A 43,113-nucleotide genomic window follows, 5' to 3' on the forward strand; every position below is an offset into this window, starting at 1 on the left:
GGGCAGTGGGGCTGTTCGCACGGCTGAGCCGATGCGACCCTCCAAACTACCCGCGTTCCGCCGGATCCGACCTGAGAGAAACCTCCGGAGTCAAGCGGTTGAGCGCATCGATCGGCTCTCGATCCGGAATGGCGGGGGTGCGCCGGGTCGCCGGTGGGCGTGCTCAGCGGTCGGCGGTGAAGACGAGCAGGGCGATCACACCGGCGACCGTCGCCGCGACTCCGGAGCCCAGGCGCCACCACATCCACTTGTCGCGCCTGGGCCCGCGCACGGGACGCCGGAGGCCGGCGCGGCCCTGGTAGCCGCCGGGATCGTGCTGGAAGACCATGCCCCCAGCCTGCCGAACCCGCGCCCGTCGCGGGGTCACTCGCCCGTGACTCCCAGCCGCGAACGGCACCGCAGGGCTGAAGCGAGAGCCGAGGAGAAGGGGGGGGAGGCGGCGGCCGAGGGGGAGAGGAGCAAGGACGGCACGGGCGCAGAACGGCCGCCGCCCGCGCGCCTAGCGCGGCCCGGGCGCGCTCGCCAGCGGGTTCGCGGGGCGGGTGCCGCTCGGTAGCGTGGGGGAGTCGGCCGGAGCGGTCGATGAGCGGAGGAGCGGACATGGCCGGGACCGGCAAGGACAAGGACGCACGCGACAAGGCGGCGCAGAAGCGCGCGAAGAAGGCGCTGAAGAAGGCCGAGAAGTCGGTGCGCGCGGCGCACGAGGCGGTCCGCGACTCCAGCAAGAAGCTGCGCAAGAAGGCCCGCAAGCTGGCCGAGCAGACCGAGAAGCTCAAGCGGACCCAGGAGAAGGCGGCGAAGAAGGCGGCCGCGGCCGAGAACCGCCCGACCACGCCGAAGCACGCCGCCGAGCCGGCGGTCGGCGCCCTCGACCTCACCCCGCCGCTTCCCGGCTCGCAGGAGCCCGCCGAGGATCAGGAGTCCGCCGAGGACGCCGGTGCCGCGGCCGGGTCCGCCGCACAGCCGGAGCCGGCCCCCGACTCCGACCCCGCGCACACCCCGGACCTCACCCCGCCGCTGCCGCGCTCGGGCTCCTGACCGCGCCCGTCTGAGCGCCGCACGCCGGTGCGGGCTCGGGTGGATCGCACCCTCAGAAGCGCCGCCCGCCTGAGAATCCGCACAGACTACTCGGGCGGGCGTGCCCCGCGAGGTGAACAGCAGGTGAAGCCTCGCGACCACGCCGGAACGCCTCCCGCCGCGGGAGCATCATGTCTGCGTGGATCCCTTCATCCTGCTCGCGCTCGTCGTCGTCACGGCCCTCGCCTTCGACTTCACCAACGGCTTCCATGACACGGCGAACGCGATGGCCACGTCCATCGCGACCGGTGCCCTGAAGCCCCGCACCGCCGTCGCCCTCTCGGCGTCGCTGAACCTCGTCGGTGCGTTCCTCAGCATCGAGGTGGCGCTGACCGTCACCAACGCGGTCGTGAAGATCCAGGACTCCTCGGGCGCACCCGATCCGGCGCTGCTCGAGGACGGCGGATCCGCTCTGCTGCTGATCGTGCTGGCCGGCCTCATCGGCGGCATCGTCTGGAACCTGCTGACCTGGCTGCTCGGCCTGCCCTCGAGCTCGTCGCACGCCCTCTTCGGCGGCCTGATCGGCTCCGCTCTCGCGGGGCTCGGCCTCAACGGCGTGAACTGGGCCGGCGACGGCACGAAGCTCGACGGCGTCGTCGGCAAGGTGATCCTCCCGGCGCTGATGTCGCCCGTGCTCGCCGGAGCGGTCGCGGCGATCGGCACCTGGCTCGTCTTCCGGGTGATCGGCAACCTCGCCGAGAAGAGCCTCCACCGCGGCTTCCGCTTCGGCCAGATCGGCAGCGCCTCCCTCGTCTCGCTCGCGCACGGCACCAACGACGCGCAGAAGACCATGGGAGTGATCACGCTCGCGCTGATCGCGGCCGGCGGCTGGAGCGACACCGAGTCGGTCCCCTTCTGGGTCAAGCTCAGCTGCGCGCTGGCCATCTCGCTCGGCACCTACATCGGCGGCTGGCGGATCATCCGCACCGTCGGCAAGGGCCTCGTCGAGATCGACACCCCGCAGGGCATGGCCGCCGAGAGCGCGTCCGCCGCGGTCATCCTCGCCTCCAGCCACCTCGGCTTCGCCCTCTCGACCACCCACGTCGCGACCGGCTCGATCCTCGGCTCCGGAGTCGGCCGACCCGGAGCGCAGGTGCGCTGGCGCGTGGCGCTGCGCATGGTGATCGCGTGGGTCATCACGCTCCCGGCCGCCGCTCTCGTCGGCGCCGTGATGTGGTGGATCGGCCACCTCGTCGGAGGCGCGGCCGGCGGCCTCCTGATGGCCGCGATCCTCGTCGCCGTCGCCTCCCTCATCTACATCCGCTCGCGCCGCGACAGCATCGGTGCGCACAACGTCAACGACGAGTGGCAGGACGCGGCGGCACGCCCCGCGCCCGAGACCGCCGGCGTCTGAGCGAAAGGATCCGCACCGTGCTCTCCCTCTTCCTCTCCGCCGCCGGCCAGGTGGCCCTCGTCGCCGTGCTCCTCGGAGCGGGCCTGCCCGTGCTCTTCGCCGTCGGCGTCCGCTCCTTCGCCGTCGCCGCCGGTGCTCCCGCCTCGGGCGGGTCGGACGCCCCCGCGGTCCGGAGCGGTCTGCCCGCCCCGGTGCTGCGCGGGATCGGCGTGCTCTGCTTCGCCCTCGTCGTCGGCTCCGTCGTGATCGGCCTGAGCGTCATCATCGCGACGGGCCTCGGCCAGTCGGTGAGCTTCGAGCACGTGATCCCGACCTTCGTGCCCAAGGGCTGAGCATGGCCTCGACCGATCCGATCGCGGCGCGGGAGGGGATCGTCGCCCGCGTGGTCGACTGGCTGCGCGCGGGCTACCCGTCCGGCGTGCCGGAGCAGGACTACCTGCCGCTGCTGGGCCTGCTGCGCCGCAGCCTCACGACGGACGAGGTCGAGCAGGTCGTCGCGCGGCTCCTGTCGGAGTCGGAGCGGGCCGAGACGGTCGTCTCACGGGCCGTCGTGCGCGAGCGGATCGAGCAGCTGCTGCTCGGACCGGCGATGCCCGAGGACGTCGCCCGCGTCTCCTCGCGGCTCGCGAGCGCGGGCTGGCCGCTGGCGGGCGCGGAGTCGCTGGCCGAGCCGGACACCCGCGAGGGCCTGGTCGCGCGCATCGTCCGCTGGCTGCGCGCCGGCTATCCGGCCGGGCTGCCCGAGCAGGACTTCGTGCCGCTGCTGGCGCTCCTCCGCCGCCGTCTGAGCGACGAGGAGGTGGCCGAGGTGGCCGCCGGTCTCGCCGCCGACGCGCCCGCCTCCCGCGCGGACGTCGGCACCGCGATCGCCGGAGTGACCTCGGAGCTGCCCTCGGAGGAGGACATCGAGCGCGTGCGCCGGTCGCTGGCCGCGCTGGGCTGGCCGGAGGAGTTCGCGAGCTGACACGCCGCGGCCCGGGTCTCGGGCCGCAGGAGGCCGCGAGCCTCTCCGCCGCTGTCGCCGGCGAGCCGGCCGGAGAGGCCGCCGGCCGACCGCGCCGCGATCCCGGACGGTCCAGCCGTCGAAGGGTGACCCCGCCGGGACCAGGACGCGGACGCTGCAGCGGGCCGGGCCCGCCGTGAGCGGGCGGGACGAGCGCTGGAGCGTGTCCTCGGGCGGGCGACAGGCGGCCGCCCGGTCGGCAGGGGAGTCGCGGGGTCACGACGCGCGCCGTCCGCCGTCCTAGGTTCGGCCCGGGTCCGGATCGGCTGCGCAGCCGGCTGCCGGACCGCAGCCCGACCGGAAGGACACCCCATGCCCGCACCCACCATCGTCCTCGTCCACGGAGCGTTCGCCGACGCCGCGAGCTTCGCCCCGGTCACGCGGATCCTGCTCGACGCCGGCCACGCCGTGCGCGTCCCGGCCGTGCCGAACCGCAGCCTGCTGGGCGACGCGGAGTACGTACGCTCCTTCGTGGAGCAGCTCGACGGGCCGGTCCTGCTGGCGGGCCACTCCTACGGCGGCGCCGTGATCACGGTGGCGGGCGCCGCCGAGAACGTGGTCGGCCTCGTCTACCTCGCGGCCTACGCGCTCGAGGAGGGGGAGAGCCTGGGGCAGCTGCAGGGCGCCTTCCCCGACTCCGACCTGCCGGCGAACCTCGTCTACACCCCGTTCCCGATCGACGGAGCGGAGCCGGGCACGGACGTGTCGGTCGCGGTGCCGGCGTTCCCGGAGGTGTTCGCGGCCGGGATCGATCCGGCCGAGGCGGCCGTGCTCGCGGTCGGCCAGCGCCCGCTCGCCGCTCTGGCCTTCGGTGAGGCCGCTCCCGTCGCCGCCTGGCGGACCCGGCCGAGCTGGGGCGTCGTCGCGGCCGCGGACCGGACGATCAATCCGGACGTCGAGCGGTTCGGCTACCGGCGGGCGGGCGTGCGCTCGGTCGTCGAGCTCGACGCGCCGCACCTGGTGATGCGCTCGCACCCGGAGGAGGTCGCGCGGGTCATCGCCGACGCCGCGGCGGAGCTGAGCTGACCGCGGAGTCGCCTGATCGCGGAGGGGTGCGCCGCGTGCCGGTGCGCTCCTCCGCACCCCGCCGCGCACCGCCCCCACCCGGAAGCACGCCCCGCCGATCTAGGTACTCCCGCCGCGGATCTAGGTCGGCGTCGCGTGGAGCCGGGCCCGCCGTCTCCCTAGCCTCGAAGGGAGAGAAGGGCGGGATCGTGGACACGGACACCGCACGGCTCGGCGCCTACCTCCGGGGGCACCGCGACCGGTTGCGCCCCGACGAGGTCGGCCTGGGCGCCGACGGCAGGCGCCGCGTCAGCGGGCTGCGCCGCCAGGAGGTCGCCGTGCTCGCGGGGATCAGCCCGGACTACTACCTGCGGCTCGAGCAGGGCAAGGACCGCCGCCCCTCGGCGCAGGTCCTGGACGCTCTGGCCCGGGCGTTCCGTCTCGACGCGGACGGGCGGGACTACCTCTTCCGGCTCGGCGGGCACGCCGCGCCGCGCCGCTCGCCGGGCTGGGCGCAGGCCGGGCCGACCCCGGCGCAGGTCGGCAGCCTGACGAGCATGGTCTCGTCCTGGACCACGACGCCCGCCTACGTGGTCGACCGCTACCAGGACCTCGTGGCCGTGAACGAGCTCGGCCGCCTGTTCCTCCCCCTGGCCTGCGAGCAGGGGACCAACATGATCGAGGCCGTCGTCGACGCCGCGGCGCTCGAGACCGACGCCGAGCGGCACGAGGACTGGGACCGCACGATCGCCGTGATGACCGCTGCCCTCCGCTTCCACTCCGATCCGGCGGACCCGCGTCTGCGGGTCCTGGTCGCCTCGCTCGGGGGCCGCTCGCGGGTCTTCCGCCGCGTCTGGGCGAGCCAGGAGGCGTATCCGCTCCGCGAGGGCTCGTCCCCGGTGCGCGTCGATCCCTTCGGCTTCATCGCCTTCCGCTGGCAGACCCTGGAGGTGCACGGAGGCGACCACTTCCTGACCTCCTTCTTCGGCGCCCCCGGCAGCACCGCGGCCGCCGCGATCGATTTCATCCGGGCCCGCCACCGGGTCGAGGAGTGTCTGCGCGAGGGTGCGATACTCGACGCGTGAAGCGGGACGCGCTCGTCGTCGGTCGGGGATCGGAGCTCGCGCGGCTCCGTCTGATGGTCGACGGCATCGCCGTCCACGGGTCGGCGCTCGTCGTCGACGGGGACGCCGGGGTCGGCAAGACCACCCTGGTCGAGGAGGTCGTCGCCTACGCCCGCGCACGCGACGTGCGGGTGCTGCGCACCGCGGGCTCCGCAGCGGAGTCGGGCGACCAGTACGCGGCGCTGCAGCTCCTCCTGCACCCGCTCCGCCCGGGCCTCGACGGCCTGCCCCTGCCGCAGCGGGACGCGCTCCGCGTCGCCTTCCACCTGGCGGAGGGAGTGCAGCCGACGCCGCTCCTGGCCGGCCTGTCGGCCCTGACCCTCCTGAGCGACGCCGCCGCCGATCGGCCCCTGCTGGTCGTCGTCGAGGACCTGCACCGGATCGACCCGGAGTCGGCGTGGGCGCTGCGGATGCTCGCCCGGCGCATCGGCGAGGACCGCGTCGTCGTCGTGATGACCACGAGGGACCGGCCCGAGGAGGACTCCGGCCTCGAGCACCTCCACCTCGGGCCGCTGTCGGCCGCCGACTCGGCCGCTCTCCTCGACACGCTCCCGCATCCTCCTCGCGGCGCCGCCCGGCGCGCTCTGCTCGACCTGGCCCGCGGGAATCCCCTCGCCCTGGTGGAGCTGACCGGGCGCGACCCGTCCGCCGACGAGGCGGAGGACCGCGCGGTGACCGGACGCCTCGAGTCGGCCTTCGCCGAGCGCTTCGCGGAGCTCGACCAGCCCTCGCGGCTCGCCGTGCTGGCCGTGGCGCTGGGCGACGTCGCGACGGCGGAGGAGGCGAGCCGGCTGGCGAACCTGGCGATCGGCCGCCACCCCGACCCCTCCTGGATCGACCGGGCCGTCGCCGCGTCGCTGCTCAGCTGGACGCCGGGGAGCGGACTCCGCTTCCGGCACCCTCTCGTGCAGTCCGCTGTGACGAGCGTGAGCCGCCCCTCCGAGCGCGCGGCCGTGCTCCGCACGCTCGTCCAGGAGCACCGCGACGACCCGAGCCGGACGCTCTGGTGGCGGTCGGAGCTCGCGACCGGCTCGGACGGGCCGGTCGGCGAGGAGCTCGCCGGTCTCGCGGCGTCAGGCCTCGCGACGGGCGACGTCGTCCTGGCGGCTCAGGCGATGGAGCGGGCGGCGGAGCTGACCCCCGCCGGGCCGCTGCGCGTCTCGCGCCTGATCGACGCGGCCGAGTACTCCGGACTCGCCGGCCGGACCGCGGAGGCGGCGCTGCTCGTGCACCGCGCGGTGGGCGAGACCGTCGATCCGGTGCTCACCGCCCGTGCCGCCTGGACGCGCGAGACGCTGCCGACCGGGCGCACGGCCCTCTCGCGGGGAGACCTCTCGCCCGCGCTCGCCGCGGTGACCGCGCTGCAGAGCCACGGAGCCGTCGACGCCGCGACCGCCGCGCTCCTGCACCTCGCCGCCATCGCCTGGGACCACAACCGAGAGGCGTCGCCGGGCGAGCCGATGATCCAGGCGGTGCGCGCGCTCGCCCTCGACGACTCCGACCCGCGCGCCGTCCTGCTCGCGGCGGTCACCGAGCCGATCGCCCGCGGCGACGAGGTCGTCCGCCGGGCGCTCGCGGCGGCCGGCGGGGCGAGCGGTCCGGAGGAGGCGTGGTGGCTCGGCTACGCGCTGAACACGGCGGGCGAGGTCGAGGTCGCCCGGGAGCTCCTGGAGGCGGCGATCACCGGGCTGCGCGCGCGCGGCGACATCCGGATCCTCCCGCAGGCGCTCCTCGCCGCCTCGATGACCACGTCGCTCGCCGGCCGCATCTCGCGCGCCCGCTCCTTCGCCGAGGAGGCGCTCGTCCTCGGGAGCGACCTGGGGGACGTCGGCTTCGAGACCGCGTCCCGGGCCTGCCTGGCCTGGTTCGACGCGATGGAGGGCGTCGCGCCCGATCCCGAGGCGATCAGCGCCGGCAGCGCGATCGGCGCGGCCGTCCTCTGCTCGAGCGTGATGCGGGCGACGCTCCGCGGATCGCGAGCGGCGGTGGCGGTCCTCGAGTCGCGACCGGGCGACGCCGTGCCGGAGCTCCTGCCCCTCCTCGACAGGGACGACGACTCCCTGAACCCCGGCTTCGCGATCCTGACCACGCCCGATCTCGTCGACGCGGCTCTCGCGATCGGGGACGTCGGAGTCGTGCGCCTGCACGCCGCGAGGCTGGAATCGCTCTTCGAGCGCTGGCACCAGCCGATGATCGAGGCGGCCCTCCGGTACGCGCAGATCGCCGTGGCGCTCGCCGACAGAGCGCCGGACGCCGCGGCCGGGCTGCTCCGCCGGACTCCGCCGCCGCTCCCGTACGTGCGGGCGCGGGCGCTGCTGCTCGTGGGCGACGGGCTGCACCGGGCCGGTCGGGCGGCGGAGGCGCGGCCCCTCCTCCGCGAGGCACTGGCGATGCTCGAGGAGCTGCCGATCCACGCCTGGGCCGATCGGGCCCGTGACGCGCTCCGGGCCGCCGGAGGGAGGATCGCGGACGCGCCGTCGCCGGCCGCTGCCACGCTGACCCCGCAGGAGCTGCGCATCTGCGCTCTCGCGAGCACGGGGCTGTCGAACCGCGCGATCGCGCAGAACCTGTTCCTCTCGCCGCGCACGGTCGGCGCGCACCTGTACGCGGCGTACCGCAAGCTCGGGATCGGCGGGCGGGGCGAGCTCGCCGCGGTGCTCGGGAGGGACGCGGGCGCCGACGCCTGAGGCCGGACTCCGCTCGCAGGGGCACCCGGCCCCCGTTCGAGCGCAGACGCGCAGACGCGCCCCAGAACGGCCGGGACGCGCCTGCGAGCGTGCCGCGCTACTCCTGGATGAAGGCCAGCAGGTCGGGGTTGATGACGTCGGCGTGGACGGTCAGCATGCCGTGCGGGTAGCCCTCGTAGATCTTGAGCGTCGAGTTCTGCAGCAGCTCGTGCTGCTTGAGCGCGGCGTCCTTGTAGGGGACGACCTGGTCGTCGTCGCCCTGGGTGACGAGGACGGGGACGGTGATCGCCTTCAGGTCCTCGGTCTGGTCCGTCTCCGAGAAGGCCTTGATGCCCTCGTAGTGCGCGAGCGCGGATCCGGTCATGCCCTGGCGCCACCAGTTGTCGACCACGGGCTGCGAGAGCTCGACGCCCTCGCGGTTGAAGCCGTAGAAGGGCCCGGAGGCCACGGCCTGGTAGAACTCGGCGCGGTTCGCCGCGAGAGCGTCGCGGAAGCCGTCGAACACCGAGATCGGCGTGCCCTCGGGGTTCGCCTCCGTCTGCACCATCAGCGGCGGGACCGACGAGACGAGGACGGCCTTGGCCACTCGGCCCTGGGGCTCGCCGTACTTCGCGACGTAGCGCGCGACCTGGCCGCCTCCGGTGGAGTGGCCGATGTGGATCGCGTTCCGGAGGTCGAGGTGCTCGACGACCGCGTTCACGTCGCTGGCGTAGTGGTCCATGTCGTGTCCGGTGCCGACCTGGGTCGAGCGTCCGTGCCCGCGGCGGTCGGTCGCGATGACGCGGTAGCCGTGCGCGTGGAAGAACAGCATCTGCGCGTCCCAGTCGTCGGACGACAGCGGCCAGCCGTGGTGGAAGACGATGGGCTGCGCGTCGGTGCTGCCCCAGTCCTTGTAGTAGATCTCGACGTCGTCGTCCGTGGTCACAAACGGCATCTTCGAACCTCCGTGCTCGTGTCGATCCCGAGCCCGGCCCGGGTCGTGTCCAAGGTGGTGCCTCCCCAGATGAGGGTGGGGAGCGGCTCCACGATAGGGGCGTGGGAGCGCTCCCTGAAGAGCGCGGGGAGATGTTCCGACGATCGTCCAGACCTGGTCGCCCGGGCGGTGCCGAGGCCGCCGGCCGCGCTCGCCGAGTGGGGTCGGATGACTCGTGACCGGCACCGCGGACGCTGACAGGATCGCGGCGGACGCGCCCTCTCGCGGCGCGCGGATCGGAGGTCGCGATGCCCACGACGACGCCCACGACGACGGCCCTGCCGACGCCCAGGACGACGACGCCCCGGCCGGCGGTGCTCCGGTGACCGTCGAGGACCGCGTCCCGATCGAGCCGCAGGCGGTCGTCGCTCCGCTCAGCCGGTCCGCCGTCTTCCTCTCGCTCGACATCGTCGGCGGGCAGGATGCCGCGGACCGCGTGCGGGACGTCGTCGCCGACGTGGGCGGGATCCTCCGCGCGGTCGGCTTCCGCGACCTGGGCCTGCGCCTCTCCTGCCTGGTCGGGATCGGGAGCGACGCGTGGGACCGCTTCGGCGGGGAGGGGCGCCCCGTACAGCTGCACCCGTTCAGGGAGGTGGTGGGCGCGGCGCACACGGCCGTCTCGACGCAGACCGACCTCCTGTTCCACATCCGGGCGGAGCGCGACGACGCCTGCTTCGAGTTCGAGCGCCTCCTGCTCGACGCGCTCGGCGAGGACGTCGTCGTCCGCGACGAGGTGGTCGGCTTCCGCTACTTCGACAACCGCGACCTGCTGGGCTTCGTCGACGGCACCGAGAACCCGACCGGGGAGGCGCTGCCCCGCGTCGCGCTGATCGGCGCGGAGGACGCGGCGTTCGCGGGCGGCAGCTACCTGGTCGTGCAGAAGTACCTGCACGACCTGATGGCCTGGCACGCGCTCACCACCGAGCAGCAGGAGCGGGTCATCGGCCGGAGCAAGGCCGACAACGTCGAGCGCGAGGACGATCCGGCGCAGCTCTCGCACAAGGGGCTCGCGACCGTGGTCGACGCCGGCGGGACCGAGCACGACATCCTCCGCGACAACATGCCCTTCGGCCGGCCCGGCAGGGGCGAGTTCGGCACGTACTTCCTCGGCCTGGCCGCCGACCTGTCGGTGATCGAGACGATGCTGACGCGGATGTTCGTCGGCGTGCCCGTGGGCCGGCACGACCGCCTCCTCGACTTCTCGACCGCGACGACCGGCGGGGTCTACTTCGTGCCCTCGCGGGACGTGCTCGAGGGCCTGGGCGGCTGAGCGCGGCCGGTCGTCGGGGGGCGGATCGAGTCGGATGACCGTGGTGCCGCCCGGGCCGGAGCGGTGGGATCGGAGCAGCGCAGGCGCGCAGGACGATCAGCAGGGAGAACGCCGTGGAACCCGACGACAGCACCGCTCCGCACCACGAGACCCCCGGTTTCGGAGACCCGGACCTCCCCCAGGAGGGGATCGTGAACACCGAGGGCGATCCCTCGGCGAACACGATGACCGGCCCGCAGAACCGCGTCCTGGAGGGACTGTTCCCGAACCAGATCGCCGCGCCCGCGACGGACATCAGCACGCAGCCGTTCTTCTGGTCCTCCTTCAACATCTCGCCGCGGCGGGTGCAGCGGGGAGGCTGGGCGCGCGAGCTCACGCAGGCCGACTTCGCGATCTCGAACGAGATCGCCGGCGTGAACATGTACCTCGAGGCCGGCGGGATCCGCGAGCTGCACTGGCACCAGAGCGCCGAGTGGGCGCTGATGACCAAGGGGAACTGCCGCATCACCACGCTCAGCCGCACCGGCCGGCCCAGTGTCGACGACGTGCAGGAGGGGGACCTCTGGTACTTCCCGCCCGGCCTGCCGCACTCCCTGCAGGGCCTCGGCCCGGACGGGGCGGAGTTCGTGCTCGCGTTCGACGACGGCGAGCAGTCCGAGAGCAACACGCTCCTGCTCACCGACTGGTTCGCGCACACGCCGCCGGACGTGCTGGCGAAGAACTTCGGCGTCGCGCAGGAGGTCTTCCGCGACATCCCGCTGCACGACCTCTGGATCTTCCCGGGCGACGTGCCCGGCGACCTCCAGGCCGACCGGGCCGCGGCCGGGGTGCAGGACGGCGACGAGGCGGTGATCTTCCGGCTCTCCCGCTCCGAGCCCGTGCACCAGAACAGCGGCGGCCGGATCCAGATCGCCGACAGCACGAACTTCCCGGCCTCGCGCACGGTCTCGGCCGCACTGACGACCGTCGAGCCCGGCTCGATGCGCGAGCTGCACTGGCACCCCAACGCCGACGAGTGGCAGTACTACCTCCGCGGATCCGCTCGGATGACCGTCTTCAACACCGGCCCGCATGCCAACACGACCGACTTCCACGCCGGAGACGTGGGCGTCGTGCGCCGCAACTTCGGCCATTACGTGGAGAACACCGGCGACGACACGCTGGTCTACATCGAGACCTTCAAGAGCTCCCGCTACGAGGAGGTGTCGCTCGCCCAGTGGCTGAGCCACCTGCCGCCGTCGCTGGTCGCGCAGCACCTGAACATCCCGGAGGAGGTGCTGGCGACCTTCCCGCTCGGGACGCAGGGGATCACTCCGCTGCGCTGAGGGAGGGACGCGCGGAGGGGACGGGGACATGGCGGAGGATCACGAGGCGGCGCTCCTGCCGTGGGCGGGGAGGGCGGCGGTGCTGCTGGACCGGCACCTGCGCGTGCTGGACGCGACTCCGCTCGCGCGGGCGCTCTCGCCCGCCTTCGCCCCAGGAGCGAGCATCGCCCGCTTCACCTTCCTGGACTCGTCCGAGGTCGAGGACCTGCCCTGCTGGGGGTCCGCCGCCGACCAGGTCGCGGCGATGCTCCGCGACTCGCTCGACCGGCACCGGGGGGACCGCGAGTTCCTGACGGTCGTCGGGGAGCTCTCGGCGAGGAGCCCCCGGTTCGCGGACTCGTGGGCGGCCGGGGCGGAGGCCGACGCACGCGGGTCGGTCGTGTTCCTCGACACCGCGGTCGGCTCCGTTCCGATGGACTACCGGCTGGTCCGGGACGGCGCGCGCCTCCTGCTCCTGTTCGAGGCGGGTGACGCGGCGGGTCGAGAGGCGCTCGCCCGGCTCACCGCCGCTGATCAGGCGCCGGCCGGGGCGGCCAGCGCGGTGCCCGTCTCCGGAGCGGGCCGCAGCGAGGCGAGGACGTCGACGGCCGCGGCCGCCGGAGTCCCCGCTGCCGCGAGGTAGGTCACGACGTACCGGCCCGGAGCGCCGGCGACCTCCAGGGTCTGCATCTCGAGGTCGAGCCAGCCGAACGGCTCGACGTGGACGCGGATCCACCGGTGGGTGAAGGGGCGGACCTGGTACTCGGCCCAGATCGACCGGAACAGCGGATTCGCGACCGAGCACTCGCCGACGATCTCGTGCAGCCGCGGATCGTCGGGGACGCTGTAGAACCGCAGCGCGGCGATCAGCTCGCGGAAGACCTGGCCCCACGCCTGCAGCTGGTCCGGCGGGTCGCCGTTCGCCACGGCGCGCGCATAGCCGCGGGAGGTGGAGAGCAGCATGTTGGCGCCGGGCACGCCCTTGTCGGGGGCGAGACGGCTCATCAGGTCGTTCGCGCCGAGGACGTCGAGGTTGCGGTCGAACGCGTACGCCGGGGTCCTCGGCCAGTGGGCGAGCAGCGACTCCACGCCCTGGCCCGGCGGAGGGGAGTCGGGATCGCGCGGGCCGGGGCGCAGCCGGGCCAGCCGGAAGAGGTAGGCGCGCTCGAACTCGTCGAAGGCGAGCGCCTCGGCGACGGCGTTCAGCACCTGGTCGGACGGGGCGACCGCGTGCCCCTGCTCGACGCGGAGGTAGTAATCGCGGCTGATCCGGGCGCGGTCGGCGACCTCCTCGCGGCGCAGGCCCGGCACCCGCCGCCGGGTGCCCGCGGTCGGCACGCCGACCTGCTCCGGCCGCAGCGCCGCCCGGCGAGCGCGGAGGAACTCCGCGAGGGGGCTGCGAGAGCTCATCGTGCGACTCCATCGGATCACCCGCCGGGTCGAGCGGCGGTCGTGCGGGGGTGGGGCCGTACCGGTCGTCCGGTGGGACACAGAGTACCGTCGGGCGCTCGCGGGGCCCACTGCCCTGCTGCGCCTCCTGCCCGGCGCCGACCGGGGGCCGGGCGCTCGGGAGGGTTCGACAGAGGGAGCGCTCCGGAGGGTTCCGACAGAGGGAGGAGAGCGCGCCCGCGCCCGGCGGTCAGCATGGGGTCCTCGGAACCCGTCCCTCAGGAGTCGCGATGACGATCAGTGCACTCTCCTCGCCGCCCGCGCACCCGAGCGCCCCCGAGGACGTGGTGGTCCGGATGCTGAGCTCGGCGTCGCCCGCGCGGGAGCGGCTCCTGGTGGTCGAGGGCGGGATCGGCTCGGGCCGGACGCACATGCTGCGCTCCGCCGCGGCCACCGCTCGCGCCGCCGGCTGCGAGGTCGTGGAGGTGCGGCCGGACCGGGGCGACGCCGTGATCGGCGCGTCCTCGCTCGCGCTGTTCGCCACGCTGATCGGCCGTCTGCAGAGGGTGCGCGACTCCTCCGCCTCACCCTGCGACCCCGGCTTCCTGATCGTCGTCGACGACTGGGAGCGGTTCGACGTCGCCGCCCGCGAGACCCTCCAGGCCCTGGTGACCCGGCTGGTCGACGAGGTCGGCGCCGCCTGCCTCCTCGCCACCGGCGACCGCCGCGTCCTCGCCGGCTGGGAGGGCCTCCGGCACCGTCGCACGGAGCCCCTCGACGCGGAGGCGGCCCGCGGCTTCCTGCGCGCCCACGGCGGCCGGCGGCCGCTCGCCGTCGAGGCGCGCCTGCTGCGGGTCGCGGAGGGGAATCCGCTGCTCCTCGACGTCCTCGGGCGGGCCTGGGCCGACGAGGACGCTCCCTCGCCCTTCCCGGTCTACCCGCGATTCGAGCAGGCCGAGACCCGGGTGCTCGATCTGCTGGCTCCGCTGTCGGAGCCGAGCCGGGAGGCGCTCCTGGTCGCCGCGGTGGCGGGCGCCGAGTTCCCGGAGAGCATCGGGTCGGCCCTCGGAGACGGGGACAGCGCCCTGGTGCAGGCGGGGATCCTGACGGCGGGCGGCCGTGCGTTCCGCGACCCGGTGGTCCGAGCGGTGGTGCTCTCGACGGCGACGCCCCGAGCGCTGCGGGCGGCACGGAGGCGGCTCGCCGAGCGCCCGGAGTCGGCCCCGCACCTCCGCCTGCTGCTCGTGGCGGACGACGCCGCCGGGCCGGAGGAGCGGGCGCGGCTGCTGAGGGACGCGGCGGAGGAGCGACTCCGCGCGGGTCGGCCGCAGGAGGCGCTGCTCCTCCTCGCCGAGGCGCGCTCGAGTGCGCGCGGTGCTGCTCAGGAGGAGCTCGAGGCGCGCGCGGCCGCCGTCGCGGCCTTCACCGGCGACGCGGCGGCCCTCGAGCGGGTGGTCGAGCGCTCGCGGGAGGACGGCGGGGTTCCCGGGGCCGGCGTCGAGGCGGCGCGGCTGGCCGATGCGCTGCTCCGCGCGGGGGACGTGGGCGGGGTCCGCCGCGCGGCCCTCCGGGGGCTCGGCGCTCGGGTGGGGCGTGGGGGCGCGGGAGTCGGTGGTGCCTCGCTCGCCGGCGGTGCCTCTCCTGTCGGTGGTGCCTCTCCAGTCGGCGGTGTCGCTCCCGCCGAGACCGACGCCTCCCGCGACGACGCCGGCAGCCTCTCCGCCGACCGCATCGCCCCTCACGCCGCCGTCGACCTGCTGGCGACCGTCCTCCACATCGCCTGCACGCTCCGCGGCGATCCCGCGTGGTGGCAGGAGGCGCTCGCCGTCGGCGAGGAGCACCCCCTCGATCCCGTCCTGCGCCTGGTGGAGGCCTGCGTGCGGTCGGTCCCGGACGAGGAGTGGGAGGGTCGCCTGCGGCTCGCCGAGGACTCCGTGGTCACGGGCGACCCGTGGAAGACGGTCGCGCTGCATCTCGCCTGGTCGCTGCTCGAGGTCTCGGACGATCGCCGCGACCGCCTCGCCGGGCTCCTCGACGGCGGGGAGGAGGCGGACGGCCTGCCCGGCGCCCTCGCCCTCCTCCGCCGCGGCACCACCGCCCTCGACGGCGGTCGCCTCGACGACGCCTCGGCCGACCTCGATCGCGCGGCCGCCCGCGCCGACGACCTGCCCGCCGTGCGCGCGCTGATCGACGCGACTCGCGCCCGGGTCCACGCCGTGCAGGGCGACCGGGCACGCACCCTCGAGTGCGCCGAGCGCGCGACGGCCTGGGCGCTGCGGCACGGAGCGGCGTCGGTCGCGCGCGCCGCCGATCACGCCCTGTGCTCGCTCGACCTCGGCGGCGGCCGTTTCGAGGAGGCGCACGCCCGCTCCTCCTCCCGCGCCGGCGGCGATCCGCTGGAGCTCCTCGACGCAGCCGAGGCCGCCTCGCGCCTCCGCCTGCCCGAGCACTGCGCCGAGCTGGCGGCGGCCGCGGCGGACCTCGCCGCGCGGCCCCTCGCTCCCCGCGGGCGGATGCTCGCCCTCGCGGCGACCGCGGTCCTCGATCAGACCGGCGGCGCGGGCGCCCTCTTCGAGCGCTCCCTCGACCCGGCCTCCGAGGAGTGGCCGTTCGAGCGGGCGCGCGTCCAGCTCTGCCACGGCGAGTGGCTGCGCCGCCGGATGCGCCCGCTGGAGGCGCGCACCCGGTTCCGCCAGGCCGCCGCGGGGTTCGCCGCGGTGGGGGCCGAGCTCTGGCTCGCCCGCGCCCAGCACGAGCTGCGGGCGGCGGGCGGAGCGGGGGAGGCGCCGGTCGCCGCCGACCTCAGCGAGCAGGAGCGGCGCGTGGTCTCCCTGGCCGCTGCCGGCCTGTCGAACAAGCAGATCGCCCAGCAGCTCTTCGTCTCGCCCCGCACCGTCAGCGGGCACCTGTACCGGATCTTCCCCAAGCTCGGGGTGACCTCGCGGGCCGGGCTCCGCGACGCGCTCCTCAGCCTCGAGGACGCCCGGAGCGCGTGACGGAGCCGCAGGATCGAGTCATCCGACCTGGTGCCTGCCGCCGCGGGAGGCGCATGCTGAGCGCATGACGTCGCAGCAGATGATCGACCCCTCCGTCCCGCCGAGCGGTCCCGGCTGCGTCGAGTGCGAGCAGTCCGGCTCGTGGTGGCTGCACCTGCGCCGCTGCGCGCTCTGCGGGCACATCGGCTGCTGCGACGACTCGCTGAACCGCCACGCGACGGCCCACTACCACTCGACGGGCCACGCGGTCATCCGCAGCTTCGAGCCCGGCGAGGACTGGTTCTGGGACTACCGGACCGACGACTACGCCGACGGCCCCGCCCTGGCCGACCCGCAGAGCCACCCGGCGAGCCAGACCACCCCGGGGCCGAAGGACCGCGTGCCGCGCGACTGGCAGTACCTCCTCGCCGAGCGCGCCGAGCGGGGCTGAGCCGCGCGCCTCCGCGAGAGCGCAGGACTTTCGCGAGAGTCCAGGAGTTGTCGCACTCGGCATCGACTGCGACAACTCCTGGACAGTCGCCGGCCGCCGGCTCCCTGCGCACGTCCGCAGGCGGTGTGCAGCCAGAAGTCGCCGTGCTCGCGACCGACGACGGCTACTTCTGGATGGTCGCGGCGGCCCGCCCAGGAGCGATCGCCACGAGAGTCCAGGAGTTGTCGCACTGGGCGTCGAGTGCGACAACTCTCGAGCAGTCGCGGGAGCAGGTCGGAGCCCGCTGACCAGCCGGCGGCCGACGCCGCGCCTGATCGGCGTTCGTCAGCTCCGGACCTCGCCGACCGGACCCCGCCCCGTCACCCCCTCTCGACCCCGTCCAGCGCTTCCGCCTCGGCGATCCGCAACCGCATCTGCCGGTAGCGGTGGAACTGGTACACCCCGTGCAGCACCGCGAGGACGATGGCGGCCGCCATCCCGCACGCGATCGCGGGGACCTCGTCCGCGCCGCTCTGCGTCAGCGCGAGCGCGACTCCGGCGCCCGCCACGATCGAGTTGACCACCGCGATCGCCGAGGACATCGTGAAGAAGATGCCCCGCCAGCTCTGCCGCCGGCCGATCTCGAGCAGCTCGTTCGGCGCGTGGCGGCCGCGCGGCACCGCGAAGTAGGCGCCCGCGCCCGGCAGCAGGGTCCCGTAGTAGCGACGGATGCGCTGGATGGCCGTCAGCGCGGCGATGTCCTCCATCGAGGTCTGCACCAGCCGCTCGTAGGTGAACACCCCCAGCAGCACGACGACCGGGATGATCACCGCGAGGAACCCCATCGCGTACCGGGTCGGGGCGAGGAAGCCGAAGGCCACGAGCGAGCTGGAGAGCATCGTCAGGTAGAGCGAGGCGCGGCTGCTCGACTCCGTCACGGTGATGCCGCGCGCCGACTCCAGCACGAAGTGCTCGGTCAGCAGGGCGTTGAGGAACGCGGCCGGCCGGTCGGGGAGCGACGCGGCGGAGACGGCGGCCTCGGGCAGCGCGGGCGTGCGGGGAGGGTCCTCCTCGTCGAGGCGGTCGCCCGGCTCCGGATTCACGGCCGCACCTCTCGCGGGGACCGTACCTCTCGCGGGGCCGCCCCGCGGCGTCCGCTCTTCGAGTCATCCGACTCGCGCACCGGCTCCACCCGCGCGCCTACCGTCGGACGCGACGCCGAGCACCGCCACCGGGGCGCGTGCGCAGACACCGAAGGGCCGTTCATGATCGACACCCGCCACCTCCACTCGAACCAGCGAGACACCCTCGAGCGGCTGCTCGAGGACTCGCCGAGCCACAACGTCCTCTGGGCGGACGTGCTGACGCTGCTCGAGGCCGTCGGCACCGTCCACGAGAAGCACGACGGCGCCTTCTCGGTGACGGTCGGCTCGACGACCGAGACCCTCCACCGGCCGCACCACAAGGACGTGGACGAGCAGCAGCTCGTCGACCTGCGCCGCCTGCTCCGCGGAGCGGGGTACGGCGCATGAGCGCGGGGACGCCCGCCGACCTCACCGGGTCGGCCGCCGAGCGCCTCCGCCGGCTGGACGCGCTCGACGCGGGTGCGCTGACCGAGGAGTGGCTGCTGCGCCAGCTGCGCCTCGCGCTCGGGGATCTCGCCGCGCTCGAGCCGGCCGCCGAGGCCGAGCAGGAGCGGCGCGAGGACTTCTGATGCGGCGGGCGGCCGTCCGGGGTGCACGCGGCCGGCACCCGGACGGCCGCCGGCCCGCATCCCGCAGCGCCGCCCCGCTCCGCCGCTCATCGCCCGGCCGCCGCGCTGCGGGCGCGCAGCAGCACGCCGGCCGTCGCGGTCGCCGCCAGCACCAGCGCAGCGAACACGGTCAGCACGGTCGTCGCGGCGACGAGGTTCAGCGCCGCTCCCGCCGCCAGCGCGGGGACCGCGAGCCCCGTGTAGGCGACCAGGAACACCACCGCCAGGGTCTCGCCCCGGCGGGCCGGATCCGCGAGCGCGACCGCTGTGCCGATCGACCCCTTGAAGAGCAGCCCCACCCCGAAGCCCGAGACGACGGCGCCGGCGAGGAACACCCCCAGCTGCGGAGCGATCGCTCCGGCCGCGACCGCCGCCAGCCCGACCGCGCAGCCCGCCACCGCGATCGAGAGCTGCAGGCGCGTCCCCACCTTCACGAGCAGCAGCTGGCCGAGGGCCGCGGAGGCGAACACGGCGAAGGACGTCGCGCCGGCCAGCAGGTGGTCGCGCACCTGGAAGGTCTGCACCAGGAACGTCGGTGCGAGCGAGGTGAAGAGGCCGAGGACGGAGAAGGCCGAGAAGGCTCCGAACGCCGCGAGCAGGAACGCCCGGCGCGCGTCCGCCGGCACCGAGAGCCGCTGCGGCCGGTAGGCGGGCGCCGTCTCCGGCACGTCGACCGTCTCAGGCACGAGGAGCAGCGCTAGGCCCGCCACGAGCAGCGCGACCAGGAACACCTGGTGCGGCAGGAGGAGCGGATCGGGCAGGAACTCGGCGAAGACCCCTCCGAGCAGCGGGCCCAGCGAGAGTCCGCCGAGGTTCACTGCGCCCGAGATCGACGCGGCGACGATCGTGTTCTCGTCCGGCCGGGCGCGGGCGCGCAGCTCGCCCAGATGGGCGGTCGCGGTGGCGGTGAGCATCCCGATGCTGACGCCGTTGACGAAGCGGGCGACGATCAGCCCCGGCACCTCCGTCGTCAGCGAGAAGAGCACGGCCGAGACCGCCGAGACGAGCACCGCGATCAGCAGCACCCGGCGGCGGCCGAGCCAGTCGCTGACGTGACCGGCGAGGTACAGGCTCACGATCACTCCGACCGCGTAGGCGGCGAAGACGACGGTGATCACGAACGGCGGGAAGCCGTCGAGCTGCTGGTAGAGCGGGTAAAGGGGTGTCGGCACCGTCGAGTACGCCATCACGAGCAGGAAGGTCGCGGCGACGATCCAGAAGCCGACGCCGTGGCGCACCGTCGGCAGTCGGCGGCTCACGAGGTCTCCTGCAGGTGGCGGTGGGCGAAGGTGACGGCCATCGCGCCCTCGCCGACGGCGGAGGCGACGCGCTTGACCGAGCTGCGGCGCACGTCCCCCGCGGCGAAGGAGCCGGGGACGCTGGTCTCGAGGTAGAACGGCGCCCGCTCGAGCGGCCAGTCGGGAGCGGCGTGGTCGCCGACGAGGTCAGGTCCCGTCACGAGGTAGCCGCCGGAGTCGCGGACGATCGCGGTCTCCGCCGCCCACGTGGTGTCCGGCTCGCCGCCGATGCAGACGAAGAGGTGGGAGGTGGCCAGCGCCCCGTGCGCGCCGGTCGCCGAGTTCTCGACCTCGATCGACTCGAGGGCGTCGGCGCCGTGCAGGCGGGTGACGCGCGAGTCGAGGAGGATCGTCACGTTCGGCTGCCGGACGACGCGCTCCGCGAGGTAGGAGGAGAGGCTGTCGGCCAGATCCGGGCCGCGGACCAGCATGGTCACGTGCCGCGCGTGCGCCGAGAGGTTCATCACGGCCTGCCCGGCCGAGTTGCCGCCTCCGACGACCACGACGTCCTCGCCCTCGCAGAGCGGCGCCTCGCTCGTGCCGGCACCGTAGTAGAGGCCGACGCCGAGCAGCTCGTCCTCGCGCTCGAGGCCGAGCCGGCGCCACTGGATGCCCGTGGCGCAGATGTTGGTGCGGGCGACGACGGTCGTCCCGTCGGCGAGCAGCGCGTGGATCCGGTCGTCGGCGAAGCGCCCGCGGATCCCCTCGCGCATCCGCAGCAGCTCGGCGCCGAACGAGACGGCCTGCTGCCGCGCGCGCTCGGCCAGATCGGCTCCCGCGATCCCGTGCGGGAAGCCGAGGTAGTTCTCGATCAGGCTGCTCGAGCCGGCCTGCCCGCCGATGGCCGAGCGCTCGAGGACCACGACCTTCAGCCCCTCCGAGGCGGCGTACACGGCGGCCGAGAGCCCGGCCGGGCCGGCTCCGTAGATGGAGAGGTCGTACTCCGCGAGCCGCGGCGCGCCGACCCAGCCGAGCCGGGCCGCGACCTCGGCGAGCGTCGGATCGGAGGCGCGGCTGCCGTCCGGGAACACCACGAGGGGGAGCGACGCGGTGGCGAGCGGATGCCCGGCGACGGCGAGGCACTGCTCGTCCGTGTCGATCGGCGTCCACGAGAACGAGACGACGCTGCGCGAGAGGAGGTCGCGGATCTCCCACGCGTCGCGGCTCTCGCGGCGCCCGTAGAGGCGGACCTGCGGGAGGTCCCCGGGCACGGTCACGAGGCCCGCCGCCGCTCGAGCCCGTCGCGGAACTTCATCAGCTTGAGGCAGAGGTGCAGCGTGCTGCGGGCGAGGCCGTCGTCGAGCGCCTCCCGGACCGCCTCGGGCAGGTTGTCGAGGCGGTAGTAGAGCGTGGTGCGGTGGATGTGGAGGAGCCCGCACGCCTCCCGCACACTGCCGCGCACGTCGAGGTAGGCCTCGACCGTCCGTCGCTGCACCTCGTCGCCCCGCTCGAGCAGCGTCGCCGCGGCCGGCGAGAGCATGGCGAGCTGCGAGCTGTCCGCCCCGATCGAGGCGAGGAGCACCCAGGCCCCGAGCTCGGCGATGTCGGCCCGGCCGCGGCCGTCGGGCAGGGAGCCGACGATGGTCGCCGCGAGGGCGGCCCGCTCGGCGGTCGGGAGGAGGTCGTCGTCGCGGACGTCGAAGCGCGCCGAGCCGATCGCGTCGACGGCCGTGCCGCGGCCGCGCGCCTCCGCCCGCAGGACGTCGTCCGCCTCCGCGGCGGCCTCGGGCGCCTCCACGCTCACGAAGAACAGCACGCCGTCCTGGTCGCCGAGGAACGTCAGCCCGGAGGCGGCGCTCGCGTCGATCCGCCGCGCCAGCGCCGTCCGCTGGAGGGAGCCGGTCGGGCCGGTCAGCCGCACCGCGCGGACCACGGTCTGGGCGTCACGGCGCAGCCAGCGGCGCTCGACCGCCTCGGCGAAGGAGGCGCGCCGGGTGCCGCCGTCGGCCGCCAGGAGCGCCGCGAGGACGTCCGCGCGCCGGGAGCTGCCGCCCGCCCGCGTCGAGGGGCCGAGGAGGCGGCTGATCGCTCCGACGGCCGCATCGATGAGCGAGTACTCGGCCGGAGTGAGCGGCGCGGGCCGCTCCCGGGGGAGGAGGAGGGTCGCGAGCCGGCCCCGCGGATCCTGGACGGGGAACACCCCGTCGCGGGGCGCCTCCTCGCGCGCGCGCGTCGCCACCAGTACCCGGCTCGAGGCATCCTCGATCGTCACCGGGCGGTCGAGAGCCTGGGCGAGCTCGTCGGCGAGGTCCTGCAGAGTCATCGGCGGGGATCCGTGTGGGGGGCCATGCCGTGATCCTCGCGGAGGGAGCCCTCCCGAAGCGTGGCCCTTCCAGGCCCACCTTGCGCGTCGGTGCTCTCCGGCGGATCGGCCCGCTCTCGTCGATCCCCTGTCGTCGCAGGGTCGATCGTCCGCGCGACAGTGCGATGCAGGACGAGATCCTCGACCGGTGCAGCGAGCGGGTCGCCTCCGGCGGGAGCGCGGCGTCCGCGGAGGAGAGCGGACGAGCGCCGGCCTCCGGACCCCGCCTTCACCGCTCCGATCGGCGTCACTGTCGAGCGCGACCTGTGGTCGTGCGTCGAGGTGGCCGGCGTGCGCTGCCTCCGGATGCCGTGCGTACCGCTGAGAAGCCGCATATCTCGGCGGATCGGGCCGGTGCCGCCGCGCCACCGGTGCGAGCATGACCGTAGGAGGCCTGGATGCGTGAATCAGTGATCGTCGTCGAGGACGACGTCGAGATGGGCGAGCTCATCAGGCGCGGTCTCACCGGCGACGGCTACGACGTCGCCCTGTTCTCGAACGGGGTCGACGCGCTGAACGCGGCGCGAGAGGCGGACTACGCCGCCGCCGTCCTCGACGTGATGCTCCCCGGCATGAGCGGCTTCGAGATCTGCCGGCACCTGCGCGCGACCGGCGCCACGCTCCCGGTGATCATGCTGACGGCCCGCGACGCGCTGCAGGACCGCGTCTTCGGGCTCGATGCAGGCGCCGATGACTACCTCGCGAAGCCGTTCCACTTCGAGGAGCTGTCCGCTCGCCTCCGGGCGATGATCCGCAGGGAGCACCTCACGAACCGGGTACCGGTCGTGCTCGGGAACCTGCGCGTGGATCCGTACGCGCACGCCGCGTTCGTCGACGACTCCATGCTGCCGCTGAGCCCGAAGGAGTTCGGGGTGCTGCGCGCGCTCGCGGTGCGTGCGGGGGAGTTCATGCCGCGGGAGGAGATCCTGCTGGAGGTGTGGGGGTCGGCGGAGTTCGTCGACCACAACATCGCGGAGCAGTACATCAGCTACCTCCGCCGCAAGCTCAGCGCCGGCGGCGCGTCGGTCGAGATCGTCACCCGGCGGGGCGCGGGCTACCGCCTCGGGGTGACGCCGTGAGGTGGCGGTCGCTGTCGATCCGGGTGCGGATCACGGCCTCGAGCCTGCTGGTCGCGATGCTGTTCTTCGGGATCGTCGCGATCATCGTCCGTGAGCAGCTCGATCACATCCTCGACGAGTCCACCATCGAGCTCGTCCGCTCCGGAGCCTCGCAGGCGCTGATCGAGGAGAGCCGCGACACCGCTGAGGCGGTCGTCGGCGGTGTCAGCACCACACTGCTGATCGCCCTGGCGATCCTGTTCGTCGCGTTCGCCGCCACGTCCTGGGCCCTGGTCGGCCTCGCGCTGCGCCCCGTGGGGCGGATGCGCGCCATCGCCGACCGGCTGCGCCACGGCCGCTCCACGGAGCTGCTCCCCGTCGGGCCGGCCCGTGACGAGCTCTCCGACCTCGCCGCGACGCTCAACGCGCTGATCGAGGACCTGCGGGAGTCGGCGGACCGGGAGCGGCGGCTCGTCGCCGACGCGAGCCACGAGCTGCGCACCCCGCTCGCCGCACTGCGCACCCGCCTCGAGCTCGCCGAGCGGGTCCGCGACGACCCGGCAGCGCTGTACGCCGACGTCGTCGACGCGCGCCGCTCGGTCGATCGCCTCCAGTCCCTGACCGACGGGCTGCTGATCCTGTCGAGGATCGACGCCGGCGCGGTGGTCGGCGACGGCACGTCGACGGCTCTGCGCGCGGAGGTCGCCGACAGCGTCGACCGCGCCAGGATGCTCGCCCGCGACCGGGACCTCGCCATCGACTTCGTCGCCCCCGCCTCGACCGTTGCCGCCCGCTACCCGATCTCCCCGACCGACTTCGGCCGGATCCTGGACAACCTGCTCGCGAACGCCGTGACCGCGACGCCCGACGGCGGCAGCGTCACCGCGACCCTCGTCGAGCGCGCCGAGGAGATCGTCCTCTCCGTGGACGACGACGGCCCGGGCGTCCCCGACGCGTTCCTCGCGGTCGCGACCGACCGGTTCACCCGCCCGGACGCCGCCCGCTCCCGTGAGGGCGGCGCCGGCCTGGGGCTCGCGATCGTCGCCGGGCTCAGCCGGTCCGCCGGCGGTGAGCTCACGATCCGCAACCTCGTACCGCGCGGGCTCGGCGTGGAGGTCCGCCTCCCCGTGACGCGCCCCGACCTCACCCCTCGCAAGGAGAACCGATGATCGACCCTCAATCCCTGCTCGACGGTGCCGGCCCCTGGGCGATCGCCCTGGTCTGCCTGATCGCGTTCGTCGAGACGGGCCTGCTGATCGGGTTCTTCCTCCCCGGAGACACCCTGCTCTTCTTCACCGGCGTCTTCGTCGCCACCGGCGTGATCGGCCTCCCGGTGCCGCTGGTGATCCTGATGGTCGCCGTGTCCGCGTTCCTGGGCGATCAGCTCGGGTTCGTCATCGGCCGCGAAACCGGCCCGCGCATCTTCGAGCGCAAGGACAGCGGCCTGTTCAGCCGCTCGAGCGTCGCCCGCACCCAGTCGTTCTTCGACCGGTTCGGCGGCTGGGCGGTCACGATCGCCCGCTTCGTCCCGGTCGTGCGAACCTTCGCCCCGGTCGCCGCGGGCGTCGGGAAGATGCACTACGCCCACTTCGTCGGCTTCAACGCCCTCGGCGCGGCCGTCTGGTCCACCGGCGTCATCCTCCTCGGCTTCTTCCTGGGACAGATCCCCGGCGTCGCGGACTTCGTCGGGAAGTACATCGACATCGTCCTCGTCGGCATCGTCGTCATCAGCCTCGCCGGCATCGCTCTGACCTACTGGCGGCAGAGGAACCGCGCCCGACGCGACGCCTGACCGCGGACATCAGAGAGTCGGCGCCGCGACGGCTCCGCGCGGCCTGCGGCCGACCGCGATCACGGCGACCAGCAGCAGGAAGACCACCAGGGCTCCGAGAGTGACCGGGCCGGTGCCCAGGCCGAGGCCGCTGGTGCTCACGGGGTCCGCGAGCCAGTCGCACACGGACGCTCCGAGCGGTCGGGTGACGACGTAGGCGGACCAGAACGCGAGGACCGCGTTCCTCCCCGTGAACCGGTGCGCGAGGGCCGGCACCGCGATGATCACCGCGAACAGGACGGCGGAGGGCAGGTAGCCGAACCCGAGAGTCGACGCGGTCAGATCACCGGCCGCCGTGCCGAGCGCGAACGTCCCCGAGACGGCCAGCCAGTAGAACAGGGCCCGGCGAGGCGTCGTGATCGAGTGGATCGACAGCGTCCGCTCCACCCGCCACCAGAGGGCGAAGACCACGGCGAGGGCGAGCGCGAAACCGAGCGTGGAGACGAGGTACGGGACCCCGGCGACCACGTGCAGCACGTCGGCGGCCATCGTGCCGAAGACGCTCACCATCAGCACCGCCAACCAGTACACCCACGGGATGTACCGGCGCACCGCGAACTGCAGCGCCAGCGCGGCGAGGAACGCGAATCCGGTCGCGCCGACCACGATCACGGGGTCGAACGCGGTCGCGAGGAAGTCCGACGCCGTCTCGCCCATCCCGGTCGTCAGCACCTTGAGGATCCAGAACAGCGCCGTCGCCTCCGGGACCGTGGAGGAGGCGTAGTGGCCGGCGAGGACACCGCCGCGGAGCGAGGATCGGCGCGGGGCGAGAAGGTGCGTCATCCCGTCATGCTCGAGCAGCGGGTGGACCCGCATCCTGTGCTCTTCGCCGGGGCCGTTGAAGATGCACACAGCGTCCCGGTTTCCGGCCGAGCAGGGCCGTCGCGATCCTTACTCTCGGAAGCGCTCGCGGGATCCGCCGCGGCTCCCCTCCGACCGGAACGGACCCGATGGACATCCTCCAGGCGATCATCCTCGGCATCATGGAGGGACTGACCGAGTTCCTCCCGGTCTCCAGCACCGGGCACCTCACCATCGCCGAGAAGCTGATGGGCCTCCGCGTCGACGACGCCGGGGTGACCGCGTTCACCGCGATCATCCAGATCGGCGCGATCGCCGCCGTGCTCCTCTACTTCCGGAAGGACATCGCCGAGCTCGCCGTCGCGTGGTTCGTCGGGCTGCGCCACCCGTCGCAGCGCACGCGGACGAACTACCGGATCGCCTGGTACGTCATCCTCGGATCGATCCCCATCGGGGTCATCGGGTTCCTCGGCAAGGACCTCATCAGCGGAGGCCTGCGAAATCTGTGGGTCGTCGTCGCCGCGCTGCTCGGCTGGAGCATCGTGATGCTCGTCGCCGAACGCGTCGGCACCCAGACCAAGGACCGTCGCGCGATCACCCGGAAGGACGCGGTCATCATCGGCCTCGTGCAGTGCATCGCACTGATCCCCGGCGTCTCCCGGTCCGGAGCGACCATCAGCGGTGGGCTGTTCCGGGGGCTGGACCGGGTGACGGCGACGAAGTTCGCGTTCTACCTCTCCATCCCCGCGCTCACCGCCGCCGGTGCCTACGAAGCGGCGACCGCCGCGTCCGATGTCAGCGTGAGCGTCGGCTGGATTCCGACCCTCGTCGCGACCCTCGTCTCCTTCGTTGTCGCGTACGCATCGATCGCGTGGCTGCTGCGCTACGTCGCCGGCCACGGCTTCGGCGTCTTCGTCGGCTACCGCGTCGCCCTGGCCCTCGTCGTGTCCGGGCTCCTGCTCACCGGAACGATCGCGGCGAGCTGACCCGATTGCCCGGCGCCCTCCCGCCGGACACACTGGACGGCGACCGACGCTCGTCCATCACTTCCTCGAAGGGGCACCCTGTGCAGTGGAATCTCGAAGTCGTCCCCGTCAGCGTCGAGGACGTCGACCGGGCGAAAGCGTTCTACGCCGACCAGGTCGGGTTCCACCTCGACCTCGACGTGCGGATCAGCGACGAAATGCGCATCGTGCAGCTCACCCCGCCCGGCTCGCACAGCAGCATCCAGCTCAAGACCGGCACCACCCGGCTCGAAGGGCTGCAGCTCGTCGTCGACGACATCGACTCAGCCCGCGCCGAGCTCGCCGAGCGCGGGGTGGACGTCAGCCCGGTGACGCACTTCGAGGACGGAGTCCGCCTCGAGGGCCGCGGCGGGGAGTGGAACGCGTTCGTCTTCTTCACCGACCTCGACGGCAACACCTGGGTCATCCCGGAACGCCCATCGACCAGCTGACCCCGGCGGCCGTGGCCGCGGCGGTCGCGATCTGCGCGGCAGTCTCCGTGGCCGCACTCCGCGCGTTCGGAGTCGTCTCGTTCGCGCGACCGGCGCTGGCGATCCTCCGTGGGGCTGTTCAGCTCGGAGTGCTCGCGGTGATCCTCTCGGGAGTCATCGCGGACCTCCGCTGGGTCCTGCTCTTCCTGGCCGTCATGTTCGGTACCGCGGTGCTCACGGCGTCCGCCCGCCTCGGCCGCACCCGGCGCACGGTCCTCGCGGTCACCGCGGCGATGACGGCCGGAGTCGCCCTCAGCGCCGGGATCGTCTTCGGGCTCGGAGCCGTCCCGTTCACCGGCCGCTACGTCCTCGCGGTCGGCGGGATCCTCCTCGGCGGCGCGATGACCGTCGCGACCGTCACCGGCCGAGCCCTGGCGATCACGCTCGCCGACCGCTGGGAGCAGGTCGAGGGCTGGCTGGCTCTCGGCGCCCGGCCCCGGCAGGCGACGATCGGCCTGGCGCGGGAGGCGGCCTGGACCGGCCTGGTGCCGCTGACCGACCAGACCAGGACGACAGGTCTCGTCGTCCTGCCCGGCGCGTTCATCGGCGCCGTCTTCGGCGGACTCTCGCCTGTGGCGGCGGGCGTCTTCCAGATCGTCGTGCTCGCGGGCCTGATCGCGTCCGGGTCGATCGTCGCCGTCGTCCTCCTGACGATCCTCCGCGGCGCCGTCGCGAAGCCTCGACCCTGACGAGGCGTCAGCTGAGGGCCCGCCGTCGGGCGATCCGGCGCCAGAGGGGCGGCGGTGACGCCACGCGCTCGGTGTGCAGCCGGACCGCGAGCGGCGCCCAGACGATCAGGGCAACGCCGGCACCCAGGAGCAGTCCGCCGACGGTGTCGGAGATCCAGTGCGCCCCGAGGTAGGTGCGGCTGAGCATCATCGCCACCGTGTACACGGCGCCGGCGATGCGGACCCACCAGAGCGGGAAGACGACAGCGAGGACCACCGCGGTCGTGGCGGCGTTCGCGCTGTGGCCGGAGGGGAACGAGCCGAAGTCGGCGTTCACGAGTATCTCCAGCGGCCTGGGACGACCGATCGCGTTCTTGAGGATCTGCACCAGCAGCCCGCCGAGCGGCGCGGCGATCGCGAAGTACGTCGCCGCCCAGCGTCCGCGCCGGATCAGCAGCGCCACGAAGACGATGAGAGGGATCACGATCGTGCCGAGGATCCCGCCTCCGAGGCTGTTCATCACCAGCGACGGCACGAGCCAGAACGTGGACCGGTGCTCGATGATCTCGTTCATCCAGGCGGTGTCGAATCCGAACGGCTTGTCGTGCTCGCGGTAGAAGATCAGCGCGGCCAGGAGGACGGTGAGCAGCACCGCGAGGCCGGCCGAGATCAGCGGCCAGCGTCGCGCTGCCCGGTAGGCGATCTCACCGTCCGATAGGGGATCCCGGTTCGGCATCAGTGTCGTCCTCGTCTCTCGACGCGGAGCGCGCCGGAGGAGTCCACGCTACGAACGTGCGTCCACCTGCGGCAGAGGATTCTCCTGCAACTGTTGTGAAAGCACAGAACCTCAGCCCATCGGCTCGGTACTGACCTGGTCGAACCGCGGTGCTTCGGGTCGTTGTGAGCACACACAACGCAGTACGGCGCATCCCGAGCCGCCGCCCACGTCCCGACTGAGACTCTGCGGGCATGGAGATCTCAACGACGACATCCCGCGCCTCGGGCCGGCGGCTGCTCAGCAAGGTCCCCGAGGTCACCATCTGGTTCTGGATCATCAAGATCCTCTGCACCACGGTCGGTGAGAGCTTCGCCGACTGGATCAACATGGTCCTCGGCGTCGGCCTCACCGCGACCGCCGTGATCTTCATCGTGGTCACCGCGGTGGTGCTCGCCATCCAGATGCGGCTGCGACGCTACGTCCCCTCCGCGTACTGGCTGACCGTCGTCGTGATGAGCGTCACCGGCACCCTGCTCACCGACATCCTCACCGACCAGCTCGGCGTGCCTCTCTGGGCCAGCTCCCTCGTCTTCTCCGTGCTGCTCGTGATCGTGTTCGGCGTCTGGTACTCGAAGGAGCGCACCCTCTCGATCCACAGCATCGACACCACCCCGCGGGAGGCGTTCTACTGGCTCACCGTCCTGGTCACCTTCGCGCTCGGCACCGCCCTCGGCGACTGGACTCTCGAGCTCACCGGCTGGGGCCCCGGCGTCTCGATCCTCCTGCCCCTCGCCCTGATCGCGATCGTCACCGGCCTCTGGCGCTACGGCGCGAACCCGGTCCTCGCGTTCTGGATCGCCTACATCCTCACCCGCCCCCTCGGCGCCAATATCGGCGACTGGCTCGGCCTGTCCCCCGACGAGCAGGGCCTCGGGCTCGGCACCTTCGTCACCAGCATCATCTTCCTGGTCGCGATCCTCGCCACCGTCGTCTACCTCTCCCTCAGCAAGGCCGATGTCGACAAAGGCGCATCCGAGCACCACACCCCGCCCGTCGCCCGCGAACGCCGTTCACTCGTCGCCTTCGCGGTCCTCGCCGTCGCCGTCGTCGGGCTGCTCGCCTTCACCAACAGCCAGCCGCACACCACCCCAGCACCCGAAGGCGCAGCCCCGGCCTGCGATGGGTCGGGAACGCTGTCCGCAGCTGACGCGAAGGCATCCGTTCAGACCGACTTCCCCTCCGCCGACGTGCAGAACTTCCAGACGATCACCGCCGACACCCTCGCCCTCGTCACCAGCGGCGACCAGGCCGGCGCGAAAGCCCGCGCCACCGACCTCGAGACCGCCTGGGACGACGCGGAGCCTGCGCTGAGCGCCGCGAACTGCCAGACGTGGACCTACGTCGACCAGCAGATCGACCCCGTCCTCTCCTCCGTCCGCGCCGGAAGCCCCGACCCGGTCGCAGAGAAGACGAGCATCCAGGACCTGCTGACCACCCTCGCCGGAGGCTGAACGATGCGCTGCGCACCGGAACGCCTCCTCAACCGAAAGCGTGACTCACGATGACCGACTGGCAGATCAACGGCCTCCCCCTCCACCCCCTCCTCGTCCACGTCGTCGTCGTCCTGCTCCCCCTCGCCGCCCTGATGCTCATCCTCGGCAGCGTCTGGCCGGCCGCCCGCCGACGCCTGGGCGTGATCACTCCGATCACCGCCCTCGTCGCCCTTCTCGGAGTCCCGCTCGCCACTCAGGCCGGCGAAGCGCTCGAACGGCAGGTCGACCCCTCCGCAGCACTCGAACGCCACGCCGAGCTCGGCGATCACCTGCTGCCCTGGGCTGCCGGACTGTTCGTCCTCTGCGTGGCGCACTGGCTCTGGTTCCGGACGCGCGGGAGGAACTCCGCCGACACGAGGGGACGGAGCGCCCGCTCGGTCCCCTCGCTGATCCTCGCCGCCGTCGCGATCGTCGTCGCAGTGGGAGCGACTGCGAACGTCGTCCAGATCGGCGACACCGGAGCGCAGGCGGTCTGGTCCACTTCCGAGGACAGCTCGACGCCGGCTCCTGCATCCGGGAGGTGAGCGCCGCGAGACGACGACGCCGAACTGCGGCGGCCGCGGAGCTGAGGCCTCCGGCCGGCCCCGATGCGCGTGCGGATGGTTGACTCGACGGATGCGGAATCGAGTCCTGTTCGTCGTCGGGGTCACAGCGATGTTCGTCGCGCTGGTGCTGAGGCTGGTGTGGCCGGCCGGTGAGTTCGCCTCCGGCTTCTCGCTCCCCCTGCAGCTGAGCGGCATCCTGCTCCTCCTGGTCTACGGGGTGAAGCACTTCACGGGGCGGCCGCGCCGGAGCTGAGCGGCTCATCCCCATCGGGGGTGTAGGAGTTGGGGTCTGAAGCCGCCGGTCTCGAGCAGGCTTCGGGCGATGTAGTTGGTCAGGTTGCGGAACCCGAGTGCGGAGCCGCGCAGGTGTTCGAGCCGTCCGTTGAGCGCCTCGGTCGGCCCGTTGCTGGTGCCGGGTCGTTCGAAGTAGGCGAGCACGCCAGCGGCTCGCTTCTTCAGGGTCCGGCCCAGGGTGGTGAGCTCGGTGAGCACCTTGGGGACGCCGGCGCTGAGGTCGGTGATCAGCTTCTCCATGAGCTCGCGGCCACGTTGCCGGTCCTCGTGGCGATAGGCGGCGATCATGCGCTGGTAGACACCCCAGGTCGCCTCGACCTCGACGTGAGCGTCATCAACGAACAGCGCGCGTAGCCTGTCGCTCTGCTTGTCGGTGAGCAGGTCCGCGCCGGTGTGCAGACCGAGGCCGTCGAGTCGAGCGAAGGCGGTCAGGTCAGGGCGGCCGAAGCCGGCCGGCGGGGTAGCGTCGGACACGTCGAGGTCTTTCGGACGGATGGCGTAGGAACCTCCGTCGTCGGGAGACCTCGACGTCTATCTGCGGACCGACGCGCCCGGCCGACCTACACCGTCATCTGAGAAGACCCCTGAAACGTCTTCGCCGACGACGGGGCCGGCGAGGAGGAGGGCGCGGTGAGCTAAAAGAATGGAGCTTGCTCGGCTTCGACGCCGCCGCAAGCTCCGGTGAAACGGTCGGTACTGGTCGGTCGTCGTCGGTCACCACCGGATGGCGGCGTCCTCCACGCTCGGCGTTTGCGCAGGTCAGCGGCTCGTTCGCCCAGTGGGCGCATCAAGCGATAGACGCAAAGCCGACGTCATTAGGTCGTCCGTTCGATTCCGACAGGCGGCTCCGGCGAACCGTTCTGGTGGTCGCGCGATGCGCTGGCCTCACGGCTCTGCCCGACACCGACGTCGCTCTCCTCTGCGACGGACCCTCGCCGGCTGAGCGCTCGCGGCCGGCATCCTGTCCGTGTGCCGATAGGCCTCGCACCGCTCGGCAACGCAGCGTGGCGTTGCGTCGCGACCTGGCGACGGCTCGGCGGGGCGCGATCGTCTCGTGCGTTGGCGGACTACGGGAGCTTGGACGCGAGGACGTCGGCCGCCAGGATCTCGGGTGCTGCGCCGAGGAGGTGCTGGTTGGCCATCAGGGCTGCGACGATGGCGCCGTTGGCGTGGGCGTCGCGAGCGGCTTCGTCGGGGAATGCATCGAAGATCCAGAAGGTGTCGGCGTGGGTCCTGACCGCGAACCAGACAATCGTTCCTACTTCTTCGTTGGCGAGTGCGACAGCGCCGGCGAGCAGATCGGCGACCGCGTCGTGCTGTTCATCGGCCGCGACGATCTTGGCGACGAAGGCATACGGAAGTGATGCGGGTGTGGACATGAGGGACTCTCCTTGACGTCGGGGTTCTTCGTGGGACGCGTTCAGCGTATGACGAGCGAGGGCCGGTGGGGAGTGGCGTATACGGCAGTATTGCTATTGTTTACGTCATGCGTATCGGACTGATCGCGATCGACGGCTGCTTCGGTTCGGCTATCGCGTCGATCATCGACATCGTGCGGGTGGCCGACGGAGCCCGCGGCGATGTCGACCCGCGGATCGACCCGATCGAACTCGCCATCCTCGGACCGAAACGGCGAGTGACCACGACGGCATCGATGACCCTGTCGGTGGACCACCCGCTGTCGGAGTCCGGAGAGTTCGACGTGGTCGTCGTCCCTGCGCTTGGAACCCTTACGGCCGCCGCTACCAACGACGTCCTCCAGAGCCGAGATGCTCGTTCGGTCATCGCCTCGCTCGGGCGCCTCGACGAGGCGACCACCCGGATCGCCGCGGCGTGCACCGGCGTGTTCGCTGTCGCCGAGACCGGACGGATGCATCATCGGAGGGCGACGACCAGCTGGTTCCTGGGGCCGGAGTTCCTGAAGCGCTATCCGACCGTCGCCCTCGATCTCGACACCATGGTCGTGGTCGACGGGAACCTCGTCACCGCCGGCGCCGCGTTCGCCCACATCGACCTCGCGCTCTCACTCGTGCGATCGATCAGCCCCGACCTGGCCCAACATGTCGCCAAGCTCCTCATCATCGACGAGCGTCCGTCTCAGGCGGCCTTCGTCGCCTACGAACATCTCCGGCACGAGGACCCGATCGTCGTCGAGTTCGAACGCTTCGTGCGCGCCCGCCTGGACGAACCGTTCAACGTCGCCTTCGTCGCGCAGTCGCTCGGCACCAGCCGGCGCACCCTCGAACGACGAGTCCGTGCGGCGCTCAACCTCACTCCGCTCGGCTTCGTCCAACGGCTTCGCATCGAACGAGCTCGGCACCTCTCAGCAACCACGGACTTCACCTCCGCCGAGATCGCGCTACGGGTCGGCTACGCGAATGCCGAGACTCTGCGCTCCCTCCTGCGCAGGGAGCGACGCCGTTCCTGACCTATCGCCATGCCTGTAGCCGGTGTCCTAGCGCTCGACTGGAACCACCTCTCAGCACGTCGCGTCGACGCTCCTGCGTCGCCCCTGGACGACCCACTCGACACGCCCGCAGCACAGGTCATGTGACGTGTCCCGGCTTCCCGGACGGTCGGGGTTGGGTGGCTGTGATGTCGCTGCGTTCTCGTCGAGGGGGTCAGCAGACTCGATCAGGGTCGACTGGGATGAGACGCGAAGGCGGTCAGGTCAGGGCGGCCGAAGCCGGCCGGCGGGGTAGCGTCGGTCACGTCGAGGTCTTTCGGAGGGATGGCGTAGGAACCTCCGTCGTCGGGTGACCTCGACGTCTATCTGCGGACCGACGTTCCCGGCCGACCTACACCCTCATCTGGGAAGAGCCAGCTGAGCTCCGGAATCGGAGGAAGACCCGTGGGCGGAGCGGAGGAGCCGGCCTGGGCGAATCCGGAGCCGGAGGTCGACCGGGCGCTCGCGCGGTGGGCGGCGGAGTGCGCGGAGCGCGCCCTCCCGGCGTTCGAGGAGTGGGACCCGGACGATCCCCGGCCCCGGCGCGCGCTCGACGTCCTCCTCGCCTGGGGGCGGGGCGAGGCTCCGATGACCGAGTGCCGCACGGCGGCCTTCGCGGCGCACGCCGCAGCCCGCGCCGCGACGCAGGCGGGCGAGCCGGCCGCCACCGCTGCCGCGCGGGCGGCCGGGCAGGCCGCAGCCGTCGCGCACATGGTCGATCACTGCTCGCACGCCGCCGTGTACGCCGCGAAGGCGGTCGGACTCCGGGGGAGCGACGCCGACCGGGACGCGGAGCGGCGTCACCAGTGGGAGGGCCTCGACCCCGCGCTGCGCTCCCTCGGCTTCCCGAAGGGGCTGTGACGCCGGCCCGGTGCACCTCACCGGGCCGGCGCCCGCGCGCTCAGCGGTGCGCGGGTCGGAGCCCCAGCAGCGTGTCGACGACCACGAAGGCCGCGAGGCTCGCCCCCAGGAGCGGGAGGAACAGCCCGACCGCGGCGGCGACGACCAGGACGGACGCGACTCCCCACCACGGCGCGCGCCGGAGCGCTCCCCGGGCCGGCGGGGTGCCGCCGAGCCGTCGGGGGCCGCGGGTGGGGCGGCGCTTCCACCACATCAGGTACCCGAGCACGACCATCGTGGCGATGCCGGCCGCGGTGACGAACAGCAGCAGCTGGTTGGGCAGCCCGAACATCGAGCCCATGTGCGTGTCGATGCCCCAGCGGGAGAGCTTGGCGACGAGGCCGAAGTCGGCGAAGTCGACCCGGTCGACGACCTGCATCGTGCTCCCGTCGATCGCGACGCCGTCGACCTCGGTCGGGAAGCTGCGCTGGATCTCCTGCACGACCCAGGCCGAGCCCTCCGCCGCGGGCGGCCGGATCTCGACCAGTCCCGTGTTCACGTTGACCTCGCGGGCGACCGAGAGCACCGAGTCGTAGGCGGCCGGCGAGTAGCCCGCCGTCGACTCGACGGCGTCGCCGGTGGCCGCGCCGTGTCCGGCGTGCCCGGCGTGCTCGTCGGCCACCTCGCCGGTCCGGTCGCCGAGCGTCGTCCCCAGCGAGGGCGTGGTCCAGCCGACTGCGGAGCGGAGGGTCTCGAAGTTCCCGCCTCCGTAGAGCGACCAGGTGATGCCGGTGGTCGAGAGGAACAGGGCGCCGACGAGCAGCCAGACGCCGGTGGAGGCGTGCCAGGAGAACAGGCGCTTGTAGCCGGTGGTCCTCGGCGCGGGGCGCAGCAGGTCCCTCTTCACTCGGGCTCGGCGGAGGCGGATGATCCAGAGGCCCAGGCCGGCGAGGGCGACGACCCCCAGCCAGGAGGCGGCGAGCTCGCTGTAGTAGCGGCCCACGTCCCCGAGGTGCAGCGTCCGGTGCAGGTCGCTGATCCAGGTCCGCAACGGCAGGGCGCCGCTGGTGCCGTAGGCGGTGAGGTCGCCGCGGACGTCGGCGGTGGCCGGGTCGATGAAGACCGCGCGGGTCTCGCTGGCGCCGAGCGCCGGGTCCGCGTACATCACCCGGGTGGTGTCGCCGGGGTTCGGGGCGGGGCGGACGGCGACGATGCTCTGCCCGCCTCCGGTGTACGCGTCGGCGGCGTCGATCTGGTCGGCCAGGGGCAGGGAGGTGTCCGCTTCGGGGGCGTGCAGCTCCTGCGCGTAGACGACCTGCTCGAGCTGCGGGGTGAGTGCGTAGAGCGCTCCGCTGGTCGCGGCGACGAGGATGAACGGCCCGACGAACAGGGCGGCGGAGAAGTGCAGGCGGAGCAGCAGCTGTCCGAGCCAGCCTCCGCTGCTTCTGCGCGGCGGGGGCGGGGTGTCGGCGGAGTCGCGGGGTCTCGTGGCGGTGGTGGTCATGCTTCTGGTCCTTCGGTGCTGTGGCGGGTGCCGGTGAGGGTCAGAGGAGGGTGTCGCCGATGTAGCCGCCCTCGACGCAGCCCGGCGGGATCGCGAAGACGGCGGAGCCGATCGGCGTCGTCCACTCGTTGAGCAGGTCCAGCTCGTCCAGGCGCTTCTGGATCGGCACGAACTGCGCGGTGACGTCGGCCTGGTACGCCGCGAAGATCAGCCCGGAGTTCGAGATGTCCTCGCCCGTCGGGGTGTCGTCGTAGTTGTAGGCCCGGCGGTGGAAGCGCTCGGCGGTGTTCTCCGAGCGGGCGCGCCTCATGTGCGAGAACTCCGGGATCACCGGGAAGCCGATGGTCGTCGTCGCCTCGAAGTCGGGCTCGTCGGCCTCCGCCGTCCCGGTGAGGGGCGCGCCGTTCGCGAGGGTCCGCCCGACGGACTGCTCCCGGCCGCTGCGGTCCAGGCGGTCCCACTTGTCGAGGTCCATCCGGATCCGGCGCAGCACCAGCCCGGTGCCGCCGGCTAGCCAGCCGTCGCGGACCCAGACCAGTTCGTCGAAGTCGACGTCCTCGGGGCGCGGATTGACGGTCCCGTCGACCTGGCCGAACAGGTTCCGCATCGTGGTGCCGGCCTTCTCGGAGCCGTGCGCCCGGCGGAACCCGGTCTGGGTCCAGCGGACGGTCGCGAAGGTGCGGGTGTTCTTCAGCAGCATCCGCAGCGCGTGCGCGATCGTGAACGCGTCGTCGGCGTGGAACTGCAGCAGCAGGTCCCCGTCGTTCCACTGCTCCTCGAGCCGGTCGATCCCGAACGCGGGCAGCGGTGCCAGCCAGGCCGGCTTCGCTGCCTCGCCGGCCGCGAGGGACACGAGCCTCGGCCCGAACCCGAAGGTCACGGTGAGGCGGGCGGGGACCACACCGAGCTCGGGCTCGGAGTCGGCCAGGGCCGGCTGCCCCTGGGTGAGGCGCGCGGCGTCGTCGGACAGGATGCGCAGCATCCGCCGCAGCCCGTCCCGGTCGGTGCTCTCGCGCAGATCGAGGGCGACGAAGGTCGCGTGCGCCTGCGGCGTCGCGGCGACCCCCGCCTGGTGCGCACCGTGGAAGGGGATCGTCTCGTCGCCGTTCAGCGCCGCGGCCGCTGCCGGCGCAGCGCCGGCGCGGCCGAGCAGCTGGTCCGCTCCGATCGCACCGGCCGCGCCGATGCCGGCGACTGCTCCGCCGAGGAGGAGCCGTCGCCGGCTGACGGCGCTGCGCGGGCGCTCGTCGGCGCCGTGGCCGGTGTCGCGGTCCTCGCTCATCAGCCCTCTCCGCCCATGTCCATGTCCATGTCGCCGCCCTCGTAGTCCTCGTTCGCGCCGGCGTAGTCGCGCGCAGGGACGGTGAACTCCGTCGTGGAGTCGTCCGAGAAGGTGAGGGTGACGGTGACCTCGTCCCCGGCGACGATCGGCGCGGCGAGGTCCATCAGCATGATGTGGTTCCCGCCGGGGGCGAGCTCGAGGCTGCCGCCGGCGGGGATCGTGAAGCCGCTCTCCTTGGCGCGCATCACCATCTCGCCCGACTCGTTCGCCACGGTCTCGTGCAGCTCGAGCTCGGAGGACGCGGCGGAGGTGGCGGACACGACGGTGACGTCCTCGGTGCCGGAGTTCTCCAGCTCACCGAACGCGGCGGACATGCCGGAGTCGGCGGCCTTCACCCAGCCGTCGGTGATGGTCACCTCGGTCGCGGCGGGCGCGACCTCGGCGGAGGGGCTGCCGGAGGCTCCGGCACTGCAGCCGGTCAGGGCGAGCAGGGCTGCGGCCGAGAGGGCGGAGAGGGTGGTGACGTGTCGAGTGCGCATGGTGTGGCGCCTTCCTGTGAGGTGGTGCGGTGGGTGGAGGACGTCGGCGGTCACGACGACGTCCGGTCTTCGGTGGTGGTCGAGGGCCGCCCGCGGCGGCGGGTGATGAGGAGGAATGCAGCGACGGCGAGGACCGCGCCGGTCAGACCGATGAGGACCGGTCGGAGGACGTCCGGCGGGGCCTGCGAGGAGGCGGCCGCGACGACGGTCGGCTCGACGGTCGGGGTGGATTCCGCGACGGCCGAGGCCTGCGCCGAGGCGCCGTCGCCGACGGTGAAGGGGACGACGCCCGCGATCGGATGGCCGTCGGCGGAGACCACCCGCCACTTGAGGTCGTAGGAGCCGCCCGGAAGCGCCGCCTCGAGCGGAGCGGTGACCGTCGAGTCGGTCAGCTCGACCGGGCCGGACACGTGGTCGATGCCGTCCACGTCGGTGACGAGGACCAGCGCGCCGATCGTGAGGACGTCCTCGGAGTACGTCAGCGTCACCTCCGCGGGCGAGTTCGTGAAGTGCTCACCGGAGCCGGGAGTGCTGCTGATCAGCTGGTCGTGCGCCTGGACGGGCCCGGCCGTCCCGATCAGGACGCCCGCCAGGGCGAGGGCTGCCAGCGCGGCGGGAAGCCGTCGCAGGGGTCGAGAGGTCATCGGTCGGTCTCCTTCGTGGTGGTCGGACGGGGAGTGCTCCGGCTGTCGAGCCGGTTCAGGTGGTCGTTGTAGGCGGTGAGCTCGGCCTCGCCGTCGCGGTCGGCGCGCCGGTCGTAGCGCTTCGCGGTCCGCTCCTCCGAGCGCACCCACTGCGCGACCACGACCAGGGCGATCAGCACCATCGGGATCTCGCCCGCCGACCAGGCGATCCCGCCGCCGACGCCCTGGTCGGCGATCAGCGCCTCCGTGTCGGTGTATCCGAGCGCGGTCCACCAGGACGCGGCCAGCACGGTGGTCTGCGACATGATCGCCAGGCCGAAGAAGGCGTGGAACGCCAGCGTCGCAAGCATCACCAGCAGCCTCAGCACGTGGCCGGGCCGGTTCGGGCCGGGGTCGACGCCGATCAGGACCCAGAAGAAGAGGTAGCCCGTGGCGAGGAAGTGCAGGGTCATCAGGACGTGGCCCTGGTGGCTGAACATCGCCCACTCGAACCAGCCGGTGTAGTAGAAGACGACCAGGCTGCCGGCGAAGAGAACGGCGGCGACGGGCGCCCGCGACAGCACGGCGAGGTAGCGGGAGCGCACGACGGCGAGGATCCACTCGCGCAGCCCGCGCCCGCCGTCGCGGCGCACCGGCAGCACCCGCAGAGCGAGCAGCACCGGTCCGCCGAGCACGAGCAGCGGCGGTACGACCATCATCAGCAGCATGTGCTGGATCATGTGGGTGCTGAAGTGCACCTGCCCGTACACGGCCGGGCCGCCGCTGGTCGTGTAGGCGAGGGCCGCGCAGCCGGCCACCCAGGCGACAGTGCGCCCGAGCGGCCAGGCGTCGCCGCGGCGCCGCAGCCTCAGGACCGCCGACACGTAGAGGGCGGCGCCGACGACCGCGATCCCGAGCCAGACGGCGTCGAGGTGCCACTGGTCGAGCATCCGCTCGGGTGTGACCTCGGGCGGGTAGCGGAAGCCGAGCAGACTGCGCCGGACGTCTCCGCTGATCGGGTCCTGCGAGACCGGCGGCGCGCTGTTCGAGAGCGCCACCGAGACGCCGATGGTCAGCGCCATCACCACCACCTCGCCGACCGCGATCGCGACGAACGCGCGGCGGTCGGCCGGGTCGGCGCGCAGCCGCGGGATCAGCCGCAGCCGGTGCCCGAGGCCCGCGCCGCCGAGGGCGAGCAGCGCGACGGCCTTGACGATCAGCAGCTGCCCGTAGGGCGTGCCCAGGTCGTCGAGGTCCTCGATCCGGAGCGACGCGTTCACCAGACCCGAGAAGGCGACCGCCCCGAACGCCCAGCCGGCCAGCACCGAGTAGCGCGCGACGACCACGCCGAGCTGGGCGCCGACGGTCCGCCGCAGCAGGATCACCGCGGCGAGCCCGCCGGCCCAGGCCGTCACTCCGATCAGGTGCACGGCCAGGCTGTTCACCGCGTTCGCGTGCTCGTCGGCGCCGGCGGCGTGCCCGGAGAGCGAGAGGGGGAGCAGCGCCAGCACCGCGATCGCGGTCGCCGCCGCCACCCAGGCCAGCCGCCGCGAGAACAGGGTGAGGAGGAGGACGGCCGTCGCGCACGCCGTCGAGGCCACGAGCGTCTGCCCCAGCTCGATCCGCGTGGCGTAGAACACGAGCTGCGTCCGGAAGCCCGGCGCGTCCAGCGGCTGCCCGATCGTGTTCGCCGCCGTGAACACGAGGACAGCGATCGCGGACGCCACCCAGACCGCGGCCGACCAGGTCGCCCAGCGCAGGGCGCGGTTCTGCGAGTACGAGACGATGCCCGGCGCGATGCGCTGCCCGGGCAGCAGGAAGGTGGCCGCGGTGAGCAGGCCGATGGTCAGCGACGCGGCGGAGTCGTGCAGGACCCGCGCGATCGGCAGGCCCCGCGTCACCAGGTCGCCGGGGTCGATCAGCCGCGTCGCCACCGAGAACGCCCCGGTGTACGACAGGCCCAGCAGGGCGACGGCGACCGCCGCCGGTATCGCGAGCAGGAGGGACGCCTCCGCCCCGCGGAGAGGAGCGGCGAGCGGCCGCTGAGGCGGGAGGAGGTCGTCGTCGACCGGTGTCGATGGTTGTGCCACAGGCGTGGCTCCCTTCACGGGCGTCCCGAGGGGACGCTCCACAGACCCCTCCGCCGGCGCGCAGGAGAGCCGGGCCAGGACGATCCGTCCGGGAGGAGTCGCCGAGACGCCGACCGGCCGGCGTCCCTCGGAGACCCCTGCGGGGGAGGAGACGGGTCGGTCAGACGCCGCGGGGACCTCCGGGGAGGTCCTCGCCGCGGCTCGCGTCGATGATCAGGAGGCGGGCTGCAGAGGGGGGCCGCGCCGCAGCGCCGCCTGGGGGAAGACGCCCGAGGCGAGGGGGAGCACGTCGCGCAGCTCGAAGGAGGAGCGTCGCGCGGGTCGAGGAGCGGCCACCGGAGTCGGCAGGACCCGCACCAGGCGGGTGACGAGGTGGCTCGTCGTCGCGGCGACACTGACGAGGAGGGACTCGCCGCGGTGGAGCGCCGCGGTCGTCGCGACGGCGGCGACGAGGTGCGCCGCCCACATCGAGGAGCCGGTCATCCCGCTGTGCGTCATCGCCGCGCTGACGTCGATCACGGCACCGTGGTGCGCGTGCACCATCGGCGCATCGACCGGCCCCGTGAAGGTCCCGATCGTGAAGAGCGTGTGGAACAGGAACTGGCTCACTCCCACCGAGACCGCCAGGCGCACCAGGGAGAGCCTGCGCCCGGCGAGCGCCACGCACACCAGGACCGACAGGACGAGCGGCATCGCGACACCGAGCGGACCCGGGATCTGGCCGCCACCGGCCACGTGCGAGAACAGCGCGACGAGCGTCGCCACCGTCGCCGCGACGACACCCCGGAGGGTGCGCAGCGGGCGCGACGACGACATCTCCCCAGTGTCGCAGACGCCTCCTTCCCGCGGAGGACCGCTCTCGGGCGAGAGGGGCGGCCGGCCGACGGTTCATCTCAGCGGGCCGCGGAGGCTCCGGGGCGTCACTTCTCGGGCCGGACCACCAGCCCGACGCCGCCGCCGCGCCGCACCGGTTCGGCGACCGCGGTCATCCGGCCGGAGGGGTCGACCTCGATGGCGGCCACCGCCCCGATCTGCGCGGCCGAGGTGAAGGTGTCGCCCGAGGGGACCAGCTGCTGGCCGAAGGGAGCGAGGTCGTCGGCGTACGCCTCGATGAACTCGGGCTCGGCCGAGGTCGTCGCGCCGTTGCGCTGGGAGGCGCGGGGCGCTGCCACCGCCTCGGGGAGCGTCATGCCGAGGTCGATGCGGTTGACCAGGGTCTGCAGGACCGTCGTGATGATGGTGGATCCGCCCGGCGAGCCGACGACGAACCGCACGTCCCCGCCGTCGAGCACGATCGTCGGCGACATCGACGAGCGCGGGCGCTTGCCCGGCTCGATCCGGTTCGGGTCCCCGTCGACGAAGGTGGGGGAGAAGTCGGTCATCTCGTTGTTGAGGAGGAAGCCGCGTCCGGGGACGGTCATCGCCGAGCCGCCGGTCTGCTCGATCGTCAGCGTGTAGGAGGCGGCGTTGCCCCACTTGTCGACGACCGAGAGGTGGGTGGTGGAGATGTTCTCGGTGTCCGACTCCTCCGCGGCGGGGGCGGTCGCGCATTCGGAGCCGTCGAGAGCGCCGGGCGCGACCGGGCGGACGGAGGCGGTCGCCGGGTCGATCGTGCAGTCCCGCGAGTCCGCGAACTCCTGGCTGAGGAGCGTCTCGGTGGGCACGTCGACGAAGGCCGGGTCGCCGACGTAGGCGCCGCGGTCGGCGAAGGCGCGGGCGGACGCCTCGAGGTAGAGGTGCAGGGCGCTGCCGGTGTCCTCGGACGCGAGGTCGTGGTTCTCGAGGATGTTGAGGGCCTCGCCGACCGCGATCCCGCCGGAGGAGGAGGGTGCCATCCCGTAGACGTCGAGTCCGCGGTAGGAGACGCGGGTCGGCGCCTGCTCGGCGACCGAGTAGGCCGCGAGGTCGGCGGCCGTCATCGTGCCGGCCGGGGCGGGGAGGTCCGACCCCTCGGCGATCCGCGGGTTCTGGACCGTGTCGGCGATCTCGGCGGCCAGCGCGCCCTCGTAGAACGCGTCCGGCCCGTGGAGGGCGATGGAGGTCAGCGTCTTCGCGAGGTCGAGGTTGCGGAAGGTGCTGCCCACCTTCGGCGCGTCCCCACCGGGGAGGAAGAGCTCGGCCGTGTCGGGGAACGCCTGGAACCGCTCGAGGTTGTCGAGCGTCTGGTTGCGGAAGGTCTCGTCCACCCGGAAGCCCTTCGCCGCGAGCGCGATCGAGGGCGCCAGCACGACGGGGAGCGGCAGGGTGCCGAAGCGGTCGACCGCGGTGTCCCAGGTCGCCACCGTGCCGGGCACGCCGACCGCGACGCCGGAGGAGACGAGGTCCGGGGTGAACGGGTACGGGGCTCCGGTCGCGGGGTCGAGGAACGCGTCCGAGGTGATGCCGGCCGGCGCTGTCTCGCGTCCGTCGATGGTCCTGACCTCGCCGGAGGCCTTGTCGAAGTAGACGAAGTACCCGCCTCCGCCGATGCCGGCGCTGTAGGGCTCGCTCACGCCGAGGGCGGCTGCCGTGGCGACAGCGGCGTCAGCTGCGTTGCCGCCGCGCTTCAGCACCTCCATTCCCACGCGGCTCGCGTTCGCGTCGACGCTCGAGACCGCTCCGCCGTAGCCCACCTGCGTCGAGGGCGAGATGAGCGGTCCGCCGAGGAAGTCGCGGATCTTCTCGGGCGTGAGCCCGCTGTCCTTCAGGTATCCGGAGACGGGCCTGTCGAGAGCGGACGCCGGTGCGGCACCCGCCACTCCCACTGCGACGACCGCGACCAGCGCGATCGCGATCCTGCGGAGCACGGGTGTCGTGGCCATGGCGTTCCTCCATCGGAACTCTGTGGTGCGCGGTCGGCGATGCGGGTCCCCCCAACCTAGGGGCGGGGTGGGGGTGCGGGG

At 73.1% G+C, this 43,113-nt stretch carries 43 protein-coding genes and 1 pseudogene; 26 read left to right on the forward strand and 18 right to left on the reverse strand.

The genetic code is table 11. The features are described 5' to 3' along the window. Positions 1-163: 163 nt before the first annotated feature. Complete coding sequence (locus tag C5C10_RS17915; RefSeq protein ID WP_159940529.1) at positions 164-328, reverse strand: hypothetical protein; 165 nt, start codon at positions 326-328, stop codon at positions 164-166. A gap of 272 nt (positions 329-600) precedes the next feature. Between C5C10_RS17915 and C5C10_RS13780 the strand changes: the two genes are divergently transcribed. The 7 genes from C5C10_RS13780 (at position 601) to C5C10_RS13810 (ending at position 8,250) form a co-directional block, all read left to right on the forward strand. Further along, positions 601-1,038 carry a hypothetical protein gene (locus tag C5C10_RS13780; protein ID WP_104329509.1) on the forward strand — a complete coding sequence of 146 codons (438 nt, stop codon included), beginning with the start codon at positions 601-603 and terminating at the stop codon, positions 1,036-1,038. Positions 1,039-1,216: 178 nt separating this feature from the next. Beyond that, positions 1,217-2,431: an inorganic phosphate transporter gene (locus C5C10_RS13785; protein ID WP_104224012.1), complete on the forward strand. Its 1,215-nt coding sequence runs from the start codon at positions 1,217-1,219 to the stop codon at positions 2,429-2,431. A gap of 17 nt (positions 2,432-2,448) precedes the next feature. Further along, the gene (locus tag C5C10_RS13790; protein ID WP_104227380.1) at positions 2,449-2,763 is read left to right on the forward strand and encodes a hypothetical protein; all 315 of its coding nucleotides are present in this window, start codon (positions 2,449-2,451) and stop codon (positions 2,761-2,763) included. 2 nt (positions 2,764-2,765) lie between these two features. Continuing rightward, positions 2,766-3,395: a DUF3349 domain-containing protein gene (locus C5C10_RS13795; protein WP_104329510.1), complete on the forward strand. Its 630-nt coding sequence runs from the start codon at positions 2,766-2,768 to the stop codon at positions 3,393-3,395. Between the two features lie 351 nt (positions 3,396-3,746). Continuing rightward, entirely contained in the window at positions 3,747-4,460 is a 714-nt protein-coding gene (locus C5C10_RS13800) for an alpha/beta fold hydrolase (RefSeq protein WP_104329511.1), read from the forward strand. Positions 4,461-4,648: 188 nt separating this feature from the next. Continuing rightward, positions 4,649-5,524 (forward strand): helix-turn-helix domain-containing protein, encoded by an 876-nt coding sequence (locus C5C10_RS13805; RefSeq protein WP_181073469.1) that lies wholly within the window; start codon positions 4,649-4,651, stop codon positions 5,522-5,524. Continuing rightward, complete coding sequence (locus C5C10_RS13810) at positions 5,521-8,250, forward strand: AAA family ATPase (protein WP_104329513.1); 2,730 nt, start codon at positions 5,521-5,523, stop codon at positions 8,248-8,250. Before C5C10_RS13805 ends, C5C10_RS13810 begins: the two co-directional genes overlap by 4 nt. Positions 8,251-8,347: 97 nt before the next feature. Here the strand turns inward: C5C10_RS13810 and C5C10_RS13815 are convergent, their stop codons facing one another. Then, positions 8,348-9,184 carry an alpha/beta fold hydrolase gene (locus tag C5C10_RS13815; protein ID WP_104224006.1) on the reverse strand — a complete coding sequence of 279 codons (837 nt, stop codon included), beginning with the start codon at positions 9,182-9,184 and terminating at the stop codon, positions 8,348-8,350. Between the two features lie 214 nt (positions 9,185-9,398). On the opposite strand from C5C10_RS13815, the gene C5C10_RS13820 reads away from it, so the two are divergent. The 3 genes from C5C10_RS13820 to C5C10_RS13830 all read left to right on the forward strand — a co-directional run bounded on the left by C5C10_RS13820 (position 9,399) and on the right by C5C10_RS13830 (position 12,440). After that, a complete protein-coding gene (locus C5C10_RS13820; RefSeq protein WP_308471664.1) occupies positions 9,399-10,493 on the forward strand; it encodes a Dyp-type peroxidase in 1,095 nt (364 codons plus the stop codon). 113 nt (positions 10,494-10,606) lie between these two features. After that, on the forward strand, positions 10,607-11,818 hold the full coding sequence (locus C5C10_RS13825) for a cupin domain-containing protein (RefSeq protein ID WP_258060596.1): 1,212 nt from the start codon (positions 10,607-10,609) through the stop codon (positions 11,816-11,818). Positions 11,819-11,846: 28 nt separating this feature from the next. Then, positions 11,847-12,440 carry a hypothetical protein gene (locus C5C10_RS13830; RefSeq protein ID WP_104329514.1) on the forward strand — a complete coding sequence of 198 codons (594 nt, stop codon included), beginning with the start codon at positions 11,847-11,849 and terminating at the stop codon, positions 12,438-12,440. On the opposite strand, the gene C5C10_RS13835 is transcribed toward C5C10_RS13830, so the two are convergent. Continuing rightward, the gene (locus C5C10_RS13835; protein ID WP_104329515.1) at positions 12,332-13,207 is read right to left on the reverse strand and encodes a helix-turn-helix transcriptional regulator; all 876 of its coding nucleotides are present in this window, start codon (positions 13,205-13,207) and stop codon (positions 12,332-12,334) included. The two genes, C5C10_RS13830 and C5C10_RS13835, sit on opposite strands and share 109 nt — an antisense overlap. Before the next feature lie 269 nt (positions 13,208-13,476). Between C5C10_RS13835 and C5C10_RS13840 the strand changes: the two genes are divergently transcribed. From C5C10_RS13840 to C5C10_RS17920, 3 genes are all read left to right on the forward strand, one after another. After that, positions 13,477-16,182 carry a LuxR C-terminal-related transcriptional regulator gene (locus tag C5C10_RS13840; protein WP_104329516.1) on the forward strand — a complete coding sequence of 902 codons (2,706 nt, stop codon included), beginning with the start codon at positions 13,477-13,479 and terminating at the stop codon, positions 16,180-16,182. 64 nt (positions 16,183-16,246) lie between these two features. After that, positions 16,247-16,612: a UBP-type zinc finger domain-containing protein gene (locus C5C10_RS13845; protein ID WP_104227372.1), complete on the forward strand. Its 366-nt coding sequence runs from the start codon at positions 16,247-16,249 to the stop codon at positions 16,610-16,612. A 143-nt stretch (positions 16,613-16,755) separates the two neighbouring features. After that, the gene (locus tag C5C10_RS17920; RefSeq protein ID WP_181073470.1) at positions 16,756-16,899 is read left to right on the forward strand and encodes a hypothetical protein; all 144 of its coding nucleotides are present in this window, start codon (positions 16,756-16,758) and stop codon (positions 16,897-16,899) included. Positions 16,900-16,971: 72 nt separating this feature from the next. Here C5C10_RS17920 and C5C10_RS13850 read toward each other — a convergent pair whose 3' ends face one another. Continuing rightward, a complete protein-coding gene (locus C5C10_RS13850) occupies positions 16,972-17,694 on the reverse strand; it encodes a hypothetical protein (protein ID WP_104329517.1) in 723 nt (240 codons plus the stop codon). Positions 17,695-17,856: 162 nt separating this feature from the next. On the opposite strand from C5C10_RS13850, the gene C5C10_RS13855 reads away from it, so the two are divergent. Both C5C10_RS13855 and C5C10_RS13860 read left to right on the forward strand, forming a co-directional pair. Beyond that, on the forward strand, positions 17,857-18,123 hold the full coding sequence (locus C5C10_RS13855; protein ID WP_104224777.1) for a hypothetical protein: 267 nt from the start codon (positions 17,857-17,859) through the stop codon (positions 18,121-18,123). Continuing rightward, positions 18,120-18,305, forward strand: coding sequence for a hypothetical protein (locus C5C10_RS13860; RefSeq protein ID WP_104224778.1), 186 nt, complete (start codon positions 18,120-18,122; stop codon positions 18,303-18,305). Before C5C10_RS13855 ends, C5C10_RS13860 begins: the two co-directional genes overlap by 4 nt. Before the next feature lie 86 nt (positions 18,306-18,391). On the opposite strand, the gene C5C10_RS13865 is transcribed toward C5C10_RS13860, so the two are convergent. Genes C5C10_RS13865 through C5C10_RS13875 form a run of 3 tightly spaced genes read right to left on the reverse strand, consistent with a single transcriptional unit; the run spans position 18,392 to position 21,905 of the window. Beyond that, the gene (locus C5C10_RS13865; RefSeq protein ID WP_258060597.1) at positions 18,392-19,603 is read right to left on the reverse strand and encodes an MFS transporter; all 1,212 of its coding nucleotides are present in this window, start codon (positions 19,601-19,603) and stop codon (positions 18,392-18,394) included. After that, on the reverse strand, positions 19,600-20,859 hold the full coding sequence (locus C5C10_RS13870; RefSeq protein WP_219813266.1) for an NAD(P)/FAD-dependent oxidoreductase: 1,260 nt from the start codon (positions 20,857-20,859) through the stop codon (positions 19,600-19,602). The genes C5C10_RS13865 and C5C10_RS13870 overlap by 4 nt, the downstream gene beginning before the upstream one ends. Beyond that, a complete protein-coding gene (locus C5C10_RS13875) occupies positions 20,856-21,905 on the reverse strand; it encodes a helix-turn-helix domain-containing protein (RefSeq protein ID WP_104329518.1) in 1,050 nt (349 codons plus the stop codon). The genes C5C10_RS13870 and C5C10_RS13875 overlap by 4 nt, the downstream gene beginning before the upstream one ends. A 437-nt stretch (positions 21,906-22,342) precedes the next feature. On the opposite strand from C5C10_RS13875, the gene C5C10_RS13880 reads away from it, so the two are divergent. The 3 genes from C5C10_RS13880 to C5C10_RS13890 are packed head-to-tail and all read left to right on the forward strand — an operon-like array spanning position 22,343 to position 24,794. Next, a complete protein-coding gene (locus tag C5C10_RS13880; protein WP_104329519.1) occupies positions 22,343-23,023 on the forward strand; it encodes a response regulator transcription factor in 681 nt (226 codons plus the stop codon). Then, positions 23,020-24,171, forward strand: a complete 1,152-nt coding sequence (locus C5C10_RS13885; RefSeq protein ID WP_146082169.1) for a cell wall metabolism sensor histidine kinase WalK — start codon at positions 23,020-23,022, stop codon at positions 24,169-24,171. Before C5C10_RS13880 ends, C5C10_RS13885 begins: the two co-directional genes overlap by 4 nt. Beyond that, a complete protein-coding gene (locus tag C5C10_RS13890) occupies positions 24,168-24,794 on the forward strand; it encodes a DedA family protein (protein WP_104239342.1) in 627 nt (208 codons plus the stop codon). The genes C5C10_RS13885 and C5C10_RS13890 overlap by 4 nt, the downstream gene beginning before the upstream one ends. A gap of 9 nt (positions 24,795-24,803) precedes the next feature. On the opposite strand, the gene C5C10_RS13895 is transcribed toward C5C10_RS13890, so the two are convergent. Continuing rightward, positions 24,804-25,616 (reverse strand): hypothetical protein, encoded by an 813-nt coding sequence (locus tag C5C10_RS13895; protein ID WP_104255757.1) that lies wholly within the window; start codon positions 25,614-25,616, stop codon positions 24,804-24,806. Positions 25,617-25,783: 167 nt separating this feature from the next. On the opposite strand from C5C10_RS13895, the gene C5C10_RS13900 reads away from it, so the two are divergent. From C5C10_RS13900 to C5C10_RS13910, 3 genes are all read left to right on the forward strand, one after another. Then, positions 25,784-26,620, forward strand: a complete 837-nt coding sequence (locus tag C5C10_RS13900) for an undecaprenyl-diphosphate phosphatase (RefSeq protein ID WP_104329521.1) — start codon at positions 25,784-25,786, stop codon at positions 26,618-26,620. Between the two features lie 80 nt (positions 26,621-26,700). Further along, the gene (locus C5C10_RS13905) at positions 26,701-27,090 is read left to right on the forward strand and encodes a VOC family protein (RefSeq protein WP_104329522.1); all 390 of its coding nucleotides are present in this window, start codon (positions 26,701-26,703) and stop codon (positions 27,088-27,090) included. 11 nt (positions 27,091-27,101) lie between these two features. Further along, on the forward strand, positions 27,102-27,818 hold the full coding sequence (locus tag C5C10_RS13910) for an ABC transporter permease (RefSeq protein WP_258060598.1): 717 nt from the start codon (positions 27,102-27,104) through the stop codon (positions 27,816-27,818). 7 nt (positions 27,819-27,825) lie between these two features. On the opposite strand, the gene C5C10_RS13915 is transcribed toward C5C10_RS13910, so the two are convergent. Further along, entirely contained in the window at positions 27,826-28,533 is a 708-nt protein-coding gene (locus tag C5C10_RS13915; protein WP_181067909.1) for a phosphatase PAP2 family protein, read from the reverse strand. A 233-nt stretch (positions 28,534-28,766) separates the two neighbouring features. On the opposite strand from C5C10_RS13915, the gene C5C10_RS13920 reads away from it, so the two are divergent. The 3 genes from C5C10_RS13920 (at position 28,767) to C5C10_RS13930 (ending at position 30,866) form a co-directional block, all read left to right on the forward strand. Next, a complete protein-coding gene (locus C5C10_RS13920) occupies positions 28,767-30,026 on the forward strand; it encodes a hypothetical protein (protein ID WP_104329523.1) in 1,260 nt (419 codons plus the stop codon). 50 nt (positions 30,027-30,076) lie between these two features. Beyond that, positions 30,077-30,592, forward strand: coding sequence for a DUF2231 domain-containing protein (locus C5C10_RS13925; protein ID WP_104314232.1), 516 nt, complete (start codon positions 30,077-30,079; stop codon positions 30,590-30,592). A 91-nt stretch (positions 30,593-30,683) separates the two neighbouring features. Next, on the forward strand, positions 30,684-30,866 hold the full coding sequence (locus C5C10_RS13930) for a hypothetical protein (protein ID WP_104329524.1): 183 nt from the start codon (positions 30,684-30,686) through the stop codon (positions 30,864-30,866). 5 nt (positions 30,867-30,871) lie between these two features. On the opposite strand, the pseudogene C5C10_RS13935 reads toward C5C10_RS13930, so the two are convergent. Both C5C10_RS13935 and C5C10_RS13945 read right to left on the reverse strand, forming a co-directional pair. Then, positions 30,872-31,306: pseudogene (locus tag C5C10_RS13935) on the reverse strand (transposase); the annotation flags it as partial. 668 nt (positions 31,307-31,974) lie between these two features. Then, complete coding sequence (locus C5C10_RS13945) at positions 31,975-32,286, reverse strand: putative quinol monooxygenase (RefSeq protein ID WP_104329525.1); 312 nt, start codon at positions 32,284-32,286, stop codon at positions 31,975-31,977. A 107-nt stretch (positions 32,287-32,393) separates the two neighbouring features. Here C5C10_RS13945 and C5C10_RS13950 point away from each other — a divergent pair, with 107 nt between their 5' ends. Together C5C10_RS13950 and C5C10_RS13955 are read left to right on the forward strand one after the other, a co-directional pair. Continuing rightward, positions 32,394-33,335 carry a GlxA family transcriptional regulator gene (locus C5C10_RS13950; RefSeq protein ID WP_053548963.1) on the forward strand — a complete coding sequence of 314 codons (942 nt, stop codon included), beginning with the start codon at positions 32,394-32,396 and terminating at the stop codon, positions 33,333-33,335. A 423-nt stretch (positions 33,336-33,758) separates the two neighbouring features. After that, the gene (locus C5C10_RS13955; RefSeq protein WP_104329526.1) at positions 33,759-34,214 is read left to right on the forward strand and encodes a putative immunity protein; all 456 of its coding nucleotides are present in this window, start codon (positions 33,759-33,761) and stop codon (positions 34,212-34,214) included. A 40-nt stretch (positions 34,215-34,254) separates the two neighbouring features. Here the strand turns inward: C5C10_RS13955 and C5C10_RS13960 are convergent, their stop codons facing one another. The 7 genes from C5C10_RS13960 to ggt form a co-directional block, all read right to left on the reverse strand. Beyond that, positions 34,255-35,697, reverse strand: a complete 1,443-nt coding sequence (locus tag C5C10_RS13960) for a PepSY domain-containing protein (protein ID WP_104329527.1) — start codon at positions 35,695-35,697, stop codon at positions 34,255-34,257. Positions 35,698-35,737: 40 nt separating this feature from the next. After that, complete coding sequence (locus tag C5C10_RS13965; protein WP_104329528.1) at positions 35,738-36,979, reverse strand: Dyp-type peroxidase; 1,242 nt, start codon at positions 36,977-36,979, stop codon at positions 35,738-35,740. Then, positions 36,979-37,518, reverse strand: a complete 540-nt coding sequence (locus tag C5C10_RS13970; protein WP_104329529.1) for a copper chaperone PCu(A)C — start codon at positions 37,516-37,518, stop codon at positions 36,979-36,981. The genes C5C10_RS13965 and C5C10_RS13970 overlap by 1 nt, the downstream gene beginning before the upstream one ends. Before the next feature lie 50 nt (positions 37,519-37,568). After that, a complete protein-coding gene (locus C5C10_RS13975; protein ID WP_104329530.1) occupies positions 37,569-38,162 on the reverse strand; it encodes a copper resistance protein CopC in 594 nt (197 codons plus the stop codon). After that, positions 38,159-40,231 (reverse strand): bifunctional copper resistance protein CopD/cytochrome c oxidase assembly protein, encoded by a 2,073-nt coding sequence (locus C5C10_RS13980; RefSeq protein ID WP_258060599.1) that lies wholly within the window; start codon positions 40,229-40,231, stop codon positions 38,159-38,161. The genes C5C10_RS13975 and C5C10_RS13980 overlap by 4 nt, the downstream gene beginning before the upstream one ends. A gap of 213 nt (positions 40,232-40,444) precedes the next feature. Continuing rightward, the gene (locus tag C5C10_RS13985) at positions 40,445-41,047 is read right to left on the reverse strand and encodes a hypothetical protein (RefSeq protein ID WP_104329532.1); all 603 of its coding nucleotides are present in this window, start codon (positions 41,045-41,047) and stop codon (positions 40,445-40,447) included. 104 nt (positions 41,048-41,151) lie between these two features. Beyond that, complete coding sequence (gene ggt / locus C5C10_RS13990) at positions 41,152-43,032, reverse strand: gamma-glutamyltransferase (protein WP_104329533.1); 1,881 nt, start codon at positions 43,030-43,032, stop codon at positions 41,152-41,154. Positions 43,033-43,113: the final 81 nt, after the last annotated feature.

The organism is Rathayibacter sp. AY1A3 (assembly GCF_002930975.1).
In the GTDB taxonomy this organism is placed as follows: Bacteria; Actinomycetota; Actinomycetes; order Actinomycetales; family Microbacteriaceae; genus Rathayibacter.

Bases quoted from the DNA above. Each gene is read 5' to 3' on its own strand.
- C5C10_RS17915 (WP_159940529.1), bottom strand. From the start codon at position 328: ATGGTCTTCCAGCACGATCCCGGCGGCTACCAGGGCCGCGCCGGCCTC.
- C5C10_RS13780 (WP_104329509.1), top strand. From the start codon at position 601: ATGGCCGGGACCGGCAAGGACAAGGACGCACGCGACAAGGCGGCGCAG.
- C5C10_RS13795 (WP_104329510.1), top strand. From the start codon at position 2,766: ATGGCCTCGACCGATCCGATCGCGGCGCGGGAGGGGATCGTCGCCCGC.
- C5C10_RS13800 (WP_104329511.1), top strand. From the start codon at position 3,747: ATGCCCGCACCCACCATCGTCCTCGTCCACGGAGCGTTCGCCGACGCC.
- C5C10_RS13815 (WP_104224006.1), bottom strand. From the start codon at position 9,184: ATGCCGTTTGTGACCACGGACGACGACGTCGAGATCTACTACAAGGAC.
- C5C10_RS13830 (WP_104329514.1), top strand. From the start codon at position 11,847: ATGGCGGAGGATCACGAGGCGGCGCTCCTGCCGTGGGCGGGGAGGGCG.
- C5C10_RS13835 (WP_104329515.1), bottom strand. From the start codon at position 13,207: ATGAGCTCTCGCAGCCCCCTCGCGGAGTTCCTCCGCGCTCGCCGGGCG.
- C5C10_RS13840 (WP_104329516.1), top strand. From the start codon at position 13,477: ATGACGATCAGTGCACTCTCCTCGCCGCCCGCGCACCCGAGCGCCCCC.
- C5C10_RS13845 (WP_104227372.1), top strand. From the start codon at position 16,247: ATGACGTCGCAGCAGATGATCGACCCCTCCGTCCCGCCGAGCGGTCCC.
- C5C10_RS13855 (WP_104224777.1), top strand. From the start codon at position 17,857: ATGATCGACACCCGCCACCTCCACTCGAACCAGCGAGACACCCTCGAG.
- C5C10_RS13860 (WP_104224778.1), top strand. From the start codon at position 18,120: ATGAGCGCGGGGACGCCCGCCGACCTCACCGGGTCGGCCGCCGAGCGC.
- C5C10_RS13875 (WP_104329518.1), bottom strand. From the start codon at position 21,905: ATGACTCTGCAGGACCTCGCCGACGAGCTCGCCCAGGCTCTCGACCGC.
- C5C10_RS13880 (WP_104329519.1), top strand. From the start codon at position 22,343: ATGCGTGAATCAGTGATCGTCGTCGAGGACGACGTCGAGATGGGCGAG.
- C5C10_RS13890 (WP_104239342.1), top strand. From the start codon at position 24,168: ATGATCGACCCTCAATCCCTGCTCGACGGTGCCGGCCCCTGGGCGATC.
- C5C10_RS13895 (WP_104255757.1), bottom strand. From the start codon at position 25,616: ATGACGCACCTTCTCGCCCCGCGCCGATCCTCGCTCCGCGGCGGTGTC.
- C5C10_RS13900 (WP_104329521.1), top strand. From the start codon at position 25,784: ATGGACATCCTCCAGGCGATCATCCTCGGCATCATGGAGGGACTGACC.
- C5C10_RS13915 (WP_181067909.1), bottom strand. From the start codon at position 28,533: ATGCCGAACCGGGATCCCCTATCGGACGGTGAGATCGCCTACCGGGCA.
- C5C10_RS13920 (WP_104329523.1), top strand. From the start codon at position 28,767: ATGGAGATCTCAACGACGACATCCCGCGCCTCGGGCCGGCGGCTGCTC.
- C5C10_RS13925 (WP_104314232.1), top strand. From the start codon at position 30,077: ATGACCGACTGGCAGATCAACGGCCTCCCCCTCCACCCCCTCCTCGTC.
- C5C10_RS13930 (WP_104329524.1), top strand. From the start codon at position 30,684: ATGCGGAATCGAGTCCTGTTCGTCGTCGGGGTCACAGCGATGTTCGTC.
- C5C10_RS13945 (WP_104329525.1), bottom strand. From the start codon at position 32,286: ATGTCCACACCCGCATCACTTCCGTATGCCTTCGTCGCCAAGATCGTC.
- C5C10_RS13950 (WP_053548963.1), top strand. From the start codon at position 32,394: ATGCGTATCGGACTGATCGCGATCGACGGCTGCTTCGGTTCGGCTATC.
- C5C10_RS13960 (WP_104329527.1), bottom strand. From the start codon at position 35,697: ATGACCACCACCGCCACGAGACCCCGCGACTCCGCCGACACCCCGCCC.
- C5C10_RS13965 (WP_104329528.1), bottom strand. From the start codon at position 36,979: ATGAGCGAGGACCGCGACACCGGCCACGGCGCCGACGAGCGCCCGCGC.
- C5C10_RS13970 (WP_104329529.1), bottom strand. From the start codon at position 37,518: ATGCGCACTCGACACGTCACCACCCTCTCCGCCCTCTCGGCCGCAGCC.
- C5C10_RS13975 (WP_104329530.1), bottom strand. From the start codon at position 38,162: ATGACCTCTCGACCCCTGCGACGGCTTCCCGCCGCGCTGGCAGCCCTC.
- C5C10_RS13985 (WP_104329532.1), bottom strand. From the start codon at position 41,047: ATGTCGTCGTCGCGCCCGCTGCGCACCCTCCGGGGTGTCGTCGCGGCG.
- ggt (WP_104329533.1), bottom strand. From the start codon at position 43,032: ATGGCCACGACACCCGTGCTCCGCAGGATCGCGATCGCGCTGGTCGCG.